A 56,577-nucleotide genomic window follows, 5' to 3' on the forward strand; every position below is an offset into this window, starting at 1 on the left:
CTTAAGATCCTGTCTATGATCAACCATTAGCTTGATTGCACCGTTTGTTACTTGCTTCTGGTTCACAATTGTTGGCGGCTCTGGCCTTGCGTTCGAAATCGCAGATCCAGGCAGCGTAAGTAAGGCGTTTGAAGGTTTTAACTTACCAGGTGCGCTACTGGCGGTAACTCAGCAGCTACCAATGCCAATGCTTATCTCAATTCTGTTCTTGATCTTAACCACGATCTTCATCGTAACGACCGGTGACTCAATGACTTACACCATCAGTGTGGTGATCAGTGGTGAGACAGAACCGAATGCAATTATTCGTACCTTCTGGGGTGTGATGATGGGGGTAACAGCGTTAATTCTGATTTCCCTAGGCTCTGGCGGTATTTCAGCGCTGCAATCCTTCATTGTTATCACCGCGGTACCGGTGTCCTTAATCTTGTTGCCATCACTTTGGAATGCGCCTCAAATCGCAATCAAGATGGCGAAAGATCAAGGCTTATAAAAGATCAATGCCGGTATAAAGAAGAAAATGTAGAGATAAAGCTCTCTAAAAACTGAAGATAAACAAGGTGTGAGCCTTTGAAAGAAGGCTGATACAAGATTCCGGAAGGAAGATAAAAACCGTACTGGTGAAGATACACCGGGCGGCACGTATTTAGGTCAATCGATCTAGTCAGGACAAATAATAAGTGGCGAGTTCGCTTGCCTCGATAATATCAATAACGATTAAAAACGTGAAAGCTAACCAACATACTGTCGCTATATATGCTTCAAAAGACAGCAACGATCGGTTCTGAATGGCTAGCAAAATCCTATAACTATAAGGTGGTGAGCAAAATGGATGCACATCGTTCTACCTACACTGAATCAGCACTACGTGACGCAACGGTCATCATGGCACCGGAAAGACTGGGTGCTATGCACCAAACACGCATCAGCTTCGTAAGAACTCTGATTCGTAAAATGGCGCAACAGCAATGGAAAGTGACTAAGCATGAGTGGCAACTAGACGCTCGAGGTTTTGGTCATGTTATCTATAAGCTAGAGACGCCAAATCATGTTTATCATTTGGTTGTTTTCTGCGATGAGATTGCAGACGAAGAACGAAATGACCGTGTAATTGCTGAAAAGTGGGACGTAACGTTTGCTCTGGTTCTTGGTGATGTTGATGTCACCCTACTTGAGAGACTTCGTGCGAATGTACCGCTACAAGAAGCAGGCCGTAACCCTAACAATGTGCTTGTTTTAGCGCGTGCCAACAAAAGTGTACGAGTGTTTGAACATATTGTTAGTCACTTGGCTAAAGGTGTTCAACCAACGCCAAAAGAGCTAGCGGAAGTTGGCTACATCCTACGAACCACAGCGGTTTATGGTAATGGTAAGTTTGGTATTGCTGACTTTAAAATCTTGGAAAAGAATCCAGATTTTAATCAATCGTTCAGTGCTCAAATGTGTGCTGTTTATATGCTGCGTGAGTTCAGCCTAGATTGGGTTCATTACCTAGCGGAGCAACAAGGCGGTGAACAAGCGATTACCTTGCACAGAGGCTTACAACGCTACCTAGGTGTGGGTAATGCCACAGGTTTAGGTATGGCGCCATATCTGATTAACCACCCAAGTATTGTCGATCAATGGATGACAACCCGTGAGCATGCATTAGCTGACGTGTTAGCTAATCACACGGATACGGCATTGATTGAGCCCCTACGTACATTAGTTAAAAAAGCGATTTGTCATTTAGAACAAGTTGTTACCATCAATGAAAATCAGCAAGAGTTGAACAAAACCGCTGTTGATGAGTTGAAACACGCAGAACAGTCACTAGAAGCTTCTGTAAACCATTGCGATACATGGGCGCAGTTAGTTGAACAATCTAAGCACATGAGTATGGAAGCCCAAGAAATCCTTATCTCATGCTTGATGGAATTGTACCCAGAATTAGTGGACGCCCATCAAGAGCAAATGAATTGTAGCGAAACACTCTCGCTTCCTAGTGGCAAAAAGATCCAAGACCTATTGGTTGTGTTAGAAGAAAAGTACCGTTGGGCGATCACGACAGACTTTACGAAAGCAGAAAATAACTACTGGTTCTGGTATCGCTCTCAGGACAAAGAAGAGCCAAGGCTCGGTGTTCGAGGCGAGGAACTCGGCGAAGAGCGCGAACTGCCGTTGGATATCGGCCGTCAAGCTTACCGTCTGTACCATGCTTTATTGCAATTCGCGCCAGAGCTTTCATTGGCTGAATTCCTTGTTAAACAACCGCAGCATCGTGCCATTGCGCGCCGTGTGTGGACGTTAGGTAACAAGGCGATGGGCGACATTCAAATGAACGTGCTGCACCAAGACTCGCCACCAATGCATTTGCTGCGTTGTAAGCTAGCGATGTTTGGAGCGACTAAGTTTGATCCTCGCTCAGACCGTTGGGTACGAGTGACGTTTTTCCAAGGTGCACCGTTGCTTGATGAAATTCATCAGGACGAATGGGTGTTCCCAATCTTACCAAGTGAAGCGGAGATCGCTGACTCAAATAAAGTTCCTACACATATCAACGCTCAACATGGAGGTAAATCGTTATGATCGTTTCTCACAATGAACTGGTAGCGGCCGTTAATAAAGCCTTTATGGGTATGCGTCGTACATGTGGTGAAGCCGATGTGATAGCGAACATGGTGGCAGATTTACAAATGGTTGGCTTGGATGGTGTTCGTCATTTTAACAATGCGAGCAACTTTATGGGGCTAGAAGACGATTGCCCTGTAGACATCCAAGTGACAAGCGACAACACAGTTGAAGTGGACCTGCACAAGGCGAGCTTAGCGTGTCATCTTCCTGTGGTGATGGATTACGCCATTGAAAAAATGGTCGGTAAAAAGACGCTGAAAATCGAGCTAAACAACTGCCATAACCGTTGGTTAGCGTACAGTGAGCTTGTAAAACTGGCAGCGAAAGGCATCGCATGTACCGCACGTTGGGATAATGGCTCAAATCCTAAGAGCACCTTGTATGTGCTTAACCGTGGTTGCGTTGCACCAGAACTGTTTTTATCAGATTTGCCTCTGGCATCGGACGATCATATCCACAATATGACCATCGAGCTTTCCGTCCAGGATTTCGATATCGAACGTTTGTCAGATGGCTACCAAACACACATTGAATCGGAAGCGCTTTTTAAAACTCAAGAGAAGGCGTGGAACGAGGGCATTGAAGTTGACGATGGAGAGTGGGGCGCGTTGAAAGAAACGGCGACGGCTATCCTTGTTGAAAACAGCCAACGTTCAATTCAAGGTGCAGGTGAGCTCGAGGCTTCTTAGCTTTGTTTTATAGAGCTATAAGTTACAGAAGCTCAGTTTATAGATCTTTGGCTTATAGAAACTAAACCTATAAAGCCTGAGCTTGTTCAACCTAAAAACCTCATTTACAACAGATAAAACCAAAGAGCTTAACGTATCCTCACCTCGTTAAGCTCTTTTTATTTGTGTCCCACTTTTGTTCTTCTTCTCAATAGATCACATCTTAAACTCTCTGTTTTGACACAAGTTGTTACGCGTATAAAGCTAATTTGGCGATTTAATGAAGTACCTTCACATTCAGGTTCAACAAACGGTTTCATTTACAAGCTAGTATGCGTATCTTGCTAACTACGGTGCCAAAGGGTGCCATTTTTATTCGTACCAATGACTTTAGAATCAGATAAAAAGGAATGAAGCGTGCAAGCTAACTTTATTGATGGAGCCACCCTGTACCGTCAGCACTCTTTCGAGTTGCCACTTGATTATCAAGCCAAAGATGGACAACAGATCCAAGTCTTCGCACGTGAGCTGGTTGATCTCGCTAAAGATGAGCAAGAGCTGCCGTGGTTGATCTACTTTCAAGGCGGCCCAGGTTTTCCTTCTCCACGGGTGAGTGGTCAATCGGGTTGGCTAAAGCGTGCATTACAAAACTACCGTGTTCTGCTTCTAGACCAACGTGGTACTGGCAACAGCACGGTTATCAGCCATGAAACTTTGGCGCATTTGTCTCCAGAACAACAAGTCGAATACTTAACGCATTTCAGAGCGGATAACATCGTTCGTGACGCTGAAGCGATTCGTGAACAGTTTGGTATTAAGCAATGGTCGACGATTGGTCAAAGCTTTGGTGGCTTCTGTACACTGAGCTATTTGTCACTGTTCCCACAGAGCTTGCAGCGTTGTTATGTGACGGGCGGCATTCCTTCTATTGAACGAGAAGCTGACGATGTTTATCGTGAGACTTACAAGCGTGTAGAAGACAAAAACAGAGCTTTCTTTGCTCAGTTCCCACAAGCACAAGCTATGTGTCGCGAGATCTCTGATTACCTGCTCAACAACGATGTGAGACTGCCAAACGGTCAGGTGTTCACAGTTGAACAGTTCCAGCTAATAGGTATTAATCTTGGTGGCGACGAAGCAAACCTTCCAATGTATTTCACACTGGAGAGTGCGTTTGTTGAAGTGAACGGTAACAGACAGCTGAGCTACAGCTTCCTAAATCAAATGCAGCAAGAGCAGGGTTACTTAACTAACCCAATTTACGCAATCTTGCATGAATCGATTTACTGTCAAGGTACAGCGTCTAACTGGTCTGCACATCGTGTTCGTGAGCAGTACCCACACTTCAACTACCAATCGGGCAGTGAGTTCTGGTTTACTGGTGAAATGGTGTACCCATGGATGTTCGACCAACTTGAAACGCTGAAGCCACTGCGTGAAGCCGCGAACATGTTGGCTGAAAAGTCGGACTGGGGCACTTTGTACAACGCAGAGCAGTTGAGCAAGAATACAGTGCCAATGGCGTGTGCCGTTTACGCCGATGACATGTACGTTGAGTTGGATTACAGCCGTGAAACATTGGCGAACATTCCTAACTCGAAAGCGTGGATCACCAATGAATATGAACACAATGGCTTGCGAGTAGACGGCGAAAGGATTGTCGATAAATTGATGACGATGGTTGAAGCGTTAGAAAATCTGCCAAAGTAATCAAGCTATTTGCACTAGAAACAAGATGCGTTAGAAGCTTTCTACTTTAGAAACTATCTACGTTAGAAATACGATACGCCAGAAACAAGAAAACGCTGCACCCATGCAGCGTTTTTTTATGTCATCGAACTATTCGATTTAAGGAACTAGGAGGGGTAGCCCTTGAAGCCATTAAGGTTGGATGATGATATCTTGATTTTCAGTGGTCGATAAGCTGGCGCGGTTCTGTTCGATAAGCTGAGCCGCATAAGAGGGAGTTACAGCTTGAATTTCGCCTTTTGAACGAATCGTTAATGCTTCCCACGCATGATCACGGTATTTGCCTGTTTGTGTATATTCAATAAGTACTCTCATGATTCTTCCATCCGATGTGTGGTTAACGTGCTACTAACATTAGCGCCATTATTGTGGTTACACACCTGTTAAAAATGGAACATAAGATTAACCAAATGAGAATGCGTGTAACTTGAAAAACAGACCCAACTGCACTTATCTTCTTAACCGCGTTTATCGCAACTAACCGTATTTATCGCAACTAACAGCATTTATCGTAACCAACCTTACTTATCGTAAATAGCGTCCATAAAAAAACGCTGCACAATGGCAGCGTTAAAGTTGAGATAGGTTGAAGATTGCTTAGCTGTTTTCTAAGCCAACAATCTTGCGTGCAGACATCACTGCACTATCCAAATCGGTCAATCTACCAGCACTTGCTGGACCAAGAACTGATGAATACAAAGCCAACTGCTTCTCAAATGATAAATCTAATTGGTTATATAGATTTTGGCGGATTTGAGCGTGTTGCTGAGGCTTTGCGCTCGACAGGCCTTCCAACGTATCGTAGATGAGTGTAGTTGTATCCATAACTGTCCTTAGTACATCTTTAGAAAATTTTGCATATTATGCACTTGGTGTCATCTTTGTTCTGCGAGATTGATCGCATTATGTGCAGCTCTGCTTAATTGTGTAATCAGTTAGTTACAATTGTGTTGTACGGCAAAGTATCGAAAACTTGGGTTTGGGCAAAAGAAAAGGAGACACAGTGGTCTCCTTTTGGCTTGTTAGCAAAGATAAAAGTTACGTGCTGTTCGCTGTTTATTGAGCCAATCGGCTACGCACAGCTACAGCGCCTATCGTATGTTAATGTTCTTATCTCGATTTTCGTACATTTCAGGTGTGGTGTGTAATCCACCTGCATAGCCTGCTGCTTCAAGTGTTTCTCTTACCTCTCGAACATGCTCAGCCGTGACCGGTTCATTTCTGTCGCCAAGGTTTAAACGCACAAACGTGATTAACTCAGCTAAGCGTTGATCCGACAGTACATCCTCAAAACTTGCCATTGGCATGAAATTTCTGTCTTTGTCGAGATAGGTGGGTTGCAAGCCGCGCACCGTTACCGCAATGGTATTGAATGGGTCGCTGTGCATGATAATACCGTTGTTCAACAGAGTAGGGGCGATTGGATCGCGACCTTTACCATCGTCACCATGACAGGCCCCACAGGTTTGACGATACGTGGTGTAGATTTCACTGGCATACGCAGCTTCATCAAACCCTTTAGGCTGTAACTGAACGGCATCACTGGCAATGGTGTTGTTGATGTCCCCACTGAGTAGGTAATAGGACATCGACTCAATATCTTCACGCGTCATCAAGCTTAGGCTGTTTTTCACTACATCAGCCATACCCGCAAAAGCGGTGCCTTTGTCTGAATGTCCTGTGTGTAAAAAGTCTGTGAGTGTTGCTTCATCCCAACCATCGATATAGAGCTCATTGGCTGTAATATCAGGCGCGTTCCAACCGTCGATCAAGTTACCTTGGAAAATACGTTCTGGTATCAGTGCTTGGGCAATATTTCGAGGTGTATGGCACTCCGAACAGTGACCAAGTCCTGCGACCCAATATTTGCCTTGTTGCCACTTATCGACATTCTCAATTTCTCCTTTGAGTTCCTCTGGCACTTCATAATCAATAGGGTCGGTATCCATGAATACGATGTTCCAGCCAAGCAAACCTAAGCGAATATTGGATGGAAACATCATGCTGTTGTCATCATTGCGTCGCGGCACGGCGGTGATTGACTGCATGTATTCCCATAAATCCACCATGTCTTGGTCGGTGAGGTATTGATAGGAGGTGTAAGGCATTGCAGGGTACAGGTAACCATTCTTGCCTTTACCTGCGACTAACGCCGCTCGGAAATCATCGAAGTCATAAGTCCCAATACCTTCGGTAGTGTGTGGCGTTATGTTGGTTGAATACACGGTGCCGAAGGGGGTGACAAAGGGTAGGCCGCCAGCAAAGGGTTCGCCACCTTCTGCACTATGACAAGCCACACAGTCACCGGCATAAGCGAGATATTCTCCGCGCTCAACAGATGATGCTTTCAAACTCGCGAGCCGTTGTTGCTCTACGTCACCAGCGTGTCGGATATAAGCCCCAAGCGCGAGTATCTCGTTCTCACTGAGCTGCTCATCAAACGCAGGCATTAGGTTGTTCAAACCGTAATTGATGGTGTGCTGAATCTCTTCAATACTCCCTCCGTGAAGCCAGATATCATCGGAAAGATCAGGTACGCCAATCGCTGGGTTAGCGACAGCACCGTCAGCATGACAAGACGAACAGTATTGGACGAACAAGGTTTTACCGAGCTCGACTTTAATCTCCGGCACATCGGTATGACGTTGGTTGAGAGACGCTAGATAGTAAGAGACTTTTGCCACCTCATCTGGGCGCATGATTTCACTCCAACCCGGCATAGCACCGTTCCGGCCTTTGGCGATTGAATGAATCACAGCTTCATCACTGCCACCATAAAGCCACTCTTGGTCTATCAGATTAGGAAAGTGCTTTTGTCCCTGAGCGTTATCTCGGTGACAAGCGGCGCAGTGAGTTTGGAATAGAATCCTACCGCTGTTCACGATCTCTGGGACGGCAGCTAGTCCTTCTAACGTGGTTTCACTGGTTTGTGCAAATTGCTCATTGAGAGTGGTGGATGGTGAACTGAGCTTATCGTCGCTTTGTTCCCAATCGACTAACCCTTCCCATTCGCCGAGCCCGGGGTAGAGCACCAAATAACCAGCAGACAAAAGAAATGCCACTGCATAACTGACAAATAATAGCTTAGGTGGAGGAGCATCTTTCTCTTCAATACCATCAAAGGTGCCAATGGTGTGGTCGTGATCGGCCTTGTGATTGCTACGCCAGTATTTAACGACAACAGACACCATCAGAACAAAGAATATTAAGGTTAAGAGTACCGCCCATAGATTCCAGAATGTGCTCATTGTGATACCTCCTGTGACGTATCTTTACCCAGGCTTTGTAAATAGCGAATCAGAGCTTCACCTTTGGTTTTGCCTCTTACTTGCAAACGGGCATCACCAATTTCTTGATCGGTATAAGGCACACCTAAGGTACGTAACACTTCCATTTTGGCGCTAATATCATCGCCAGTCAGAGTCTGCTCAAATAGCCACGGGTAAGAGGGCATGATCGAGGTCGGTACGACTTTTCGAGGGTCAATTAAGTGAATAGCATGCCATTGGTCAGAATACTTTCTACCTAGGTTAGTGAGGTCAGGACCAGTACGTTTAGAGCCCCACAAGTTAGGAAACTCATAGATATCGTCTGCTTCTTGGTTCGGGCGACCATTACGCTTCACTTCTGGCTCTAGAGGGCGAACCATTTGTGTGTGACAAACATGGCAGCCTTCACTGATGTATATGTCTCGGCCTGCTAACTCAATCGGTGTGAGAGGCATCGCTAAGCTGCCTTTGGCAATATCATCGCCACGGACAATGCTTGGCACTACCCAGACCAATAAAGAGAAGGAGGCCACGACAACAGTGGTTAAAATTAAAATGACGATTGAATGTGTAAAGTCTTTACTCATCATTTAAGCTCCTTCATTAACAGTGTGTTTAGCATCATTTGTTACGGGCATACGAACCGTTTTGTACAAGTTGAAAGCCATTAAGAACAATCCAAGTACAAACAGCGCGCCACCAAAGAAACGCATGAATAGCCAAGGTGCTTTAAAGTCCATAGCTTCTACAAAACTGTAAATCAGTTCGCCATTTTCATTTTGAGCGAGCCACATATAGCCTTCACCGATGCCTGCGATCCAAAGTGCTATTGCATAGATGGCGACGCCAGCATGAGCAAGCCAAAAGTGCCATTTAATCAGTCGTCGTGACCATAGATCGGTTTGGCCCCATAAGCGTGGAATGAAGTAGTAAAAAACCGCTATCCCTGACATCCCAACCCATCCGAGAGCCGCGGAATGTACGTGCCCGATGATCCATTCGGTGTTGTGTGCCACCATGTTGAACCAGCGAATAGCGAGTAGCGGGCCTTCGAATGTCGCCAAGCAGTAGTAAAGAATCGCTGAGAAAAAGAATAAAAGAATGTAGTCGGACTTCAGCTTTTCTTTGTTTTGTAGGAGGGTCATTGCGCTATTGAACGCACCTGCCCAAGAAGGGAGCCAAAGGATCAATGACATCACGATGCCGATGTTCTGAATCCAGATAGGAACGGAAGAGTAAACCAAATGGTGCGTTCCGGCCCACGTGTAAAAGCCGACCAAGCCCCAGAAATGGATCACAGACAAACGGTACGAGTAGATAGGTCGATCCGCCGCTTTGGGTATGAAATAGTAGTTCATACCAATCACACCAGCGGTCAGCAAGAAACCGACGGCATTATGTCCCCACCACCATTGAACAATCGCATCTTGAGCGCCTGCAAACACAGAGTAGGACTTCATCGCCAACACAGGCATCGCGAGGTTGTTCACGATGAAAATCATTGCAACGACGATAATGAATGCAGCAAAGAACCAGTTAGCCACAAAGATATGGCTGACCTTTCGTTTAGCAAGGGTGCCAAAGAACAACACCGCGTACAGCACCCAAACCAACACAATCATCAAGTCGATTGGCCATTCAAGCTCCGCATACTCTTTTGAGGTAGTGTGGCCTGCGGGTAAGGAAATGACCGCAAGTAACAGGATGAATTGCCAGCCCCAAAATACCATCCATGAAAGGCTTTTGTTGAACAAGTCACAATGGCCTGTTCGCTGGGCAATGTACAAAGACGTCCCCATCAAGATATTCACGACGAAGCCGTAAATTACTCCAGAGGTATGTAGCGGACGCAGTCGACCAAATTGGAAATACTGAGAATCAAAGTTTAAGACTGGCCAATATAATTGCGCGGCGAGAATCACGCCTATGATCATACCTACAATCGCCCACACTAAGGATGCAATGATGAAGTACTTCACGACCTTAATGCTGTATTGCGTTGTCACTTGTTCCATAACAAGGCTCCTTGCCTAGAGGTTTTGAATCGCTGACTTAATTTGAATCGCTGAGCGAGCCTGCTTCGTTGCCGAGCACAGAATAGAAATAGGAAATGTCACGGATGTCTTGGTCTGAGAGCGTGTCGGCTTGTTGTTGCATGAGAATCGCTAAGCCACTGGTTCTTTCTCGAGTCTGGTAATCTTTCAATGAAGAGATGAGATAACCCACTTTTTGACCGCGAAGGTTCGGGTAGGGATCTTGTGTTGAGATGCCATCAGCGCCATGACAGGTCATACACACTTTAGCTTTTTGTTTACCTAATTCGAATTGTTCTTGATTAACTTCAGCAGAAACAGGAAACATGACCAGCGTCATTACTAGGGTAGAAAGTGTCGCCATGGGGTTAAATTTTTTTATATTCAAACTCATTCTCGATTCCCTTGATTATGAAATGAGTAAGCTTTCTAAGATCAATACACGAGATCAACTGGTGAAGTAGAAACGACTGGAACTCGTTATTAAGTCTCTTAAAGCTGCTTACGTTCGATTAAAGGTTATGCAGCAACCAGCATTTTCGCTACTGACTTACTCATATTTATTGTTAATTTTGTTGTTTCATACGTATTCATAGGGCTTATTGGTTTACTTACGCAGAGTAAAATACGAGTTTTTGTTACTAGACGGTTGAGAAGGAATACGTCAAGCGGGTAGGGAGTGCTGAACGAGAGCGGTGATGGAAGAGACAGAGAAACGGCGAAGTTATTGAAAAACAGCGAGGTGTAGGGGCATTAGGGATAAAGCGATACCAATCAATCTGAGTGGTATCGGTACAAGTTAAATGGTCAATTTATACTAGACTCAAATTAGTGACCTTTTTAAATGGAGTTTAGAATGAGAACTGTATTCTTGTTGATGCTTTGGCTTTGCTCGTTTTCGATTTTTGCAGCCTCAGAGTTAACGGTTTTCGACCACTCCGGGCAAAAGCATGGTTTTAGTAGAGAGCAACTCCTGTCACTTCCTCAAAAAGAAATTACTACCACCTTGCCTTGGGTCGAGGGTCTGACCGTTTATAGTGGTGTGACGTTACAAACGGTGCTTGAAAATATGGATCTACCGATATCATCACAAGTCACTTTCGTAGCATTGAATGACTATAAAATTGCGGTGCCCAAAGAAGATTTTGATACCTATGAACCCATCATTGCGATTAAAAAGAATGGGGAGTTTATGTCTGTGAGAGAGAAAGGCCCGTTTTGGTTGATTTACCCAATCTCTGCGAACCCTGAAACCAATACCCCTGATTTCCATGCCAAGATGATTTGGCAGATTCGTGATATTCACCTGTAGAGGCTAATTATGAAGAAGCTGTTGTCTATGGCTGCAATCAAAGTCGTTGTTTTGTCTTTGGCCGTGGTTGTTCTATCCGTCAATATCTACAGTGTCACTCGAATTAATGACATCAACAAGAGCTTTTCTAACCGCCAAAATGAGGCCACTTGGTTTGTTTTTCAACTCGTCAAAGAGTATGCAAACTTCTTGATGGTTAGCCATGCAAAGACGATTGATTATGATGAACTTTGGTTGGCATATGACATTACTTGGAGTCGTTTTGATATTCTGATCAACAGCACTGAATCGTCCAATTTTATTCGCTCAGCAAACTTTAAACCGTACTTTACCGCAGAGTTTGAAAAGTTTAAGTCGTTAGAATCCTCAATTAAGTTGGTGAATCAAGGCGCTTTGCCTAAGGAATCACTGCAGAAGAAAATTGATATTTGTTACAACACGCTGGTCGAATTTATTAACGAAAAGTTTCGACTTCAAAGCCCGGTTATTGAAGAAAACACCACAATGGTCGACAAGTTGGTGATGATGCATCAGATAAGCAGCGTATTTCTGGTGTTGCTACTGCTTGTGACAGGAGCGATTTTTTACGTCGACTTTGCAATCAAACGAAAACTTCATTCTACCGACTTCATTACTGGCTTTCGCAATCGAGTCTCGCTCATGCAGTTTGTTAAGAACAGCTATCCAACAAACGGTAATTTCGACCTTTACTTTGTAAGAATCAGAAACCTTAGTGAGATAAACCAAAAGTATGGACTTGAATATGGAGACTTGGTGGTGAGTTCAGCTGCTAAGTCCCTGACGGCAAAGGTACCGGAAAGTACTATCTCGTTTCGTAGTAGTGGCAGTCAGTTTCTATTCTTCATTCCTGAGCAATTGTACACAAGTGATGAGATACAGGAAAAATTCAATGACGTGCTTAAGGATTATATCTCTGCGGGGAATTTAGAATTGATGATTGACGCTGTAGTCAGGCATAAGAAGAACATCAGCTCTAAAGATATGATGGAGCTACTAACGACGATGCAGAGTTAATCCCCGCATCAGCGATAAGTTAGATCATTAGGTTTTGTTGACTGTACGCTCACCATTCTCCCGCTTCACTATCATGGCTTTTGCCATTCTTTATTTGCCTCCTCATTCAATGTGCAGCCAATAGAGAGCTCCTGCTCTGATGAAGATAGTTCTACTACTAGTTATAGCTATAGTGGCTTTCCGCGCTTGAATAGGAAGAGAGGCTTTGAGGTTTAGGTTTAGGTTTAGGTTTAAGGTTACTGCTTTTGAGTGAGTGCAACGATTCGCTCGTTAGATCTCGAACTGCTAACAGACTGCGGGTTTAAAATTGCTTGCGGGTTATGGTTTCGAACAAACTCGATGAATTCCAGATAAGTGAGTGGCTGACTGAAGAAGTAGCCTTGTATTAGGTTACAGTTGGCTTTTCTGAGGTAATGATACTGTTCTATCGACTCAACACCTTCTCCGACGACTAGCGTGTCACAAGAGTGGCCTAAGTTAACCATAGATTCGACCATCTTGCGGTCGGCCTTGTCGTCTACCATGTTATCGATAAAGCTCTTATCAATTTTGAGCTCATCCACAGGGTAGTGGAGAAGTTGGTTAAACGCTGTGTAGCCCGTACCAAAATCGTCAAGGGAGACCTTTAAACCTAAGCTTCTGAGGCTCTCGATAGTCTGCACCGTAAGCTTGGTACTTTTCACGTAACTGGTCTCGGTAATCTCTATAATAATGTTGCCAGGTGGCACTTGATAACGTTCGAGTACTTTACGGATGTTGTCGGCAAAATTACGGTTGTAGAGCTCCATCGCCGAGATATTAATTGACAGAGTGCCCTTGTATTTATGAAGTTCTGAAAGCTCTTTATAGCTTTTGATCGCGGTGCCAATGACCCACATGTCGAGCCTGGCAATAAGGTTACTCTTTTCTGCAACTGGGATAAATTCTTCTGGTCCCGCATCGATATCGAATAAGGCTGGGCAACGAATCAGGCACTCCGCGCCATCTATCTGAAGTGTCTTGGCGTTAAAAATAGGCATAAAGCGAAGTTCAAAGTTGTCACTTTCGCAGCACTCTAAGAGTCTTTTCTCTACAACGTCATGGCGTTCCAAGGTATGTAACAACTCTTCGCCATAAACAATACGACTTTCGCCATCACTATGAGACTTCGCATTAGCTAACATTTCATCGATGCATCGGTGCCAAATCTCATCGAACTTTGGCGTGTCGAGCGGTAAAACACCTGTTGCGAGTGATAATCGAAACCCATAGTAGTCAAGGAAGGTGGTGCCGGTCAGCGTATTGTTGATGTTCTCAATTTCTTCGTTTATCACTTGGTTCTTACCCATCTCCAAGATCGCGATAAACTGATTCCCTCCCAGTCTGGCTAAAGAGTAATCACTGCAACTAAAGCCCAAAGAGGCTTGTTGGTTTTGTAGTGTCTCTTTCAGTGCTTGAGCTAAGCTTATCAGTACATTATCACCAACTTTTGCCCCGTAGAGATCGTTAATTTTACGAAAATCGATGATGTCCCAACAAACCACATAGCAGTGTGGGCTCATCGAGCTTTTTAGTCGTACATCAAGGTGTCTGATGAAAGAGCGTCGGTTAGCTAGCTTGGTGAGTTGGTCGAATTCGGCTTCGAACTTCAACTCTGTTAATGAGTCTATGTACGCGTTCTTTAAACCATCAATTTCACTTTGCCCTGATGAGCGTTTGAAGTATCTAAGTTTGAGCCCGCCGATCGATATCTCTTGAAGTAAGTCTTTAAGCGGTCGCACGAGTTGGTAACGTACCACTAAATGTACGATCAACATGATCGTAAAGAGAGTACCAAAGCCACTTAACAAGGTTTGTTTAGTGATGATGGCTTTCTCATGGTTGAACTTTTGTTCTCGAATATTTACTTGCGCGATGAGATTTCGGCTGGTCATCTGCACATTGATATTATCTTGGGTTTGCTCAATTGATTTGATAACGAATTGGGTATTTCCGATGTTGGCAGCGTCAGAGGATGGCTCGATTAAGAACTGAATATTGTCATCGTCATTGTATTTGATTAATAAGCTAGAGAGTTGTATCAGAGGTCCGTCAGCAATCAAGATGTAGCGATTTAAACTGTTACTTGCACGTTTGTCTTGAGGAAGGAGGTAAGGGTCAATTGCTGCAACATACGAGTATCTGAGCTCTCCACTGATCGAGACATAAGAGAAGCCTTCGTAGGAGAGTTCCTTCTTGCTGATTAACGAGGTGTATATATCGAAGACTCTTTCGTAAATCTTGTCAGGGATCTTTAGCCCCTCGAAAGGATCGGCTCTGAGAGTCGAAAGCGTTAATTTGAACTTAGGGTCCACGATATAAACATTGCGTTGCCCAAATTGATTGACGTGATTCTGGCTTAATACTCGGAGTACTCGTTTTTCCAATAGCGATAGAGTCGTGTAGTCGCCAGGATTTTGAATGTAGCGGAGGAACTGCAACGAAGAACCGATATCTTTAACTAGTAAGGACAAGCCGAGCTGCTCGTATTCCGCCGCGACTAAAGCGGTGTTCACATCAGATTGCACCTTGTCCAAATACATGTGCTTAGCATGATTTGATGCGAAGTTGTACATCACGATTCCTGCTATCAGGAGCACAAATGTCAGCGTTGGTAAAAGTACAAAATAGAGTTTCTTCAATACTGGCATGAGTTATCTCAAACTGTCGACAATACGATTGCGAATTTGAATGCTACTCGGTTCTAACGGCTGATAAAGGTAGCTGCGATCTAATACTTCTTTATTCGGGAAAAGCTCGGGATCGTTTTGATACTCCTGAGAAGTGAGTGCTTTTGCTTTTGAACTTGGCGTTGCAAACCATGAATCCATTGCGTTTTGAGCGGCGATTTCGGGTTGCGATAAGAAGGAGAGAATCGTGGTTGCCTGTGGAGATCGCTCTCCGTTGTTAATTGCAGCCATACACTCTAACCATAAGGTTGTTCCTTCTAGAGGCACTGTGTAGGCCCAAGATGCCTCAGGTTCGGCATCATTAAGCACATAGCTGTCACCTGAGTATCCGTAGGCGAGGTCGATGTTGGCTAAGTGTTCGGGATGACGAATATAATCGACAACGTATTCATTACTTTCAAGGTGAGGCTTCTGTGCTTGTAGCGTTTTGTAAGCGACTCGAAGTTCTTGTTCGTTGTTGGTAAACGGCTCAAATTGATTCATCAGAAGCGCAGCACTCACCAAATCCGTAGGCTCATAATACATGCTGATTCGGCCGCTGGTTTTGGTTTCAGGGTCTAGAAGAGCGCCCCAAGACTTGGGAGTCTCAACTTTTCCGCTTCGGTATAAGATGCCGGATGTCCCCCAAGCGTAGGGGATTCCATATTCGCCACACCCATCCACCCATCTTGAGTCAAAGTTGCTTGAAAGGGATTGCTGCAAGTCGCTCAGGTTGTGGAATAAGTTCTGTTTAGCCAGCGCTTTCAGTTTCATACTTTCAATGACAACCAATTCAAACGCACCTCGTCGTTCACTCAATAGCACTTCATCACGAATGGACTCGTCAGAAAAATATTGCTGCTTTAGTGAGATGCCGTAGGTATCACTCAACTGGGTAACGACGCTGTCAGATAAAAATTCATCCCAATTGTAGAGATAAATATCATGCTGCTGGCCAAATACAGGGCTAGCCAAAAAGGATGTTGACGCAAGTATTGATACGCAAAACGCTTTCACTGACGGATTCCCTTTCGTACGTGATAACTAAATCGTAGCCCAAAATTTGCGACATGATTCAAATTTAGGCACTTAATTTAACTTCAACTTCATGCATTTCATGCAAATAGCAACTTGCTACTCCAACTTGATACCGAACCTTTATCGTGTGAGGCAAGGATGACTCCGTCGTATCGTATTCAACACAAGTACGTATTCCAGTTTATTGTCCGTGAATGGATTATTTAAATTAATATTCATCATAACATCCATTCTTACAAGTTATTATGCAAATATTAAGCATTAAATAATGATGCGGTGATTACCTTTTTCGGGTTCTCGCTCGTATTAATCGTCGTTATTCCTTTGTTTTGCCATCGCGATTTACTCTTATGTTCAATGTTCTTTTATCCCTAAAAACACTTCTATAACGTTTTGTTTATCATTTGTTTCGTTTCTCAATAAGTATCGATAAAGTTGTTGCTAAAGACTTGTAGCACAAGGTGATTGTGCTTATTGTGGGCAGCAATATCTAGGTTATGTCCCAACGAGCCATGATTGCCGGTTTGGGAAATGTTGTGCATTTAGGAGCCATTGTGGATTTAGAGATATATCAAGTAGATTCGTTTACAACTCAAGCGTTTAAAGGGAACCCTGCCGGGGTCTGTATCTCCAAAGAGCCGTTGGATGAGTCGTTAATGTTTTCAATCGCTGAAGAGATGGCGGTATCTGAAACGGCTTTTCTCGCGCTTAACACTATGACGCTTAAATGGTTCACTCCCGAAGTCGAAGTGAAGCTGTGTGGACATGGCACACTGGCAACGGTTCATGTGATGAAAGAACAAGGATTGCTTGGGACAGGTGATAAGGTCGCGTTTAACACCTTATCTGGGGAATTATCTGCCGCCGTTTGTGAATCGTCTATCGAGCTTGATTTTCCTAGTACACAGCTATCATTGCGTTCTGAACCCAATCTCACGCTGCTTGAACACCTAGGTTTAGATCCGCATCAAGTAGTTTCATTCAGAGAATTTGACTCTAAGCAGTTAATCGAAGTTTCCAACGAACAAGTGTTATTGGAGCTTTCACCAAACTTTGATGCGTTAAAAGGTATTCAAGGGCGAGGTGTAGTGGTGACAGCATTGGCAGCAAATACGGAACTTGATTTTGTTTCTCGCTACTTTGCACCTTGGGTTGGGGTTAATGAAGATCCTGTGACTGGCTCGGCACATTGCGCATTGACGCAACACTGGGCAGAAAAGCTCAACAAAAGCAGTTTCAGTGCTTATCAGGCGTCTCGTCGTGGTGGCTATATGTCGACTGAATTATTGGCTAATGGGCGAATAAAGTTAATCGGCTCTGCGACCACTGTGATTAGTGGTGTGTTGAAGCTTTAGATTTTTATAGAAGCTTTAGAGCGCTGTTTGCTCTGTTTTGTTGTAACCGCCTAGTATGTTTTATTCGATTATTCACCGTGAAAGAAGCGGCTAGGGCGGAATGTTATTATTGAAGGAATCACCGTGTCTGCCTTTTATCTTTCCCAAGTATTAGTCGCGATAGCCATTTGTTTTGATCTTCTGTCATTCCAATTCAAGGAAAGGAAGAAAATCGTCACTTGTCTGTTCTTTGCTGGCGTTCTTATTTCGAGTCACTTTATCCTTCTTGAACAATGGACAGCGGCGAGCTTAATGACGATTGCCACGATTCGCTATTTGACGAGCGTATTTTCTACCTCGTCTAAGTTTAAATATTTGTTTTCTTCGATGTCGGTGGTCGCAACCGCAGTGACTTACTCAGGGCTGACCAGCATATTGAGTTGCTTTGCCTCCGTATTTCAGACCTTTGCAGCCTTCAATAAAGATGACCGTCGATTAAGAGAATTGATGATCATCGGAACCAGCTTTTGGTTGGTTCACAATTATTTAGTTGGTTCGCCAACAGCGGTTGTTATGGAGGCGCTGTTTATCTGCAGTAACTTGGTGGGCTATTACCGTTTTTACTTCAAAAAGAGTGCCGCTGCTTAGGTTTACAGTACAGCTAAGGCCCAAGTTGTTAATCAATTCAATGCTAGCTAGGAGAGCTTGATGCCAAACATTTACAATGATGTTCCTTCATCAATACCCAATGAAATATTCAATGACCTGATTGCCAACGACAACATTCGAATCGAAAGAATACTCTCATATGGTCACAGTTCTCCTGAAGAGGGTTGGTACGATCAAGATGAGCATGAGTGGGTGATGGTGATCGATGGGCAAGGGGTGATTGAGTTTGAAGATGGTCGCATTGTTACCTTGTCTAAAGGGGATTATCTCAATATTTCCGCAGGTGAAAAACACAAGGTGCTGAGGACGGATAAAGATGCGGTGACGATCTGGCTCGCTGTGTTTTATCGTTGATATCTTGCTCTAAAGCTGAGGCTGTTAGGTTATAAAGCTTGCTGATTCAGCTGTTTATTTTCACCTCAGAAAGGACTTAAGACAAAAAGGAGTATGTTGTGATTAGAATTCGAAACTATCAAGCGAATGATGACAAAGCACTGTGGGAGATCTTCTTTCATACCGTACGTAACGTGAATGTTCGAGATTATTCTCAACAGCAAGTCGAAGCTTGGGCACCCAGTAGCTTTGACTTTGCGTTATGGCAAAAGCGTATGAATGGGTTACAACCCTTTGTGGCTGAACTCGATGGTTGCGTAGTTGGCTATACTGACCTGCAACCAAGTGGCTTGATTGATCACTTTTTCTGTCACCACGAATATCAAGGGAAGGGGGTAGGGAAAGCGTTGATGGAACATGTTTTCACTGTGGGTCGAGTTCGTGGTATATCGAGATATTTCTCTGAAGTAAGTATTACCGCAAGGCCTTTTTATGAGCACCTTGGCTTTAAGGTAGTAAATGAACAGGAAGTCGAAATGCGTGGTGTAAAGCTGACCAATTACGTGATGGAAAAGGTAGTTGAAGATAGAAAAGTCAGTTGAATAGGCGGGCTAGTGTTCGTAGGGATACAGAAACCGAGTTTGAAATATTAATGAACCTTTTTAAGGATAACTTTGCCTGATCTATTGATATTGTCGATGAGTTCAAATTGTGTGCAAGATAATTTGTCTAATCTAAACATTGAATGAATACAAGGAGTGTTGTTCATGAGTCATGTGAGTAGATCTAAACTATATACATTGGTGTCGATGTTGTCCTTCGCTGTTGGCGTTCTTGCCTTAGATGCTGGGGTGTCGGGGTTATTTCCTCTCTTTGTTGTCGTCATCTCATTCTTTTCATTTGTCATCAACTCGTTTCTTTGTTTGTTCGGAGGTAAACGCGAAGATGGCTTTGATGCCTATCAAAAAGCAAATCAGACTCGGTCTGAAGCACTGGTCAAAGGCTTAGAAGACTCGAGCAAATAAACCTATGCCTTCAGGCGAACGGTAATCTCATTTTTGACACAGTTTTCACCTGCTTTTTGTTCTCTTATTCAAGAAAAATCATCTCTTTAGAGATAATATTCACTTCAACTAATATCAGTGAAGGAAGTAAAGTGGGTATTGAAGCTTTAGCGTTTGTGATGGACGCATTAATCACCGCATGTTGTATGTACATCGCCTCTAAAATGTCTTTCGTGGTCGCAGATTTTAAATCCCTTCTTACTATTGCTGTTATCGTTGCTCTGGTGTCATTGATTCCAACAGTAGGTTGGGTGTTAGGGTTGATTCTGTTTGTGTTCCTACTCGGGAAAGCGACGCACTCTAGTATTGGTGACTGCATCTGGGTAGTGGTCTTCACGAAGGTGGTATCGATGGCGGCCTTTCTGATATTCGGGCGCTTGTTTATGTAATCCGGGTTCTTGCTTATATAAAGGCAGGTTCGGCTAGTTTGATACCGATCTTAACTTGGTATTTAAACGTCAAAAGGGTGTGAGCCTGTCACACCCTCTAAGAACCTTTGATTTGTGTTCATCTTTATTATTTAGGCAGTAATACAGCATCAATCACATGGATAACACCATTACTTGCTTCAACATCTGCCATCACGACCTGCGCTTTGTTGACCATCACGTTGCCGTGATCAATTCCTACCATTACCGCTTCACCTTGCACTGTTACGGCACTATCGAGTTTCATCACTTCAGACGCCATTATTTTCCCTGGCACCACATGATAGGTCAGTACTGCAATCAGCTTGTCTTTGTTTTCTGGCTTCAACAGCATATCAACCGTTCCTTCTGGTAGCGCAGCGAACGCTTCATCCGTTGGCGCAAACACTGTGAAGGGACCGTCACCTTTCAATGTTTCAACTAAGCCTGCCGCTTTTACCGCTGCTACCAAGGTGTTGAAAGAGCCGTTTTCAGCCGCCACGTCAACGATGTCTTTCTTCATTCCGTGGTGATCAGCGTGAGCAAAAGCCGTAAAAAAAAGCGTCGCAACTAGCACTGACATGGTTTTGATTAATTTATTAAACATATTGTCTTCCTTTGAGTTTTGTCCGTTATTTTCGAGAGGTATTACGAAAGCCCAATCGTGATAGATCAATTTGTTGTGTCTTTGAGTGAATGGTTAGCGATATCGACAGCGTCAAGCGAATAGACTTATATTGTTAAATGCTTGTTATAATTCCATTTTGATGCTTATAGTTATTTGATGCTTATAGTTATTTGATGCTTATAGTTATTTGGTGATTATTCAAGTAATGGATGTGAATATGAGGTTTGTTTTACCAGTAGTCTTTTCTGCATTGGCTTCAATGCCTGCATACAGTGGCCTTGCTCCAAGTGAAGGCTTCAGCGGTAACTTCAGTGTATTGGCCGGTTTCTACTCTGACAGTAGTAATTTGAGTACTGAACAAGATTCGAATCAAGCCACCAACACCCAGGAAGGGGAGAGTGAAAACCAAGGGCTACTCGGCTTTTTGGGTACTGTTCAATATACTTTTGGCGAATCGCTGACTCACCAAGTGTATGCGGGTACGACACGAGAGGATATTGCAACAGGTACCATTGCGTTTGAGATCGGTTATCGATATCAACTTTCTGGTGGCACCATATTGGATTTTTCTGTTATTCCTACGCTTATCTCGGGTAAGGCTTGGACGGATCCGTATGCTGTTGGCGTTAATCGAAATGAAACGGATGTGAAAGGTAATGTAGGACGACTGCAGCTCACTAATATCGGTGGAACTGGTTTTCGAACGGATCTCGCATTTGGGCAATCAGATGTTGATGAAGAGCTATCTGGTAGCCAAGGCTTATCTCCGGAAGATACTGTGCTGCTGGATAGGGAAAGAACCTATGTGTACGCCAAAGCAGGATACCGCTTTATATTACCAAACCACGCAGGTCTATTTGTTCCTTCAATGGTGTATTTCCACTCAGACGCAGAAGGAGGAGCACTCAGCTTCGATAGTTATGGTATTGAATTAAACTACGCGAAGAGAATCGGTCGTCATGGTTTTGTTGTCACCCTAGATGCAAGTGATCGTGAATATGATGAGTCGAATCCAATTTACGGGCAAGTACGTGAAGAGAATGAATTCGGTGCATTCTTAGCTTATGAGTTTGGTGGTTTGATGGGCTATAAAGATTGGGCGTTCATTACTTTACTGGGTTTAAGAAGCATAGATTCTAATATCGATTTCTATAACTCCGAGCAAGTATTAGCGAGTGTGGGTGTGGATTATAAATTCTGATATTCACACTATTTTAAAAATACTCATCAAAGCCGAAGTTTAAGTTCAGTCTTACTATTTGTTTAATTATTTCGGGCACTTACACCTTTAAAGGTTGTAGGTTCCCGTTGCTATCCGTAATATGAAAATTAGCTTATGGATAGAAATAATAGGATAAGGAAGCGCTTTGGAAATACAAATTAGACATTTAGAAGCAACGGATAGCCAAGATATTTTCGATATTTATCGCCGCCCTTCAGTTTCAGAAAACACCTCACAAAAGCCTTATCTTAGTTCTGAACAAGTGGAGCGACTGTTTGGTCATTCAGACCATTTCACTCTGGTTGCGGAAGTCTCCGGCAAAGTAGTGGGTCACATTACTTTATTCATGACCACCAAGGTAAGAGACAGGCACTGCGCTGGTCTTGGTATTGCTATTCACCCGGATATGCATGGTAAAGGGGTCGGTAAGGCGTTAATGCAAGAAGCGATCAATCAGGCGGATAACTGGCTTAATCTCGTGCGTCTTGAGTTAGAGGTTCATGCCGCTAACCACGCCGCTATTGCTTTGTATGAACGTGTAGGCTTTCAGTTAGAAGGCACAAAAAGACTCAGTACGTTCAAAGCGGGTAAGTACATCGATATGTTGCTTATGTCGAGAATACGACCAGATTACCGTTGAGATCGAACCAAACAGGTTCCTGCTTTAGAAATCGGTTAATGAGCAATTGATTAGTGAAATTCCCATTAAACTCTGTATAGTAGCAACCGTTTGCTTCGTATAACCCCAATGATATGGTTTGGGGGTCTCTACCAGCTCCCACAAAGTGCTGATTACGAAGGGTTTAGATCACAATTGTGTTCTTACTCTTTGTAATGGCGTTCAAGAAAACCTCCTGTCTATTATTCAGAGTAAGTGCACACCTAAAATCCATAGTAGGTGAAATATGAACGCATTTATTCAAGGGCCCCCAAAAGTAGAGTTGCATTTACACATTGAAGGTTCGCTCGAACCTGAGTTACTTTTCCAGCTTGCTCAACGCAATGGCATTGAGCTGCCTTATTCATCCCCAGAGCAACTAAGACGCGCATACGAATTTGATGATTTACAGTCATTTCTGGATATCTATTATCAAGGTGCTGATGCACTGCGCACAGAACAGGATTTCTACGACTTAACATGGGCTTATCTAGAACGCTGTAAAGCCTACAATGTTATCCATACTGAGATTTTCTTTGATCCTCAGACACATACCGATCGTGGCATTGCATTCGACACCGCTATTAACGGCATTCATCGTGCGCTTGAACAGGGTCATAAAGAGTTGGGCATTACCTCTCAAATCATCGCATGTTTTCTGCGCCATTTATCTGAAGAGAGCGCCATTCAAACGTTCGCAGAGGTATTGAAGCATCAAGATAAGATCGTCGGGGTTGGACTGGACTCTTCTGAATTAGGACACCCACCAGAGAAGTTCAAGCGTGTATTCCAACAAGCAAAACAAGCGGGCTTCTTGACGGTGGCGCATGCAGGAGAAGAAGGGCCGGCTCAAAACATTGTCGATGCGATTGAAATGCTCAGCGTGAGTCGAGTGGATCATGGTGTCCAGTGCATGACAGACGAAGCTCTAATCGAAGAGCTGATTGAAACCAAAATGCCACTGACGGTGTGCCCACTGTCGAATATTAAATTGCGTGTATTCGATGTGATGGAAGACCACAACATTGTCGAACTGCTCAGAAAGGGTGTGGCTGTAACGATTAACTCGGATGACCCTGCTTATTTTGGTGGTTACATGTCGGATAACTTTAATGCGGTGAGCCAAGCTCATGAGATGACGCATCAGGAGTTAGCGCTGTTTAGTTTGAATGCGATAGACGCGAGCTTTATTGAAGCGCCATTGAAGCAGCAATATCGAGAGCTTGTTCAAGGTTACTTAGCTAAAGCTGATTTTGACCAGAATTTCTAGCCGCTGTGCCCATTTACTAGCAGCTGAGTATAAAGCGCTAGGATGGCCAACTAAAGTGGATGGTAAAGTGTTATCGACTGAGTCTGCTTAATCTCTATAAGCCTAAATCATCTAGATGAAGACAAAAAAGAAGCTGGCAGTTTGCCAGCTTCTTTCATTTTTAAATTAAGCTCATTGAGCTACTTGTTCACGTAGTCTTTGAATTTCTGCTTGGTTTCAGCATCCGCTTTTTCGTACCAGAAATAGAGCATCTCTTCAGCTGTATTTGCTGCATTTCCGTCAATCTTTGCTGGAAGCGTTACCGGTTGTGCGACAGCAGCTGCTACGCCCGCGCTAGCACCTACTGTAAGTGCAGCGATGCCGCCTTTCTGGTTGTACTCCTTCGCTTCTTGTGGGTACTTACGACCAATCTGCATGCCATCTTTGATAAGTTTGTCTTGCTTAACACTGATTGCATTTTGGTTTTTATCAACCAGTTTCCAATCTAAGTTTTGAAGGCCTTTTTTCGCTTCGTTGGTGTTACGGAACTTAGGCATGTCAAACGTCAATGCTGTGTCTGTCGCATCAAAAGTAGCAATAATGGTATCGCTATCGACAAACTCTCGGTCGTTACCTTGGCTGAAAGCCAGTTGATATTTGAAAACGATTTGGTTTACGCCATCTGGAACGGTGATCGTTTTGCTCGAAGAGAAGAAACCACCGTCGAGATCAGGTTTAGCCTCATTAACAGCTAAGACTTCGACTAAAGCATCTGCGCTAGAAGGAACTTCAATTGTTACGTCAGCTAACACTTGTGGCGCTGCGATAATTGTCGAAAGCAGCGCAATGGATTGTAATGTTTTCATAGTCATACAGTTATTTAGGTGAGTTGTTCTACACTCGCATGCATAAAGCAGTATTTCAAGCTGCCTTGTCTCGATTTTGAAAAATTCACCGAAACTTAACCAAAGCCTAGTTTTTGAACGTGTCGATTGTATGGTTTCTGTGCGAGTGAGGGCGTGATCTTGAACTTTCCTCTGTCACGTCATCATCGACGTCCAGTGAGGCTTGAGGAGAAGGTAAAGAGATATAAATAGGAATAATTGCCGCCACCCAAATGGCATAGATGGTAATGATTCGGTTGAAGGCGACAAACCAGGTTTCGCTGCCGCTACCAGATAAGTAGTAACCCAATAAGGTAAGTAAGGTGCAGCCAATAGCCCACATCACGGCTGATAGTGGATCTTTCGTTGTGGCTGCGAGCAAGACTATCGTTATGTAGGGCACGGCCATGGCAATGCCCAAAGGAACATGACAGTCGACCACAAAAATGATTGTGGCACCGAGTGCTAAGAATAAATGTGGCCAGTGCTAGGTAAATTTACATTCCATATCATATGACACCTTCTTTTACCCCGTTTTTCGTTGCTGATGGAGTTTGTGTATTAATCGTGTTGCTTGATGGCTGTTGACTATCAAGCGATTGATGAGTTGCTGAAGTAATTCAGCCTCGGGCATGATGTGCTTCTCCGTTACCTTCTCAGCTTCGGTTGCGAGCTCGAATACTTCACTCATTTCATACCTTGATGCAATCGCTTTAACCGCCTTTAATGTTCTGGATAGATCATCTTGCTTGGCATCCGAAAATAGCTCTATCAACTCATCGATTTCGTTTTCTAGCTCATCAACGAGAGAAGTTAAGCATTTGAGCTTTTCGTCTGATTTAAGCTCATCGTTAGCTAACAATTGGCTACGCGACAGTTCTTCCTCTGTGAGTGGCAATTTGTTCTTAGGGTGACGCGTTAACATCGTGATGTTACTTTTTTCCTTGTTTGGAAGATTGTGTGTGTTAACGGAGTGATGGCGGTTGACCTCAAACTGTTGGTGAAACTCGTTGATGGCGTTTTGTAAGCTGTTTTTCTGTAACGGTTTGGTGAGTACAAAGTCTGCGCCTGATTCGATGAATTCATCGTGGGCCTCTTTGAATACATCGGCGGTACATGCAAAAACAACCGTAGTCAGCTTGAGTTCGCCACGGATTTTTTGAATCGCTTCAATACCGCTCATGTTGGGCATATGGTTGTCCATTATGATCAGGTCATATTGGTTTGACGCCAACTTATCTAAGGCCTGTAAACCGTCGTAGGCATTCTCAACCGTTAAGTTTATCGACTCACAGAACTTCCTAATCACCATTGCGTTGATCTTGTTATCTTCGACTAACAATACTGAGAAGTCATCGAGAGTCTCATTGGTTTTGGTTGGCGTTTGGTCGATGACTTGTTCTTCAAGCTCATGCATTTCTAACGGCAAAGAGATCTTAAATTGAGTGCCCAAACCAAGCTGGCTGGAAACCTTAATTGTTCCGCCCATCAGTTCGACTAACTGCTGAACAATGGAAAGCCCTAACCCTGTGCCACCAAACTTACGGGTTGTTGAAAGCTCAGCTTGTTCAAAGGCGGTAAATATATGGTCGATCTTGTCTTCTGCTATACCAATACCCGTATCCGTCACTAAAATATTCACGCTTGGTGGAGTAGTAGGGGCTATCAAGAATTCTACTTCGACCTTTCCTGACTCAGTAAATTTGACTGCATTGCCTGCTAAGTTAAATAAGATCTGACGTGTACGTGCAGAGTCACCAATCAACTGAATATTGGTAGGAATGTTATCTTTAATGATAAAAGCGAGGCCTTTGTCTTCTGCAAGAGGTGTCAATGTTTTATCAAGGTGTGTCACGACGTCGGTGACAGAGAACGGGCTGTATTCCAACTCCATCTTGCCTTGCTCCACCTTAGAAAAATCAAGAATGTCATTCAATATGGTGACGAGATGCTGACCAGAGTCAATGATGATTTGGGCGTGTTTACGAGTATTCTCGCTGTGTGAATCCTCCTTGATTATCTGAGCGATGCCTAATACGCCATTCATTGGGGTGCGTAACTCGTGGCTCATGGTAGCGAGAAAGAGAGATTTTGCTTCGCTGGCTTTTTCTGCTTTGTCTGCGGCTTCTTGATAGGAGAGGTTGTTTCTTTTGAGTTCGAAGACTCGAAAAATAAACATGGTGAATGAGAACGCTAAAGTCAGCAACGCCAAAACGATAATAAGCTTAACGATGATACTTCTAAGTTGGTCTTGCAGATCGGTAAACTCATGCTCAATATGTTCAATATACTCCATGCTGTGTGCTGAAAGTACTTGAGATAACAGCTGACTTTGTTGTTGGTTGAGTTCGGTAAACGTTTTATAAAGGTTCGCCAGCTCGGAGTTAACACCTGAATGGTTAATTTCGATTCCCCCAACCAACACACTCGCAAGAAGCGCGCTTTGAATGTCGATATTTGCGTTGTTTATCTCAGCATCAGTTGAGTTGCTCTCTGTGAGTTGTAGAGTCAAAGATTGCAAAATAAACTGACGAGCCACACTAAGTCCTACTAGGTTGTCTAGCGTATCTAAGTTCGACATTGAAGCATCGTAAAAGCGATCCAATAATTGCGCTGTCGGTAAGTGTTTAAAGAACGTAGAGTGAATATTCTCGCTTTGATAACTTTCTCTGAGTAGTTGCAACTCTCTTTCTAAAGCAACCAAATCTGCAGACATTTGATAAGGGTTGGAAATACCCGCAAGCGCTGCATTGGTGATATGATCACGCATTTCTAATACTTCATGGCCTAACTGCCGAATAGGCACTCCATATTCGGTGACCTTTTCATGCTCGGAGTAGGTCAGCATAATAAAGCTAATTAAGCCGATGAAAAGCGATACAAACAGTAGAAATATGAGTCTGATCTTATTCATTTTCAAACTCCATTAACATTTGAGGACGGTTACCGGTTAGGGATTCGAGGAAGACTTTAATATCGTTTATGGTCTGTTTTTCAAACGTTTTACCGAGTTGGCTTTCCCCCATTATTTTGATCGCTTCTTCGAGTGTGGCTGTTTGCCCGTCATGAAAATAGGGTGCAGTGATCGCCACGTTTCTTAAGCTCGCAACACGAAATAAATCCTTATCTTGTGGTTTAGCGGTAAACATAAAACGACCTTGGTCTTCACTTCGCTCGGCTCCTGTTTTCGATAACCCAAAGTAACCAAATCGCATCACCATGCCTCCACCAATGTTGGTACCTTGGTGGCAACGAATACAGCCTTCTTCTTGAAAAGTTTCCCAACCTCGTTTGGCGGTTTCAGAAAGTGCTGCGCTGTCACCTTGTAAATACAGGTCGAAAGGGGCATTGGGTGTGGTCAAACCCTGCATAAATTCAATAAGAGCAGCCTTAATTGAAGCTTCGTCAATGGGCGTTGATTGTTCTTGGAATAAGTCGATGTAAGTTTTCGATTGAGACACATAATCCGTAATATGTTGCCAGTTTGAATCCATTTCATCGACGTTGTGCACTGGGCCATCAATTTGATCGCCGAGGTTGTTTACTCGACCATCCCAGAAGAACCGATAGTTAAAGACTGCGTTAAAAACGGTGAGTGAATTTCTCATCCCTGCGCCGTTTACGCCAATCGAAACTGGAATTACCTCTGCGCCGTTGGTTTGCAGGCTATGACAACTTTCACAGCTCACACTGCGGTTAGAAGAAAGGTTCGGGTCTTTAAATAGCACCCAACCAATTTTGGCCAGCTCATGATTTATCTCGGGAGAGTTTGGAATCGGAGATATGGGTTGGCTTGAAGCGACGGTTTTATGTGCGTGCTTTTCTTCGGAATGGGCGGAGTGCCCTGAAGAGTGAGAGTCATCATGATTGCTTTCATGGGCGTGATTTTTTTTGTGTTCGAACGAGGTGTGCATTTTTGAAGAGGCCGCGTCATAAACTAGCAAAGCGACTGAAACGACAATGACAATGATGCTTATTCCTGCTAAATATGGCGTTTTCATAACATTAGTCCATCTAGTTTGACAATTATGGCAACTCAGAATCCTTCTGATATCACCTTCATTTTACTTTCCAATGATAGGTGTTATTTATAAAGCTAGTTGCGCATATGTGATGTTGCAAGACAAGTGGTAGGAAATTAAATCGCTTAGGCGGTTATCTAGCGGGGATTGATAGGGAGGTCTAGTCAGAATTGAATGAAGCTCTTTCAAATGAAATCAAGCCGAATGGCGTTAAACGAAGAAAGCCGTGGTAACTCAAGTGAGTTATCACGGCTTTCGTACTCGATTATGTACTTACTATAAATCTTAGTTAAATACACATCTATACAGTTTGCATCGCCTAGATAGGCTTATTTAGCTTGCGCTGCTGCCGCTTCTAGTTGCTTAAGTTTACCTTGAAGCATGTATGCATTCTGGTTGAAGTTACCTGGGTTCAGTACTTGGCTATTCTGCATAGGGTAATCTGGTAGCGTCGTCATAAACTCTTGAACCTGATTTCCTACTGGAACGAATAGCCACATGTTGTCAGCCATCCAACGCAGGTACATGCCAGACTCGTGTGGTGCTTTTTCGAATGGGTCTGCACGTAGGTGAACGACTTGAGGCCAGTTTGGTTGGAAACGTACTGCATCTGTGATGTTACCGTCCATTACAGCGAACGAAATCTTGAAGTCATTCCAACGTACCGCGTTTAACTCAGCGTTAGCAGAGAAGTAAAGCATGCTATCACGAGGGCCTTTCTCTTCTTTACCTTGGAAGTAAGGCAGGAAGTTGTAACCATCTAGGTGTACACGCCAGTTTTTACCGTTGTAAGTCGCACCTTTATCAGAAGCCAGCTTCTCAACCACTTTATCATCACCAGCTGCTGCTAGTAGAGTCGGAATCCAGTCTTGGTGACTCATGATATCGTTGATCTTAGTTCCCGGCTTGATTGTACCAGGCCAGCGAACTAGCTGAGGAACACGCATACCGCCTTCGTAAGTTGTACCTTTCTCACCGTGGAAGTAAGTCGCACCGCCATCAGGCCAAGATACGGTTTCTGCACCGTTATCAGTAGAGTAGATGACGATGGTGTTGTCTGCGATCTTAAGCTCATCAAGCTTGTCTAGTAGGATACCTACTTGGTCATCGTGCTCTAACATGCCGTCAGCGTAAATGCTGATACCCGATGCGCCTTGGTATTTTTCTTGTAGACGAGTCCACACGTGCATACGTGTTGTGTTGTGCCAAATGAAGAATGGTTTGTCCGCTTTCACTGCTTTTTCCATGAAGGCTAGAGATTCTTCTAGGAACTCTTCATCCGCGTGCTCCATACGTTTACGCGTCATAGGACCAGTATCTTCAATCTTACCGTCAGAAGTTGATTTGATTACACCACGAGGCCCAAAGTTCTTACGGAACTCAGGATCTTTAGGGTAGTAGTATGTTTCTGGCTCTTCTTCTGCATTCAGGTGGTATAGGTTACCGAAGAACTGGTCAAAACCGTGGTTCGTTGGAAGGTGTTTATCTTGGTCACCCATGTGGTTCTTACCGAACTGAGCAGTCATGTAGCCCTGTTCTTTAAGAAGGTCTGCGATAGTTGGAGCCCAATCTGGGATACCGTGATCAGAGCCTGGCATACCGATAGTTAATAGACCTGTACGGAAAGGTTCTTGACCCGTTAGGAATGCAGCACGACCAGCAGTACACGATTGTTGACCGTAGTGGTCAGTAAATAGTGCGCCTTCGTTAGCTATACGGTCGATGTTAGGTGTTTCGTAACCCATCATACCGTTGTTGTATGCACTGATGTTGAATACACCAATGTCATCACCCCAGATAGCAAGAATGTTTGGTTTTTCTGCTGCCGTTGCCGCTGAAGAAGCTGCTAATAAGCCAACACCTAATGCTAGTTTATTAATTTTAGTACCCATAAGGACTCCGATTCACTTTAAAGATTAATGCGTTAGAGCAACACATCGATGAACAAATGTTATTCCCAAAATTCCGCTTCGTCCTTTTATAGTGCTTATAACCAATCGTTATGATGCTCAGTTAACCCATTGATCAATATCATTTTTAGTGGGTTGAATGAATAAGTCCTTAGTTTGTATGTGTGATCCTTATCATGTTTGTTGGCGTTAACCTTATCGATGATTCCGGTGTCCATATCTCAATAAAAATGACAAATAGATTAATAGTTTAGCGAATCTCGCGATCGTTCAAAAAATGGACTATACGTTGTAGGGCAGGATGCAAATAACTTACGAAGAGGTTTCTATGACAGCGAAATATGGCGCTAAACGTCGATTAGCGATTTTGGGTACAGCAATGATGGCCGCGTCTAGCGCCACTTTTGCGGCAGAAAAGCCAAATATATTGGTCATTTGGGGGGACGATATTGGTCAATCCAATGTGAGTGCATACACCTTCGGTCTCATGGGTTACAAAACCCCGAATATTGATAGCATCGCGAAAGAAGGGATGATGTTTACGGACTATTACGCAGAGCAATCTTGTACTGCGGGTCGCTCTACCTTTATCACGGGACAAAGTGTATTACGAACGGGTTTGAGTAAAGTAGGTTTGCCGGGCGCAGACATTGGCTTACAAGCAGAAGACGCGACAATCGCAGAAATGCTGAAACCTATGGGTTACATGACAGGTCAATTTGGTAAAAACCACCTTGGCGATAAAGATGAATTTCTTCCAACAGCGCACGGGTTTGACGAATTTTTTGGCAACCTTTATCACCTAAATGCTGAAGAAGAACCAGAAAATGAAGATTACCCAACCGACCCAGAGTTTCGTAAGAAGTTTGGCCCGCGTGGTGTTATCAAATCATTTGCTGACGGCAAGATTGAAGATACGGGCCCATTAACACGTAAGCGTATGGAAACCGTTGACGAAGAAACGCTCGATGCCGCGCTTGATTTTATGGATCGCGCAGTGAAAGCCGACAAGCCATTCTTCGTTTGGTGGAACGCAACGCGCATGCACTTTAGAACGCATGTGCAACCAGACAGCAAAGGTGTAACCGGCATCAGCAATTACGCCGACGGTATGGTTGAGCACGATCGCCACGTTGGTCAGTTACTGAAACAAGTTGACGAATTGGGTATTAAAGACAATACGATTGTTTTCTACTCAACGGATAATGGTCCACACATGAACTCTTGGCCTGATGCGGGCACAACCCCGTTCCGTGGTGAGAAAAACACCAACTGGGAAGGCGCATACCGTGTACCAGCAATGGTTCGTTGGCCTGGTAAGATTGAACCGGGCAGTGTCTCTAACGAAATTATGCATCACATGGACTGGATGCCAACCTTCGTAGCAGCCGCAGGTGATGATCAAATCAAAGAGAAACTGCTGAAAGGCCATACTGCAGGTGATAAAACGTTTAAGCTTCACCTAGATGGTTATAACTTTCTTCCTTATCTAACGGGTGAAGAAGAAAAAGGTCGTCGTTCGGAGATCTTCTACTTTACCGATGATGGTGATTTAGCAGCACTTCGTTATAACCAATGGAAAGCGGTGTTCATGGAGCAACGAGCAACGGGTACGATGCAAATCTGGGCTGAACCGTTCGTGACGTTACGCCTTCCTAAGCTGTTTAACCTTCGTATGGACCCATACGAAAACGCAGATATTACCTCGAACACATATTACGACTGGTTGTTAGACCACGCTTATATGTTCGTTCCTGCTCAAGCGTATGTGGGCAAATTCTTAGAAACATTTGCTGAATACCCACCACGCCAAAAAGCAGCAAGCTTTAGCTTGGATCAGGTTATGGAAAAACTTCAAGAGAACCATAACAAGTAAGCTTTGGTTTATTGAAACTGATAGCTTAATGAAACTGAAAACACAAAGAGCTCTTAAGAGCTCTTTTTTTTGCGCATATCGATGAGTAAATACCAGTCGTGAATATGAATCACAACTATCGTGCTCGCTGCCACTAAATAATTGTAAATTCATTGTTTTTGCGTCTACCTTATTAAGCATAAGGATGTATAAAAACAAGGAATGTTATGTCTGCATGGTTGTGCTCACTGGTAAACGGATTGAAACACCAGCGAGTCGCAGTATTATCCGCAATCTTGTCTTCACTGATGTTGTCGCTGTTCAGTCTGAACGCCTATGCCAACGAGCAAGACCCTAATATCAACTCTGATATTTCAAAGGCCAACTCTGTAGCTTCGCACGTTAGCTCTCATGCTTTACCTATCGGCTCTAAAGCCACGTATGTCGGTTCGGAAGCGTGTGTTGATTGTCATAGTGCAGAAGTCGAAGCGTGGGAGGGCTCTCATCATGATATGGCGATGAAGCACGCTACAGACGAATCTGTATTAGGTGATTTCAACGATCAAACGGTCACTCATGACGGAAAACCCAACCGATTTTTCCGCAAGGGCGAAGAGTTCTGGGTCAATATTGAAGGGCAATACGGCCACTTTAAAGATTACAAAATCAGCTATACCTTTGCCTTTGAACCACTACAACAATACATGGTTGAATTTGAAGACGGCCGTGTACAGTTGATTCCTTTCGCTTGGGATTCTCGCACTGAGGGCGAAGGCGGTCAACGCTGGTTTCACCTCTATCCTGATACCACCAACACCGATGAATTCTACTGGACCAATAGTGGTCAAAACTGGAACTTCACGTGTGCTGATTGCCATTCAACGAACCTAGAGAAAAACTACGACAGCGCGAGTAATACCTACAACACTACTTGGTCTGAGATTAATGTCGGTTGTGAAGCGTGTCATGGCCCTGCAAGCGAGCACGTTGAACAGGCCTTGTTAGCAAATAAACAGAAAGCCAAAGCTAACGGTGGAAAGGATGCTCCAGTCTCGGCGCATTATGGTTTTGACCGCGACTTGTCGAAGTCGGTCAAAGAGTGGATCTATCAAGAGGGTAATTCAACCCTGCAACCAAAAGACATCATCCATACCAATCAAGTTCAAACCTGTGCTCAATGCCACAGCCGTCGTACTCAGTTAAATGAAACGGGTGATCACGTTAACGGGTCTTTCTTTGATAAGTATCGCTTGAGCTTGATTACCCCAGAGCTTTACCACAACGATGGTCAAATCTACGATGAAGATTACGTTTACGGATCTTTCCTTCAATCCGTGATGGCTGAAAAAGGCGTCACATGTACTAACTGCCACGATCCTCATACCGCTGAACTAAAAATTGCGGAAGAAGCCGTGTGTAGCCAATGTCATATTGCATCAGAATACACTCCTGAAAAGCACACATTCCACGAAGCGAATACTGAAGCTTCACAATGCACGACTTGTCACATGCCAGAGACGACTTACATGGAGGTCGACCCAAGGCGTGACCACAGTTGGCATATCCCACGTCCTGATATTAGCCAACACATTAAAACGCCGAACGTGTGCACTAGCTGTCATGCAGATCAAACCGACCAGTGGGCAGATAAGCAAATCGGTGAGTGGTTCCCAGATTCTAAGTATCGTAATCAGCAGCACTTTGCCGTTGCCTTTTATGCTGACTCGATAGGGCACAGAGGTGCAGAGGATGCGTTGGCATACTCGGCTCAGGACTCTAGCTTAAGCAATATCATTCGTGCATCGAGCTTAGAACGTTTGGGCGGTAATACGGGTAAGAATACGCTTATTTCGCTGGCAAGAGCGGTGAAACATGATGATGAAATGATCCGTTTGGGTGTGGTACAAGGCTCGTCTGGTTTCCCATTCACTGACCGTTGGCAAATTCTAGAGCCGCTACTGAAAGACCCTGTATTGTCGATTCGTTCAGAAACCGCAGGCGCATTAGTGCGTTATTGGGGAGAAATGAACCCTCTGCAGAAAGACCAAATCAAGCCTGCATTAGAAGAGTACATTGAAATACAGCAATTTAATGCCGACAGAGGATTTGGACGTACTAACCTAGGCAACGTTTACCGAGATTTAGGCCAGCACGACAAAGCGATTGAGTTTTATCTAGGCGCTATCGAGATTGAGCCTTATTTCGAAAACAGCTACGCCAATTTAGCAGATTTGTATCGAGCGCAAGGTAACGAGGCAAAAGCGTTGTCGACCTTGAAGCAAGGTATTGAAGCTCAGCCTAAATCGAGTGTTTTGCCATACAGCACAGGATTGTCTCTGCTTCGTGTGAAAGATTACGAACAAGCAACGGACTACCTTAAACAAGCCGCTGAAACTGCGCAAACCGACCCTCAATATTGGTATGTGTACGGATTGGCTTTGGAAAAATCGGATGTGCTTGCGGCAAGTCATTCACTGCATAAGGCTTACCAATTTAGCCGCAACCCACAGCACCTGTATGCCCAGTGTGAAGTGTTGGCGCGAAACAGTCATATACCGGGCGTACCAAAGGCGTTTGAGCAATGTATTTCATCATTGAGCAAAGTGGCACCGCCGGAAGCCATTAACCAATTGAAAGCTAAGTTTAAATAAAGCGATGAGGTGAGCTTGGCTATCGAGCTTGCTGCTTATTCCGCTTGTAACCAATTATCGCGTTTATAACTGTTTATCATGTGTATAACTAATAGTTATGGAGCTTGTGAGTAGGATGTACGCAGCCAGATTGAATTAAGGGAAGACCTATGAACCATGCGCAACAAGCAATAAACCAACTGATTGAACAAACAGAGAAAAGTGTTATCGGTCAGAGCCACGTCGTTCGGGCTCTGGTGATAGGGTTATTGACTAATGGCCATGTGCTTTTAGAGGGACTTCCCGGTACAGCGAAAACTCGCTCAGTAAAATCGCTGGCGAATCTACTGAACACCAGTTTTGGTCGAATTCAATTTACGCCAGACCTGCTGCCATCTGATGTGACGGGCACGGAGGTGTATCAAGAGCTTGATGGAAAGCCTCAGTTGCATTTCCAACCGGGTCCTATTTTCAACAGCATTGTATTAGCCGATGAAGTGAACCGTGCGCCTGCAAAAGTACAGGCTGCTCTGCTTGAAGCGATGGCGGAAGGGACGATTACGGTGGGTGGTCAAACTCACATCCTGCCAGATTTGTTCATGGTGCTAGCCACACAAAACCCAGTTGAGCAAGAAGGTACGTATCCACTGCCTGAAGCACAAATGGACCGTTTCATTATGAAAGTGACAGTCGACTATCCAGAAGATGAAGCTGAACGCGACATCATTCGACTTGTGCGCAGTGAGGAACTCGGTAGCGAGACCAGTTCAGAATTAGTCACGCCACAACATATTGAACCTGAGTTGGTACTTGAAGCTCGGCGCCAACTTCCAGACATTGCCGTTTCTGATTTAGTTGAGAACTACATTGTGGCCTTGGTGATCGCAACTCGTAAGCCAGAGCGTTACCCAGAATCAAACTTGTCTAAATGGATTGAGATTGGTTCAAGTCCGCGTGCTTCCATCGCGTTGGATAAATGTGCTCGCGCTTATGCATGGTTGCAAGGACGTGACCATGTCACGTTGGACGATGTGCGTGCCATGTTACCAACCGTATTAGGTCACCGATTCTCGTTGTCTTACGACGCATTGGCCGATGGTGTTGACCATCAAAGAGTGGTTGAAGAACTGCTCGATAATGTTGAGATTGGATAACTAGGGGGCGTCATGGCGAAGCCAACACAAGCTCCCAAATCGCAAGGCCTTGATCCACGACTGTATTGTGATTATTCAAGGTTAGTGCGAATTCAGGCTCAAGCTGAGTCGTTTTCACTGTTACCTCATTTAAAAGCGGGCAGCGTACTTTCGGGCAGACATAACTCTTTGTTCCGTGGTCGTGGTTTGAACTTCGAAGAATTACGTCATTACCAATTGGGTGATGATATCCGTAATCTCGATTGGAAAGTTACGATGCGAACGGGTAAGCCTCATATTCGTAGCTATACCGAAGAGAAAGACCGTAATGTGATGATCTGTGTCGATCAGCGCAGTTCGATGTTCTTTGCGTCTCAAAACACCATGAAATCTGTTGTGGCTGCCGAAGTGGCGGCATTGTGTGGATGGCGAGTGCTGAAAGATGGTGATCGTGTCGGCTTCGTTTTGGCCTCGCACCAAAAACTGTTTCATACCAAAGCTCAACGTTCTCAATCTGATTTGTTGGCTCAGCTAAAACATCTTACCAAAGCCAATCAAAGCTTAGGCGTCAATGTAAGTGATGGCGATAATGTTGGTTTTAGCCAGTGGATTGAACTGATCAAACGAATGAGACTCAAGCAATCAACCTTGATATTCATTAGTGACTGGCGAGACTGCCGAGAACAACATCTCGATCGACTAAAGCAGTTACAGCAACACAACGATATCTTGGCCATTATGGTCACCGATTCATTAGAACAGTCATTGCCTCAAGATCTTGCAAGCGCAAACTGGGTGGTGGGTGATGGTCGCTTTCAACTTAATCTGGATAGCCAATCTAAGGTTAACCTCGCAAGTGAAAGCCTTGCCCAAAAAGCGGCACTTCAGAAACTGTCCCTTGCTAAATTGATGGCGATGAAAAACCTCCCTTATATAGAATTAGACACGTCGGGCAATCACATATCACAGCTGCAGAAACTAGTGGGAGGGCGCTAAATGGCTGTTGAACATACTCCCCCAAGTACCTATATCCTCCGCGAACTGCACGATGTAGCGATTCCTGACAGTGTGAGCTGGGCTCCTCAAACGATCGGCTGGAAGATCCTTGGCGTTATTCTGTTATTGGTCGCTATCTATCTGGCTTATCGCTTGGCGTTAAGGTGGTGGAATAACCGTTATCGCAAAGAAGCGCTTCAAGAACTCATGGTACTGGATGCAAGAGACAAGAACTCAACCGAACGAACCTTTAAAGTCCTCAAAGTGGTGCTTCGTTACCTAGACAGCAGTAATGCCAAGTTGTTTGGCCAAGCTTACGTGAACCGTTTGAACGCTTATCTGCCTGTTAGCGCCAACACGAGTGAAAACAGCAATGCGTTCTTTGCCGATGAAATTTCGGAATTATGGATGCAAAGCCTAATTGATACTAATGTGCGTTTGAGCTTTGAACAGCGTTTAGAGGTAATTCAAACCGCGATGATGTGGCTAAAACTTCACAAGCCGAATGTACAGGTAACGGTTGAGGGGCAAGACAATGTTTGATGTTTTATCTTCCAGCTTTGAATTTGCGCATCCGCTGTGGTTTATTGCGCTGCCTTTACCGTTGTTGGTCTACTTTGCGGTGCCAGCTTATCGAACTAAGCAAATGGCGATTAAGGTGCCATTTTTTCGAGAATTGGTAGAAGCGATTGGGGAAGCACCGTCAGAAGGTGCAAGCCAGTTAACTCCAAGCTGGTGGCAACGAACCACGCTCATTATTACTTGGGTATTGGTCGTGTGTGCGTTAGCGAAACCAACCATTCTTGGTGAGCCACAGGTTCGCGAACAATTGGGTCGTGATGTGATGGTGGTGGTCGATTTGTCTGGCTCAATGGCGGAGCAAGATTTCACTTCTAAACAAGGCGATAAAATCTCTCGTTTAGATGCGACCAAAGAGGTGCTGGCTGATTTTGCGAAAACCAGAAAAGGTGACCGACTCGGTTTGATCTTGTTTGGTGATGCAGCGTTTGTACAAACGCCATTTACCGCGGACCAAGATGTATGGCTTGAACTGCTTAATCAAACCGATGTCGCGATGGCAGGGCAAAGTACGCACTTGGGCGATGCAATTGGCTTGGCGATCAAGGTGTTTGAACAAAGTGAAAAGCAAAGTGCTGCCGTTCAAGATTCAAACGTCGACACCAACGAAAAAGAGAAAGTCGTGATCGTATTAACAGACGGTAATGATACAGGAAGTTTTGTTGAACCGATTGATGCCGCCAAAGTTGCGAAGGCGAAAGGCGTTCGTATTCACGTGATCGCCATGGGCGATCCGCAAACCGTTGGAGAGGTTGCTCTGGATATGGAAACCATCAAGCGTGTCGCTCAAGAGTCAGGTGGCGAAGCCTTTGAAGCACTTAACCGCGACGAACTGACCAAAGCCTATGCTCAGATTGGTGAGCTTGAACCTCAGTTATATGAAAGTACCACTTATCGCCCTAAACAGGGGCTGCACCACTATTTGATGGCGATTGTTGTAGTGATGTATTTGACCGCATTCAGCTTAGCAACGATACGCCGAAGATCGCTGCTCGCTTCTTCGGCTAAGAATTTGAAAGGAGAGAGTGATGCCTGATTCTCTCACGATACAACAGTTCTTTACCCAGTTTCATTTTATCCGACCTTTGTGGTTGTTGGCCTTTATTCCGATGTTCTTCCTGTTATGGGTTCGTTGGAGAGAAGAGACCAAACCAACGTGGAAAGACATTTTACCTACACATTTACGTGATGCATTGACGATTGGCGAAACAGGCTGGCACAAGCAACTGCCGTTGAAGCTATTGGTGGTGATTGTGACTATCGCCATCATTATCTGTTCTGGCCCAACATGGCAGCGTGAGGCTTCGCCTTTTGGTGAAGACAAAGCGTCGATGTTGGTTGTGCTTGATAGTAGTGAATCTATGCTTGCTAAAGATTTGCCTCCAAGTCGCTTGGAACGATCTAAGCAGAAAATTAGAGACTTATTGGCAGCTCGCAAAGGCGGTAATACGGGCTTAGTGGTTTATGCAGGCAGCGCACACGTGGCGATGCCCGTCACGCAAGACAGCAAGGTGTTTGAACCGTTTCTAGCGGCTATCACACCCGATATCATGCCGGTATCAGGTAAGTCAGCAGAAGAAGCACTGCCACTGATTAATCAGCAACTGTCTGGTGAGTTAGGCTCTTCTGTACTGTTGGTATCAGATGGTGTAAACCCAAGCGCCATTAGGGCGTACGAGAGTTTCTTTAACGACAATCCGTATCAGTTGCTCATTCTCGCCGCAGGAAACAGTAATGTGGTGAGCGATAACCCTGTCGACCTAGATTCACTGCGTAACTTAGCGAGTAAGACGGGTGGACGAGTGATTGAAGTGACCGTTGATGATTCGGATATCCAACAACTGAACAGAGCGGTTGAAAGAAACATGCAGCTCAACGGCGAATCTTCAATGCCTTGGAAAGACATGGGCTATGGACTGCTTATTCCAATGGCTTTCATTATGTTGCTATGGTTCAGAAAAGGGTGGTTGGTGCAGTGGTGTGTCGTTGGTTTGATGATCACAAGCAGCATGTATTCACCAGACACTTTGGCGAAAACAGTCAACTTAACCGCTGAGAAACCAGTTGTGGTGGAGTCGGTTACTACTTGGGACAAAACAGCTCAATGGTGGTGGGACTTATGGTTAACGCCCGATCAGCAAGGTCAACGCCTGTTGAATCAGAAAGAATATCTTCAAGCTGCCAAACATTTTACTGACCCAATGCGAAAGGGCGCGGCTTATTACTATGCTCGTGATTTTAAGCTCGCTCACAGTGCGTTTTTGCAAACCAAAACTGACCTTGGTTTGTACAATGCAGCGAGTGCGTTAGCTAGGCAGCGTGAATACCTTGCCGCACGAGACCTCTTGAAATCATTAAGTGAGAAAGAGGATCTGTCACCAGAACTAAGAACGGATGTGGAGAACAATCTTGCTGTGCTTAGTGGAATTGTCGAAGAGGTAAACCGAACCAGTGAAAGCCAGTCTGGAACCACAGATGGCCCTGAAGAATCTTTAGAACTCGAAGACGATCAGCCGCGAACGGGTGATGGCGCTGAAGAAGAAACGGTAGCGGAATTGATGCTTAAGGAAACACTTAACGCGAATGAGATTTTGGGCAGCCAAGAGCTTGCCGACAAGTGGTTAAAGCGAGTAGAAGCCGATCCTAAGTTCTTCTTGAAATCCAAATTCCAAATTCAGTTAAGAGATCCTGCGCCTTCCATCGAACAAGCGTCAAAACAGGAGCAAACGCAATGAGTCGATATGATTTAGCTCTTGAAGCGATTCAATCAAAGCGAGCGCGATTCACAGCCCGCACATGGTTGTTGTCGATGACTCTTATGTTGAGTTGGTTTTTTCCTGCTGTTGCTTCTGCTGCCGATATCTTCGATCTGCAAAAAAGTGGTGACGTTGAGCTTATCGCTTGGATTGGCGAGAAACCCAAGTCAGGCGACAAAATAACGCCGGGCAAAGTCAGCGTAAATGAGCAGGTCATTCTGAACATTGAGGTGGCGACACCGCGCTGGTTAACGGGCGGCACTCGAATCGGCAGTATCGAAATCCCTAACGTTATCGCTAAGCAGCGTAACCAACTCGCGACGAACTACACAGAAAGAGTCGGTGGTACTACATGGTCACGTCAGCGTTGGGAAGTGACGCTTTATCCGATGACTTCCGGTGAGTTTGTTATTCCAACCGTACCGGTTCGTATCCAAGTTTCTGCTCCTGATGGTTCAAACGTGGGCGGTACGCTTTACACGCAGCCGATTAAGTTTGAAGCTTCGTTGCCTTCAGGTTTACTCGATAATGAAACGCCTTGGTTTTCTGCGACAGAAGTAGATATAGAGCAGCAATGGCAACGCTCAAGTGAAGAGCTAAAAGTTGGCGATGCTATTACTCGAACTATCACGATTAAGGCAAAAGACAGCTTTTCTGTGTTGCTGCCAGATGTGCTAACCAATAAGTCCACTAAGCAGTTCCAAGCTTACCCACAGCCCAACCGTTTGGATGACACTCAAGAACGTGGTGATTATCGCTCAAGCCGAGTTGAACAGACTGTATATGTGATTCAGCAGGGTGGTGAGTTTACGCTGCCAGAGTTTTCATTTCAGTGGTGGGACAGCAAAAATCAACGCCTTGAAAACGTGGTGATAAAAGGAGAAGTGTTTGAAGCCAAACACACAGTCCAATCTTTCATCAAAGCCTACATGTCGGTGTTTATTACTGTTGGTTTGGCGTTATTAGTCTGCATTGCGTTGATTATTTCCGTTAAGCGTTACTACGCAAATCGTCCAATACCAAGTTGGTTGGTATTACGTCGTTTACTCAAGCAAGGTAATTGGGCTGCATTAAGAACCTTTATCTACCGTCAATTGCGAAACGAAACCTCTCAGTTAGAACTGAATAAAGCGCAACATGATAAAGCGAAAAATGGTAAATCAAATGGGAAAAAGCGTTGGCTAGAGGATAGCGAAGCCCTTCAACAAGGATGTGAAGATAAAAACGTATTCACTCGTTTATGGAAAGGGTTACGTAACTTGCCCAACGAGAAATCAAGCCAGAGTCAATCTCGTTCAATTGCCGCTCGCTTGAAAATCCCTAAAGCCTTGCCAAACTTAAAAGATAGAACTAAGTAGCAAACTTTAGTTATTCGCATCGAACATAATCGGCAGGTTCTCTACTATGGGGAACCTGCTTCTTTAATATGGAACTGTATGAAAAGTACCGAACTAAATCTAATTCCTATATTTGTTGCTATCTATGAAGAGCAGAACTTATCTAGAGCTGCTAATCGCATGGATATAAGCCAACCAGCAGTGAGTAAAGCACTTGCAAGGTTGAGAGATATCTATGATGAGCCACTGTTTCATCGCACCACATCAGGCGTAGAGCCAACCACATTCGCTATTGATATCTATCCTGCAATGGCCGCTGCACTTAAAAACTTTACTTCTACCTTATCCGCATCAAGAGACTTCGATCCTAAAACCTCAGGCCGCGTGTTTTCCATTGCCTGCGTCTCGGCGGCGAGCTACGAAATGATGCCAAAAGTCATGCGGTTAATCAGCCAAGTCGCACCAGGTATCGCGTTAGAGGTTCATCCTCTGTTTACCGAAGACTATGAGTCTGATTTAAGGCTGCAAAGACACGACGTGATTGTTGATATGACGCCTAAAGGAAGAACCATGCTTAAGCACGAGGTGATTTCTACAGAAGAGCTGGTGGTGGTGTGTAGTAGTGATCATCCTACGGTTGGCGATACCATCGATATGGAACAGTTCTTAGCACTCGAGCATGTGGTGGTCTCTAGGTGGCATGCGCGCAAAAGCTTATTAAGCTCTGAGCACTATAGTGACCTTGAGAAACGTAGAATCGTGTATCGCGCAGCGGGCGTTGTAGAGATGCTTCCTGTTATCGAAGGCTCTGAGTACATCGGAGTAATGCCTATTTCATCAGTGCATTGTTTTGCTGAAAAGTACGCGGTAAAAACACTGCCATTGCCCTTCGAGTTGGAAGACCTCGATATGTGTATGATTTGGCATCCAAGCCGTACTAATGAACCAAGCCATAAGTGGTTACGAGCTAAGATCAAAGCGGCAGCAAAAGAGTTATCAAGTTAGCCTATACAAGGACATCGCCATGGACAGCATTCGCGTGATTTTAAACGGAAAGAAAGCCAATATCCCGGAATTAAGGCAAGCCATCTTTGCGGCGAGGGACAATGATATTGACCTGCAAGTTAGAGTGACTTGGGAATCGTCGGACATGTTTCGTTTGGTAAGCGAGGCAATATGCGATGGTGTTAAGCGTCTGATTGTTGTCGGTGGCGATGGAACGGTGAATGAAGCCGTTAACGCGCTCAACCAGTTCCGTGTCAGTGAAAGACCACAACTGGCGCTTATCCCAATGGGCACTGCGAATGATTTTGCTACCGCAACGGGAATACCTAACGATATTTCGGGTGCTTTTGAACTAGCGCTGGAAGGCAAGGCGTTTGCGGTGGATAGCGCGCGTGCGAATGACCGCTATTTTATGAATGTCGCTGCGGCGGGTTTTGGTGCTGAAGTCACAGCTGAAACGCCAGTCGAGCTTAAAGATTTTCTCGGTGGCGGTGCGTATACACTAACAGGTGTGGTGAAAGCACTTGGCTTTAAGCCCTACAGTGGCACGTTGCCCATAGACAAAGGCAGCTTTACCGGCGAGATCCTTGTTGGTGCTTTTTGTAATGGTCGCTTAGCGGGTGGAGGACAAGAGTTAGCACCCAATGCATTGATTGATGATCGCTGTTTACCCAGTCGGGTATCGAGCTATCACGCGCCACCATGGCTAGGTGGGTCATCCAAGTCAGTGAGAAGTTCGCCCCGCTGTATGCCGCCTTGAAAGAGCACCTACTTCAACAAGTGGTGGTTCAAGCGGATGAAACGCCGCTCAATGTGCTCAAAGAAGAGAAGCAGTGTTATATGTGGCTTTACTGCTCAGGCGCTGACTCGCCCGAAGCGGCACTGCCGAATGTGAAAAAATCGCCTTGTACGACTATCAAAACAGTCGCGCGAGGGTGTGCCCCGTGGACTTTTTAGGTGACTACAACGGTTATCTACAAACCGATGGCTACACGGCTTATCATGGTCTGCATCACGTCACTAATGTGGGGTGCTTAACGCAAGTTCATGGACGCGAAGAAGCTTCAAGGGGAAGGTAAATCGGGCAAGGCTGATAAAGTGCTGGCTAAACCCCAAAAGCTCTACGGGATAGAATCACGCTTAAAAGGTGCGCCTGCCGAAGAACGCAAAGCAGAGCGTTAAGCGTATGCCAAGCCGATACTGGATGATCTTTACCAATGGATGACAACCCAGAAGGTGATAGGCTCTAGCCCACTAGGCAAAGCAATAAAGTACTAGCTCGGGCAATGGCCTAAACTCATTCGTTATATCGACGATGGTCACTTATCTATCGAGAATAATCGCGCTGAACGCGCAATTAAACCGCTGGTTATTGGCAGGAAAAATTGGCTATTCTCCAACACACCAAACGGTGCTGATGCGAGCGCGATGCTTTACAGCATCATCGAGACCGCGAAAGCCAACGGTCTTATCCTCTAAGACTACATGGTCAAGTGCATGAAAGAGCTGGCGAAAGCAGAGCCTGATATCGACGCACTTCTACCTTGGACCTCTTCGGGTCAAGTCAAAACAGACCTCAACAATATTGGCTTTGGCCTCGAAACTTACGTTTGGTGCTAACTATGCCATCGGACTCTAATAACATATTTGGGTTCTTTGATGAGTTTGAAGCTTCAGAAGGAGAGTCACAGCAACCCCCTATAGAGCTGTTTCAAGAACCCGTTGAAATTTTATCAACCCTAGATAGTCAGCCAAAGAAGGTACAACAAGAAGTCTTTGTGATAAATAAAAAGCGACATCCACTCACGGTAGTGAATATATGTAGGGCCACGTCCTGCATAAGCGATTTATTCAAATTTAAAGAGTGAATTAATATCGCACCATAAAGAAAAAATACTTCAAATACTCCAGAAATGAGCATGGCTGAGCATAGGGATTCTCAGGTTTGATGATACCAATATCAGGTCAGATGGCCGAACACATTTATGGGTACAACCATGAATTTAACGCATCGCTCACTCATGGTTATCGCTATCACTGTTGCTCTTTCTGCGTGGGGTAGTGATGAAACCAGCTCACGTCCTATTAAGCCAGAACCGCTTCAGACATTACCAACAGAGCAGGTTTCAGTATCCATCGGGGACGCGACTCTTTTCGCAAATAGAGAGTCTGTTGTGATCAATACCTTAGCAGGTGACGAGCAACGCGTATCCATTGAAGCGTTTAAAGGAATCACTTACGCCGATCAACAACGTTTTCAGCACAGTCACTCCGTCAATTAGAACACAATGCTGATAGCGCTATAGATGCGACACAATTTGGCGCCGTGTGCCCACAGCTTAAAATAACCCAGCAAGAGCAATCTGAAGATTGCTTGAATCTTAATATTTGGCGTCCTTCGGAGATCAATGGTTCAGAGTCATTACCCGTGTATGTCTTTATTCATGGTGGGGACTTTGAATATGGCGCAGGTTCTGATACCGATATTAACGGTGATACCGTCGTGGCTAAAAGATACCATTTGATATACGGGTGGCGTTGGCGCTGGAAAGGCGAACCTCGATATTTTCAAAGAGTTCAGTATAGGTGCGTCGTACAACAAAACGATTCAATTCGGCACAAAAAACTCGGGAGTCGCTGCGCTTCAGCAGCTCCAGTTTCGAGTGGCAAACACACCATTGATGCTGGGTGTGAAACAGATTATTGGCCAGAGATCGGTAGAGTTTGAGACCAGTAATGAAGATGTGAATAACGCTATCAATGGCGTTATTCAATATTTTATGGGCCAAAGCTCGGTGACCTCTGGGCTGGGTGTTGTCGCGGAATACGATAATGCGATCGATAATCGTTGGACCGTTTCTGCGTTTTATGGCCTGGGTAAAGCGACAGTAGAGGGCAGTCTGTCAGACGATGAAAGTGTCGATGCGTATGGTGCTGGATTTCGCTATCAGATAGCTTGCCGATATGGGTTACACATGGGGGTAGACCTCGCTTTTAGTGACGTTGACAGCGCGTTTTATATAACGGTTGGCAGTGGATTCTAATGATGGAAAGGTGGGTGTTAGTCAATCGATTGATTTTTCTACATGCAGCATAGTTTTCATAGCAATCATGAACTAATATTCTTTTACAACAAACATAACAGGTATCAATATGAAAAATTACGACCCAAATGAATTGGACGCTACGCAAGTATTACTTGATGGTGTCGATACAGATAAACGTTCGACTTTGACTAAGTTAGCGGTTGGGGCTGCGGCACTGCCTTTTGCCTCTGTTTTACATGCAGCCCCTGAAAAACTGGTTGGCCAAAACATCAAACTGATGCCTAACGAGAAAGGGCCATTTGATATCGTTATCGAAAATGGCCGTGTTGTTGATCCTGAAACTGGACTCGACGCAATTCGTAACGTCGGTATTAAAGGTAAGCGTATTGCTGCAATCTCAGACAAAAAGCTGCAAGGCAAAACAATCATCGATGCTGAAGGTCTCGTGGTTGCACCTGGCTTTATCGATATGCACGCTCACGGACAACAACTTCCTGCTGCCCGTGCTCAAGCATTCGATGGCGTAACCACCGCTCTTGAGATGGAATCTGGTCTATTCCCAATCGGAACGTACTACGATATTACTGCTGCTGAAGGTCGCCCGATTAATTACGGCGCTTCTGTAGCATGGACTTACGCTCGTATTCAAGCAAAAGAACCTACGATGCCTGCTCCTGATGGTACGATTGTTTGGTTCCAGAAAGCTTTTTCTAAAAACAATTGGCAAAATACCCTAGCAACCCCAGATGAATTAAAACAAATTCTGGGCTCGGTTGAGCAAGGTCTTAAAGAGGGGGGCTTAGGCATTGGTATTAACGCGGGTTACGCACCAGGTTATGGCCACAAAGAGTACTATGATCTTGCTAAACTAGCAAAACGCTATGAAGTACCAACCTACACTCACGTTCGTTACCTAAACAGCGCAGAGCCACAATCAAGCTTTGAAGCATACCAAGAACTCATTAGTCTGTCGGCGACAACGGGTGCACACATGCACATTTGTCACCTCAACAGCACGTCAGTACAAGATATCGAAGATTGTGCCGATTTAGTTCAATCCGCCATTGATCAAGGTTTAGCCGTTACTACTGAAGCTTATCCTTATGGTGCTGGCTCTTCCGTTATTGGCGCAGAAGTTTTCCGTGGTGACGATTGGTTACAACGTTGGGGTGTACCAAGCGCTAGCTACATGGAAGCGAATGGTAAAGCACTAAACCAAGAAAAAGTCACTGAACTACAAGCATCAGCGCCCGGTACCGTGGTTGTCATGCACTTCTTAAAACCCGATGAGAACAAAGAAGATCGCGCTAAAATGGACCGTTCAGTATTATTCCCAGGTGCAGCTATCGCTTCAGATGCAATGCCTTGGATGGATGATAAAGGCGTATTAATTGAAGGTGATGTATGGCCACTTCCAAGCAACGCAATAGCTCACCCTCGCTCACTTGCCTGTTTCTCTCGTTTTATTGAAAAATATGTCGAGGAATACAAAGCGGTAACACTAGTAGAAGCGATGGAAAGAACTAGCTTAAACGCATGTCGTATTCTTGAGGATGCTGTTCCACAAATGGCAAATAAAGGTCGTATTCAAGTAGGTAAAGATGCTGATTTAGCTATTTTCAAACTTGATGAAGTAAAAGCCGTTGCAACATTTGATAAACCAAATGCCCTTTCTACAGGCATGAAATACGTACTTGTAAACGGGACACCTATCATTGAAGCTGGTGAAATGTTGTTAGATTCAAACCCAGGTGAAGCGGTTCGCAACAAAGTTACGGGCTAAGTTATCCTGACTTAAAAGGTTGGGCATTAGCTCAACCTTTTTTATTGCTTACCGAGTAAATATAGACAACGAAAATCGAAAGAGAGCATGCTATGAGCAAGAAGCCTATTCCAGTAACAATTTTAGCCGGATTTTTAGGAGCAGGGAAAACGACCCTACTAAACCATATATTAACCAATGCAAATGGAATGCGCATGGCTGTGATCGTCAATGATTTTGGATCAATCAATGTTGATGCGGAGTTAGTTAAATCTGAAAGTGAAAATATGATCAGCCTAGAGAATGGCTGTATCTGTTGTAACCTTGCAGAAGGACTAGTCGTTTCGGTAATGCGTTTACTCGCATTAGAGGAACGCCCAGACCATATTATTGTTGAAACTTCAGGTATCGCAGAACCCAAAGAAGTGGCACTTCAATTTGAAGATCCGGAACTGCAAGCACACGCACCTTTAAATGCAATCGTGACGACGATCGATGCGGAAAACATTTTAGGGCTAGAAGGCCCAATGGAGACGTTGTCGAAGCAGCAAATTCAAGTGGCTGACATTGTTCTGGTTAATAAAGTTGACCTAGTCGATGCTGATAAACTAGAGCAAGTCAAAGCATGGTGCCGAGTACAAGCTCCGTTTGCTAAATTGATTGATATTTCATTCGGCGAAGTGGATTTACCTATCTTATTTGATGCCCCTGAAAGTACGCGCTTTGTCACTAACAAAATAGCGGCTGATCAAAAGGAATGCCAGCACCATGATTGTCATGATGAGCACTGTCATCACGTGAACCATGATTTCGAAACATTCAGCTTTGAAACTGATCAACCACTTAATCTACAAAGTTTGTATCCTCTACTGCAACAGTTTTCAATTGATGCTTATCGCATGAAAGGTATTTTAAATTTAACCGATCGTCCTGATCATCGCTGTGTATTTCAGTGCACGGGCCAGCGAGCCAATGTGACGGTTGGAGATGCATGGGAAGATGATGAATCTCGTTCGTCACGGTTAGTCTTCATTGGACCTAAAGGTGGCCTTGATAAAGAGAGTATGCGTAAAAAACTGAACGCACTGGTGGCGTAGTTAGAACGGAAATGGAGTAGATGGCAAGCCTATCAACCTAGCGCTTGCCTATACCTAGCTTACCTCTGCCTACTTTGCATTGACTCATCCTAAGCATCCTTATCTTATTGAATTATTGGCTACTTTCGATTCTATTCGGTTTTTCCAAATCCATATTGCTCATTCTCCTCGCCATCTGAAACAAAATAGTCTTATCGATTTTCGAGACTCTGTTCATCAGTACCTTCTCAGAATCGGTTAACGTCAAAAAGCAGATAAAGACTCAATCGTGGGTTATTGGGGCGTGTTGATCAGCGATTGTTAGCTCGATGGTTAGTCCTCAATGATGGAATCAAAATGACGACTAAATATAGAATAAACCATGATTTGTCCCGCCATAATCGCGCCAAACATCAGCAAGGCGGACAGACCAATATTCGGAATGGGTAAAATGGAGGTCGCAAAGAAGGACTCACTTGCTCCGACAATGATTCGACTACCGGGGACAAGAATGATGATCCCTTGAATAATGTATATGAGTGGTGGAACGTGACGCAATTTTCCCATCCCCAACCCGTAAAGCGTAATGAGTATTGTGCTTACCCATGTACCTACAACCCAATCGGAAGTAAACCAATGTGGCCCCCACATGCCAATTGCCGCGACAGGAAGGCCTAAGAGAATTTCTGTCATACTTGCGTTGAAAATAAGGCCAATAGCGACAGAAATCCCGATCAGTGCGGTGACATGAAGAACGAATGGGATTTCATCAATAAATACCGGTACCGATAATGGTTGATTGATTATGTTGGCTAAGCCTAACCCCATAACAATGCCGATGAATATTTTCATTACTATGAGTGCGCTTTGTGCAAGCAGTTCGATACCTGACCGAAAGTCATTGAGAGCAAGACTGGCTAAGCCGTTGGTGACGGTTAACCCAGGAATAAAAAGGACAATGGAAGAAATGCACAGTGCCAATGTTGGTAAGCCGGGAACCTGTGCCGCTATCATACCGGTTAAAAAACTGGCTACTAAGGCGACAAAGAACTCGACAAGAATGCTTCTTGGCCCAGTCAGGAAAATTTGTGCTAGCCAGGCTATAGCGCCCAGAATAATGGATAAACCGACCGCCAGATAAGTACTGCCAACTAACATTAAATAACATGGCGGAAGCAATAAATTGGCAAAGCACAAGGTACGATTCGAGTAGGTTTCTGAACCTTCGTAATGGGAATGAGTCGAAAACCCTTTAAGCGTTGCGACTAAATCACGTAAGTTAACCGAGGGTGGTTTTTTGTTTTCCATCACGACTTTTTGCGTGGGTTGCTCAAAAATAGTGATGACTTTTGTCGGGGTCACATCAATAGAGACTTCAATGTTCTGGCGTTTTGCATAAGCTTGAGTGTATTGAGCTACCGAGTAAGGCGCACAACCAGATTGATGTAATCGGTCAGAAAAGCTCAAAATTTCTTGCTGGCATTGTTCGATATGATTTGTTTGTTTCATTCTGTTTGTTTCTCAATCAACAAGGCGATATATGTTTGAGGGGCATTCTAATTCAATAGTATCCTAATTCAAGCGTAACCAATAGTCGTGTATAGAGGACGGGCCCCTACAAACGAACAAGGCAATGGTTAAAAAGATAGGATTCATTGAATGAGAGGTTATCAGTTTATCGTTGAGGTAAATCAGTCATTGTTGAAGCTGCAACCTCAAAAATAGATCCGCTCATGCAGCTATTTGAAGGCGTAAAACTCCAAATCCATGAGGTGATTGATTTAACTCTGAGGCTTTTAGAAAAGCTCGGTAATGAGTAAAGGAAACTAATATTTAGGAAATGGAAGCCTAAATAAGATTGATGATGAGCGTTAGAATCACAACTAGAATGGAACCGACATAAGCAATTTCAATAATGTTTGAATCAATCCAGTTGCAGTATGCTTGAATTGCTAAACTCAGTTTGTTTTTCATAATGGCCTTTGGAAAATTAACCGAAATCTACTGTAAATAATAGCTTATTATGAGTGAGCTTTGGTGACGGTTTCAAAGGTTCCTTAGCGCTAACAGTGTGATTGCGGCGCTCACGTATTAACAATATCGTCCCGTGGGTTCATGGGGCGGATACAGTCGATAAGGTTTAAGAGCAGAAAGTTGGGCTGAAAAAGAGGTTCGACCTAGTGAGTCAGAAACAGATAAACGGCTCTTTTATTGAGTGGGTGCTGGATTCGAAATCTAGCTCACGAAACCTTAGAGATTGAGTCTACTCAGTGATCTCTTGCAGCACTTCTCCGATTGACCCGCTTGGTTGGGTGATACCCAGTTTGTTCGAAAGCGTTGGCGCAATGTCATATGGCGTGACTGCTCGCGATACCTTCTTAGCTTCAACGTCGTAGCCTGCAAAGATCACAGGCACATGAGTGTCGTATTTCCACGGAGAACCATGTGTAGAGGCAATTTGGAGGCCTTCCATGTCGTTAATGTAGCTGCGCGGTGCAAATACTACGTACACGTCGCCAGAACGAGCAGGGTGGTAGTTGTTTTTAATTAGCTGCATCACATGCGTATCCGGTACTCGGTTAGCCGCAATGTCACTACTTGATACAGCAAACGCAACACCTTTCACTTTTGCAATTTCATCCGCAATAGCTTCTTGGACCTTAGCCAGATCAAGCTTCTTCTCAGCGATCAGATCATGATTCAGATAGATGTAAGGTTGTGCGTACAAGCGAATCGCGTCTTTGGTTAAACCAAATTCATCCTTCAATCGTTTCTCAACACCACTCGAGAGTAGTGTGTCTTTATTGAAGTATTGAGCTTGATTGAAACCAAGCGCATTTGCCGCAGGTGAAGATTCAGGAACGCCGTGGTCGGCAGACAGCACAATCAATGTGTTTTCTAGCCCGACTTGGTTATCCACGGTTTTGAAAAGCTTAGCGAGAGTCTTATCAAGTCGGATAAGGTTGTCTTCTGTTTCTAGGCTTTCAGGGCCGTAAAGGTGCACCACGTAGTCATTTGATGAGAAACTCACTGACAGATAATCGGTCACGTCGCCTTGGCCAAGCTTCTCTTGCATCAACAAGGTGCTAGCGAAGTTTTCCGTGATTTCGTCACCAGCAGGGCTGACGGTCAGCGTTGTGCTGTAGTACTTGTAACTTGCCGGGCCATAAGGATGAGGGAAGGTGCGTTGGAAGTCACCGAGTTTCACTTTGTGTTCGGTATCGTGTTCTTGCAACGTGTATTTATCACGCGGTAATGAGAGCTCCCATTTCTGTTTGGAATACTGAGCAGCAATCGCTTTCTCGTTCCAGCGTGATACCCAATCTGGATACTCGTCATAGTAATAGTTACTGGTGACAAACTCCGATTGTGCTTTGGAGAACCAGAAGGCTTTACCACTGTGTCCTGCCAATGAGATTGCGCCGCGGTCTTTCACTGATACACCGAATACTTTTGATTTGCCACTATTGGAAATCGTCAGTTCGTCACCAAACGTGGTGGAGAGTATTGGCTCTGGAGAGCGGCCATCGCCTTGTGCTGTCTTCTGCGTTGGGTCGATCTCTGTTGCTTTATCGACACCTGCACCAGAGGTCAGCATTTGGTAGTTACCGTCTTCTACGTTATACACCAAACGTTCTTCGCTACGGTCATACCAAACGTTACCTACCATGCCGTGTACGCTCGGTGGAGCACCTGTTGCAAGAGACACATGGCCCACGATCGTTTCCGTGTTGCCATGTTGGTAGTTTGCGTTGGTGTAGTAGGTACCATCATCCATTAAGTACCGGAAACCGCCTTCACCGAAGTTGTGCTTATATCGTTCGATTAGATCTGCGCGCAGGCCATCTACCGTGATTTGAAGGACTAGATTTGGCTTTTCCTCAGCTGAAGCTGGGAGAGCGCAGAGTAACGCGAGGGTTAGTCCTGAAAGCTTGGTGTATTGCATAGAGTTTCCTTATTCACTGTTGCCGCTGAGTTCTAATGTTTGGTCAGGTTTCCAACGTTTGGCCAGATTTGTAACGTGTGTGCAGTGCGAATCGTATTTTTAGTATTGTTGGTGACGATTAGTGAACCATAACCTTCGGCATCTTTAGTTAGTTCGCTTCGTTAGCTAGTTCACATCCTTAACTAAACGCAGCCCCATATCTGACATAGTGATCGATTGGCTTGCGAAGTCACGACGGTAACTTTCAGATTCATTTTCGTCATAAGCAAAGCTGCCACCGCGAACCGATTTGTGTGATAAACCGACGTCGCTGTGTTTTGCGTTGTTAGGGTTGTCTGTTGGACCGAATCGGTAGAAGGTGTCATCGAAGGCATCGATAACAAACTCGCCCACGTTTCCTGTCATGTCATATAAGCCTAGTTCATTTGGTTTCTTTAGCCCGACTGGATGTGCGCTATTTTTAGAATTTGCTGAGTACCACGCAACATCATCTAAGTTATTGGAACCACTGTAAGTATAGCCTTTACTTTTATTGCCACCTTTGGCTGCAAATTCCCATTCAGCTTCAGTAGGCAGACGGTATTCTTCACCCGTTAATTCATTCAACTGCTCAACAAAATAGTTTGCTTGCTGCCAACTAAGGTTATTGACCGGAACTTGTGGGTTTTGGAAATAACTGAGAGATGAACCCATCACCGATTCGAACAATTCTTGAGTCACCTCGAACTTCGCAATATAGAAACTATCTACAGTTACATTACGTGCAGGACGCTCTGCTTTGGTCGCTTCTGGACCGTTCGACCCCATGGTGAATGTGCCGCCTTCAACCAACACCATCTCTTGGTCAATTTGTTGGGCGATGGGGTGTGTAGGCACGCTTGCACAGCCACTCAGAAGGATAGTCATGGTGACGCTGCTAATTGTTGCTAACTGTTTGTAATTAAGAAATTTCATCACGTGCCTCAGATGTTCGAAATAGGGTCTAATTCTAACGTTTAAGGTCATTCCTATTGGTTATAAAGGGTATAACATGTCACCTGTTCGAATAGGAATTATGATGGGTCCAGAATACTAAAATAGGTAGGTAAATCATGCATATTACTCAAGGTCCACAATATAACGGTAAAGCGTCTAAGCGCTTGCATGTCATGGCTAAGCCGATTGGCGCAGCATGCAACATTGACTGTAAATATTGTTACTACCTAAGTAAGCAAGATTTGTTGGAGTACAAGAAAGGCAGTTCTCCAAGAATGGATGATGAGACGTTAGAAACCTACATCCGACAATACATCGAAGGTCAAAACACGGCAGAAATCATCTTCTCATGGCAGGGCGGTGAACCGACCATGCTAGGCTTGGCGTATTTTGAACGCGTGGTTGAGCTACAGAAAAAGTACCAACCTGAAGGTGTATTGATTTCAAACGACTTACAAACCAATGGTACATTGTTGAATGATGATTGGGCTGAGTTTCTTGCGAAGAACAACTTCCTGATCGGTTTGAGTATTGATGGTCCTGAAATGCTGCACAATGCTTATCGTGTTAACAGAGCTGGCCGTGGCACATTCAAACAAGTGATGGCGGCTGTGGAGCTGCTGCACAAACACCAAGTGAAGTTCGCAACGCTTACCTGTGTGAATAACCTCACCAGTCAAAATGCACTTGAGGTCTATCGCTTCCTACGTGATGTGGTGAAGTCACCGCAAATGCAGTTTATTCCTATCGTTGAACAGAAAACGTTCCGAACAGTTGCACCACAAACATCCCAAGTAAGCGAGCAGCTTAAACAAGGCGACAAACGCCTGATCCCCGGCCATAAAGATTCAATCATGGAATCGTGGTGTGTGTCGGACTTGGCTTGGGGTAACTTCTTGATTTCTGTGTTTGACGAGTGGGCCAAAAACGACATCGGCAAGGTGTTTGTTCAGTATTTTGAAGCGAGCGTAGAAACATGGATTGGGCGTCCGAACCCATTGTGTACCTTGAACGAGATATGCGGAAAGGGTTTGGCAATGGAGCCAAATGGCGATGTTTTCTCATGCGACCATTATGTTTACCCTGAATACAAGATTGGTAATATTCATCACGAGAAACTTGATGATTTGGCGTACAGCGCACCACAGCAAAAGTTTGGTTTTGCTAAATCCCGCACACTGACCAGTCAATGTCAGCAGTGTGATTACAAGTTCGCTTGTCATGGTGAGTGCCCTAAGAACCGCTTTATCAAAACTCGTGCAGGCGAACCGGGTTTGAACTACTTATGTGCTGGTTGGCATAAGTTCTTTTCTCATGTCGATAAGTCGATGGCGTACATCGCTCGCGCGATGGGGCATCCGGTTGCTCATGGTAAATTCAGCGACTCAGTATTGATGGCGCATCGAGCAAAACAGGCGCAACAAGCTACGTTCGAGACCAAGTTTTAACTCGTTCTTTGGATCAACAGGTCCAAGATAAATTTAATCAGATACGAGTCTAAGGACAGGCTAAGTTCTCCAGTTTAAGGTAATACTATGATGAAGAAGAGTTTAGCGACGGCTGTTGCTTTATTGATTTCAACGTCCGCATTAATTTCAACGTCTGCGATGGCTGCGAATAGCGTTCAACAAACGGTTGACGCGCCAGCACAAAATATCAATCAAGTGCTTGAAATGACGGACACTCAAACCCGCATTCAACAGTTGTCTTACATGGCACAAGATCAGAATCAATCTGTTGAAAATCGTACTGGTGCACTGCAAGAGCTTGCTTCATATCCAAGCCAAAATGCGCTGGTGGCGGTGGCAAGAGGCTTAAAAGATCAAAACCCTGAAGTTCGTGAAGCGGCGGTTATCGGTTCTGAACCTTACCAACTTGAGCATCGTTGGGCGTTAGTTTCCCCCTTGCTAAAAGACAGCGATACCATGGTTCGCCATACGGCAACGTCAAACCTAGTCCGTGACTTCAATGCATTGGATGACGAGCAGAAAGCACAAATTGAACCACCAGTCATAGAGCTTATTAGCTTCTTGGAAACGCAAGAATCTGAAAAGTACCAATTACTGTTTGCTGATGTGCTTCGTTGGCACAATGACTGGGATAAGGCGGAAACGGTTTATCTAGAGCTGATCAATACGCATCCAAAAGAAGCGCAAGTTTGGTTGAGCTACGCAGATAATTTTCGAGCTCAGAACAAAGATAAGCAAGCAGTCGAAGTATTAGATCGTGGTTTGGAGAGCGTGCCAAACAACGCCGCTCTGCATTATTCGAAATCGTTGACTCTGGTTCGCCTTGAAGACAAAACTGCGGCAGCCAAAGAGATTGAAGTGGCTGCGAAGCTAGCGAAAGATAACAGCTACTACTGGTACCTAAATGGGGTATTACAAGAAGAGTTGGATATCGACAAGTCGACTAAATCGTTCGAGAAAGCATATTTGATCTCTGGTTCTCCAGAGCAGCTATACGCGGTATGCGATATCTATGTGCGCTACGGAAATGAAAAGACCGATGATTGCTTAGGTGAGCTAGGTAAAGTAGCTCCTGACTATGTTATTGATCAGTTGAAAGATAAACGAGTAGCGCCAAGCTCATAATATCCTAATGAGTAATTAGCGAAGCCTATAATGAAAAGCCAGTCGACACGTTCGACTGGCTTTTTCGCATCCATGAACTGCTTCATAGACAGGATCTTAAGA

The 56,577-nt window shown here is 44.5% G+C and carries 47 protein-coding genes, 3 pseudogenes and 1 riboswitch; of the genes and pseudogenes, 33 read left to right on the top strand and 17 right to left on the bottom strand.

Translation table 11 applies throughout. The features are described 5' to 3' along the window. Nucleotides 1–19: 19 nt before the first annotated feature. The 4 genes and pseudogenes from AB4583_RS04005 to AB4583_RS04020 form a co-directional block, all read left to right on the top strand. Nucleotides 20–493 (top strand): annotated as a pseudogene (locus AB4583_RS04005) (BCCT family transporter); the annotation flags it as partial. 263 nt (nt 494–756) lie between these two features. Beyond that, a complete protein-coding gene (locus tag AB4583_RS04010; RefSeq protein ID WP_372116522.1) occupies nt 757–2,568 on the top strand; it encodes a hypothetical protein in 1,812 nt (603 codons plus the stop codon). Beyond that, the gene (locus AB4583_RS04015) at nt 2,565–3,302 is read left to right on the top strand and encodes a DUF3726 domain-containing protein (protein WP_372051099.1); all 738 of its coding nucleotides are present in this window, start codon (nt 2,565–2,567) and stop codon (nt 3,300–3,302) included. Before AB4583_RS04010 ends, AB4583_RS04015 begins: the two co-directional genes overlap by 4 nt. 396 nt (nt 3,303–3,698) lie before the next feature. After that, nucleotides 3,699–4,991: an alpha/beta fold hydrolase gene (locus tag AB4583_RS04020; RefSeq protein ID WP_372116523.1), complete on the top strand. Its 1,293-nt coding sequence runs from the start codon at nt 3,699–3,701 to the stop codon at nt 4,989–4,991. A 171-nt stretch (nt 4,992–5,162) separates the two neighbouring features. On the opposite strand, the gene AB4583_RS04025 is transcribed toward AB4583_RS04020, so the two are convergent. The 6 genes from AB4583_RS04025 to AB4583_RS04050 form a co-directional block, all read right to left on the bottom strand. Further along, nucleotides 5,163–5,345, bottom strand: a complete 183-nt coding sequence (locus AB4583_RS04025) for a hypothetical protein (protein WP_372051097.1) — start codon at nt 5,343–5,345, stop codon at nt 5,163–5,165. 282 nt (nt 5,346–5,627) lie between these two features. Next, on the bottom strand, nt 5,628–5,855 hold the full coding sequence (locus AB4583_RS04030) for a PAS factor family protein (protein ID WP_004730426.1): 228 nt from the start codon (nt 5,853–5,855) through the stop codon (nt 5,628–5,630). Nucleotides 5,856–6,121: 266 nt separating this feature from the next. Then, nucleotides 6,122–8,278 (bottom strand): c-type cytochrome, encoded by a 2,157-nt coding sequence (locus AB4583_RS04035; RefSeq protein WP_372051096.1) that lies wholly within the window; start codon nt 8,276–8,278, stop codon nt 6,122–6,124. Then, entirely contained in the window at nt 8,275–8,889 is a 615-nt protein-coding gene (locus tag AB4583_RS04040) for a cbb3-type cytochrome c oxidase subunit II (RefSeq protein WP_017064719.1), read from the bottom strand. The genes AB4583_RS04035 and AB4583_RS04040 overlap by 4 nt, the downstream gene beginning before the upstream one ends. After that, entirely contained in the window at nt 8,890–10,314 is a 1,425-nt protein-coding gene (gene ccoN / locus AB4583_RS04045; RefSeq protein WP_017069846.1) for a cytochrome-c oxidase, cbb3-type subunit I, read from the bottom strand. It abuts the gene before it with no gap. Between the two features lie 37 nt (nt 10,315–10,351). Continuing rightward, nucleotides 10,352–10,726 (bottom strand): cytochrome c, encoded by a 375-nt coding sequence (locus AB4583_RS04050; protein ID WP_029235248.1) that lies wholly within the window; start codon nt 10,724–10,726, stop codon nt 10,352–10,354. 462 nt (nt 10,727–11,188) lie between these two features. Between AB4583_RS04050 and AB4583_RS04055 the strand changes: the two genes are divergently transcribed. Both AB4583_RS04055 and AB4583_RS04060 read left to right on the top strand, forming a co-directional pair. Then, nucleotides 11,189–11,644, top strand: a complete 456-nt coding sequence (locus AB4583_RS04055) for a hypothetical protein (protein ID WP_017069847.1) — start codon at nt 11,189–11,191, stop codon at nt 11,642–11,644. Between the two features lie 9 nt (nt 11,645–11,653). Further along, nucleotides 11,654–12,679: a GGDEF domain-containing protein gene (locus AB4583_RS04060; RefSeq protein WP_017069848.1), complete on the top strand. Its 1,026-nt coding sequence runs from the start codon at nt 11,654–11,656 to the stop codon at nt 12,677–12,679. A gap of 236 nt (nt 12,680–12,915) precedes the next feature. Here AB4583_RS04060 and AB4583_RS04065 read toward each other — a convergent pair whose 3' ends face one another. Beyond that, nucleotides 12,916–15,348 carry a putative bifunctional diguanylate cyclase/phosphodiesterase gene (locus AB4583_RS04065; RefSeq protein ID WP_372116525.1) on the bottom strand — a complete coding sequence of 811 codons (2,433 nt, stop codon included), beginning with the start codon at nt 15,346–15,348 and terminating at the stop codon, nt 12,916–12,918. 3 nt (nt 15,349–15,351) lie between these two features. Continuing rightward, the gene (locus AB4583_RS04070; protein ID WP_017060025.1) at nt 15,352–16,383 is read right to left on the bottom strand and encodes a PotD/PotF family extracellular solute-binding protein; all 1,032 of its coding nucleotides are present in this window, start codon (nt 16,381–16,383) and stop codon (nt 15,352–15,354) included. 575 nt (nt 16,384–16,958) lie between these two features. Between AB4583_RS04070 and AB4583_RS04075 the strand changes: the two genes are divergently transcribed. The 6 genes from AB4583_RS04075 to AB4583_RS04100 all read left to right on the top strand — a co-directional run bounded on the left by AB4583_RS04075 (nt 16,959) and on the right by AB4583_RS04100 (nt 20,193). After that, a complete protein-coding gene (locus AB4583_RS04075) occupies nt 16,959–17,759 on the top strand; it encodes a PhzF family phenazine biosynthesis protein (RefSeq protein WP_017069851.1) in 801 nt (266 codons plus the stop codon). Nucleotides 17,760–17,882: 123 nt separating this feature from the next. Continuing rightward, entirely contained in the window at nt 17,883–18,386 is a 504-nt protein-coding gene (locus AB4583_RS04080) for a YgjV family protein (protein WP_017060023.1), read from the top strand. Nucleotides 18,387–18,446: 60 nt separating this feature from the next. Further along, nucleotides 18,447–18,761: a cupin domain-containing protein gene (locus AB4583_RS04085; protein WP_102393766.1), complete on the top strand. Its 315-nt coding sequence runs from the start codon at nt 18,447–18,449 to the stop codon at nt 18,759–18,761. A 98-nt stretch (nt 18,762–18,859) separates the two neighbouring features. Then, on the top strand, nt 18,860–19,342 hold the full coding sequence (locus AB4583_RS04090) for a GNAT family N-acetyltransferase (RefSeq protein ID WP_017069854.1): 483 nt from the start codon (nt 18,860–18,862) through the stop codon (nt 19,340–19,342). Between the two features lie 165 nt (nt 19,343–19,507). After that, entirely contained in the window at nt 19,508–19,765 is a 258-nt protein-coding gene (locus AB4583_RS04095) for a hypothetical protein (RefSeq protein ID WP_048611086.1), read from the top strand. 131 nt (nt 19,766–19,896) lie between these two features. Further along, nucleotides 19,897–20,193, top strand: coding sequence for a hypothetical protein (locus AB4583_RS04100; RefSeq protein ID WP_017064710.1), 297 nt, complete (start codon nt 19,897–19,899; stop codon nt 20,191–20,193). 127 nt (nt 20,194–20,320) lie between these two features. Here AB4583_RS04100 and AB4583_RS04105 read toward each other — a convergent pair whose 3' ends face one another. Continuing rightward, nucleotides 20,321–20,818, bottom strand: coding sequence for a fasciclin domain-containing protein (locus AB4583_RS04105; protein WP_372116528.1), 498 nt, complete (start codon nt 20,816–20,818; stop codon nt 20,321–20,323). 238 nt (nt 20,819–21,056) lie between these two features. Between AB4583_RS04105 and AB4583_RS04110 the strand changes: the two genes are divergently transcribed. From AB4583_RS04110 to AB4583_RS04120, 3 genes are all read left to right on the top strand, one after another. Then, a complete protein-coding gene (locus AB4583_RS04110; RefSeq protein WP_102332872.1) occupies nt 21,057–22,040 on the top strand; it encodes a DUF2860 family protein in 984 nt (327 codons plus the stop codon). Nucleotides 22,041–22,206: 166 nt separating this feature from the next. After that, nucleotides 22,207–22,701 (top strand): GNAT family N-acetyltransferase, encoded by a 495-nt coding sequence (locus tag AB4583_RS04115; protein ID WP_372116529.1) that lies wholly within the window; start codon nt 22,207–22,209, stop codon nt 22,699–22,701. 75 nt (nt 22,702–22,776) lie between these two features. Continuing rightward, a riboswitch (purine riboswitch) is annotated at nt 22,777–22,876 on the top strand. Between the two features lie 90 nt (nt 22,877–22,966). Beyond that, nucleotides 22,967–23,989 (top strand): adenosine deaminase, encoded by a 1,023-nt coding sequence (locus AB4583_RS04120; protein ID WP_372116531.1) that lies wholly within the window; start codon nt 22,967–22,969, stop codon nt 23,987–23,989. Between the two features lie 179 nt (nt 23,990–24,168). On the opposite strand, the gene AB4583_RS04125 is transcribed toward AB4583_RS04120, so the two are convergent. From AB4583_RS04125 to AB4583_RS04145, 5 genes and pseudogenes are all read right to left on the bottom strand, one after another. Further along, a complete protein-coding gene (locus tag AB4583_RS04125; protein ID WP_017060014.1) occupies nt 24,169–24,834 on the bottom strand; it encodes a DUF2057 family protein in 666 nt (221 codons plus the stop codon). Between the two features lie 106 nt (nt 24,835–24,940). Continuing rightward, nucleotides 24,941–25,365, bottom strand: a pseudogene (locus AB4583_RS04130) (hypothetical protein). A gap of 13 nt (nt 25,366–25,378) precedes the next feature. Then, the gene (locus AB4583_RS04135) at nt 25,379–27,766 is read right to left on the bottom strand and encodes an ATP-binding protein (protein WP_372116533.1); all 2,388 of its coding nucleotides are present in this window, start codon (nt 27,764–27,766) and stop codon (nt 25,379–25,381) included. Beyond that, entirely contained in the window at nt 27,759–28,853 is a 1,095-nt protein-coding gene (locus AB4583_RS04140) for a cytochrome-c peroxidase (protein ID WP_372116535.1), read from the bottom strand. The genes AB4583_RS04135 and AB4583_RS04140 overlap by 8 nt, the downstream gene beginning before the upstream one ends. A gap of 350 nt (nt 28,854–29,203) precedes the next feature. Further along, nucleotides 29,204–30,766: an arylsulfatase gene (locus AB4583_RS04145; protein ID WP_017069862.1), complete on the bottom strand. Its 1,563-nt coding sequence runs from the start codon at nt 30,764–30,766 to the stop codon at nt 29,204–29,206. Between the two features lie 346 nt (nt 30,767–31,112). On the opposite strand from AB4583_RS04145, the gene AB4583_RS04150 reads away from it, so the two are divergent. From AB4583_RS04150 to AB4583_RS04225, 16 genes and pseudogenes are all read left to right on the top strand, one after another. Continuing rightward, nucleotides 31,113–32,660 carry an arylsulfatase gene (locus AB4583_RS04150; RefSeq protein ID WP_372116537.1) on the top strand — a complete coding sequence of 516 codons (1,548 nt, stop codon included), beginning with the start codon at nt 31,113–31,115 and terminating at the stop codon, nt 32,658–32,660. Between the two features lie 206 nt (nt 32,661–32,866). Further along, nucleotides 32,867–35,290, top strand: coding sequence for a tetratricopeptide repeat protein (locus tag AB4583_RS04155; RefSeq protein WP_372116538.1), 2,424 nt, complete (start codon nt 32,867–32,869; stop codon nt 35,288–35,290). A gap of 149 nt (nt 35,291–35,439) precedes the next feature. Continuing rightward, complete coding sequence (locus AB4583_RS04160) at nt 35,440–36,423, top strand: AAA family ATPase (protein ID WP_372116540.1); 984 nt, start codon at nt 35,440–35,442, stop codon at nt 36,421–36,423. A gap of 12 nt (nt 36,424–36,435) precedes the next feature. Next, a complete protein-coding gene (locus AB4583_RS04165) occupies nt 36,436–37,398 on the top strand; it encodes a DUF58 domain-containing protein (protein WP_108208754.1) in 963 nt (320 codons plus the stop codon). Beyond that, entirely contained in the window at nt 37,399–37,941 is a 543-nt protein-coding gene (locus tag AB4583_RS04170) for a DUF4381 domain-containing protein (RefSeq protein WP_372116542.1), read from the top strand. Continuing rightward, complete coding sequence (locus AB4583_RS04175) at nt 37,934–39,013, top strand: VWA domain-containing protein (RefSeq protein ID WP_372116543.1); 1,080 nt, start codon at nt 37,934–37,936, stop codon at nt 39,011–39,013. Before AB4583_RS04170 ends, AB4583_RS04175 begins: the two co-directional genes overlap by 8 nt. After that, nucleotides 39,006–40,712: a VWA domain-containing protein gene (locus tag AB4583_RS04180; protein ID WP_372116545.1), complete on the top strand. Its 1,707-nt coding sequence runs from the start codon at nt 39,006–39,008 to the stop codon at nt 40,710–40,712. Before AB4583_RS04175 ends, AB4583_RS04180 begins: the two co-directional genes overlap by 8 nt. Next, nucleotides 40,709–42,091, top strand: coding sequence for a BatD family protein (locus AB4583_RS04185; RefSeq protein WP_372116546.1), 1,383 nt, complete (start codon nt 40,709–40,711; stop codon nt 42,089–42,091). The genes AB4583_RS04180 and AB4583_RS04185 overlap by 4 nt, the downstream gene beginning before the upstream one ends. A gap of 78 nt (nt 42,092–42,169) precedes the next feature. Next, nucleotides 42,170–43,075, top strand: a complete 906-nt coding sequence (locus AB4583_RS04190) for a LysR family transcriptional regulator (protein ID WP_017059228.1) — start codon at nt 42,170–42,172, stop codon at nt 43,073–43,075. A gap of 19 nt (nt 43,076–43,094) precedes the next feature. Next, a complete protein-coding gene (gene yegS, locus AB4583_RS04195; RefSeq protein ID WP_372116548.1) occupies nt 43,095–43,835 on the top strand; it encodes a lipid kinase YegS in 741 nt (246 codons plus the stop codon). Further along, nucleotides 43,736–44,695 (top strand): annotated as a pseudogene (gene tnpC, locus AB4583_RS04200) (IS66 family transposase); the annotation flags it as partial. The gene yegS and the pseudogene tnpC, both read left to right, overlap by 100 nt. A gap of 377 nt (nt 44,696–45,072) precedes the next feature. Beyond that, a complete protein-coding gene (locus AB4583_RS04205; RefSeq protein WP_017062010.1) occupies nt 45,073–45,357 on the top strand; it encodes a hypothetical protein in 285 nt (94 codons plus the stop codon). A 44-nt stretch (nt 45,358–45,401) separates the two neighbouring features. Next, nucleotides 45,402–45,803 carry a carboxylesterase family protein gene (locus tag AB4583_RS04210; RefSeq protein WP_372116550.1) on the top strand — a complete coding sequence of 134 codons (402 nt, stop codon included), beginning with the start codon at nt 45,402–45,404 and terminating at the stop codon, nt 45,801–45,803. Beyond that, complete coding sequence (locus AB4583_RS04215; protein ID WP_372116556.1) at nt 45,739–46,119, top strand: hypothetical protein; 381 nt, start codon at nt 45,739–45,741, stop codon at nt 46,117–46,119. The genes AB4583_RS04210 and AB4583_RS04215 overlap by 65 nt, the downstream gene beginning before the upstream one ends. Before the next feature lie 109 nt (nt 46,120–46,228). Then, nucleotides 46,229–47,905: an amidohydrolase family protein gene (locus tag AB4583_RS04220; RefSeq protein WP_372116552.1), complete on the top strand. Its 1,677-nt coding sequence runs from the start codon at nt 46,229–46,231 to the stop codon at nt 47,903–47,905. A 92-nt stretch (nt 47,906–47,997) separates the two neighbouring features. Beyond that, entirely contained in the window at nt 47,998–48,981 is a 984-nt protein-coding gene (locus AB4583_RS04225) for a GTP-binding protein (RefSeq protein WP_065584640.1), read from the top strand. A 312-nt stretch (nt 48,982–49,293) separates the two neighbouring features. Here the strand turns inward: AB4583_RS04225 and AB4583_RS04230 are convergent, their stop codons facing one another. From AB4583_RS04230 to AB4583_RS04240, 3 genes are all read right to left on the bottom strand, one after another. After that, complete coding sequence (locus AB4583_RS04230; protein WP_017062006.1) at nt 49,294–50,469, bottom strand: threonine/serine exporter family protein; 1,176 nt, start codon at nt 50,467–50,469, stop codon at nt 49,294–49,296. Between the two features lie 754 nt (nt 50,470–51,223). Beyond that, nucleotides 51,224–52,906, bottom strand: a complete 1,683-nt coding sequence (locus tag AB4583_RS04235) for an alkaline phosphatase family protein (RefSeq protein WP_102332856.1) — start codon at nt 52,904–52,906, stop codon at nt 51,224–51,226. Between the two features lie 165 nt (nt 52,907–53,071). After that, nucleotides 53,072–53,860 (bottom strand): SUMF1/EgtB/PvdO family nonheme iron enzyme, encoded by a 789-nt coding sequence (locus AB4583_RS04240; RefSeq protein WP_017060470.1) that lies wholly within the window; start codon nt 53,858–53,860, stop codon nt 53,072–53,074. A gap of 137 nt (nt 53,861–53,997) precedes the next feature. On the opposite strand from AB4583_RS04240, the gene AB4583_RS04245 reads away from it, so the two are divergent. Both AB4583_RS04245 and AB4583_RS04250 read left to right on the top strand, forming a co-directional pair. Further along, complete coding sequence (locus tag AB4583_RS04245) at nt 53,998–55,329, top strand: anaerobic sulfatase maturase (protein WP_372116554.1); 1,332 nt, start codon at nt 53,998–54,000, stop codon at nt 55,327–55,329. Nucleotides 55,330–55,416: 87 nt separating this feature from the next. Then, nucleotides 55,417–56,475, top strand: coding sequence for a HEAT repeat domain-containing protein (locus AB4583_RS04250; protein WP_017060468.1), 1,059 nt, complete (start codon nt 55,417–55,419; stop codon nt 56,473–56,475). Nucleotides 56,476–56,577 lie beyond the last annotated feature (102 nt).

This window comes from Vibrio sp. 10N.222.49.C12 (assembly GCF_041475025.1).
In the GTDB taxonomy this organism is placed as follows: domain Bacteria; phylum Pseudomonadota; class Gammaproteobacteria; order Enterobacterales; family Vibrionaceae; genus Vibrio; species Vibrio crassostreae_C.

What these genes read in the sequence shown, in the direction of transcription:
- AB4583_RS04010 (WP_372116522.1), top strand. Translation starts at nt 757, where the DNA reads ATGCTTCAAAAGACAGCAACGATCGGTTCTGAATGGCTAGCAAAATCC.
- AB4583_RS04015 (WP_372051099.1), top strand. Translation starts at nt 2,565, where the DNA reads ATGATCGTTTCTCACAATGAACTGGTAGCGGCCGTTAATAAAGCCTTT.
- AB4583_RS04025 (WP_372051097.1), bottom strand. Translation starts at nt 5,345, where the DNA reads ATGAGAGTACTTATTGAATATACACAAACAGGCAAATACCGTGATCAT.
- AB4583_RS04030 (WP_004730426.1), bottom strand. Translation starts at nt 5,855, where the DNA reads ATGGATACAACTACACTCATCTACGATACGTTGGAAGGCCTGTCGAGC.
- AB4583_RS04035 (WP_372051096.1), bottom strand. Translation starts at nt 8,278, where the DNA reads ATGAGCACATTCTGGAATCTATGGGCGGTACTCTTAACCTTAATATTC.
- AB4583_RS04040 (WP_017064719.1), bottom strand. Translation starts at nt 8,889, where the DNA reads ATGATGAGTAAAGACTTTACACATTCAATCGTCATTTTAATTTTAACC.
- ccoN (WP_017069846.1), bottom strand. Translation starts at nt 10,314, where the DNA reads ATGGAACAAGTGACAACGCAATACAGCATTAAGGTCGTGAAGTACTTC.
- AB4583_RS04050 (WP_029235248.1), bottom strand. Translation starts at nt 10,726, where the DNA reads ATGAGTTTGAATATAAAAAAATTTAACCCCATGGCGACACTTTCTACC.
- AB4583_RS04055 (WP_017069847.1), top strand. Translation starts at nt 11,189, where the DNA reads ATGAGAACTGTATTCTTGTTGATGCTTTGGCTTTGCTCGTTTTCGATT.
- AB4583_RS04060 (WP_017069848.1), top strand. Translation starts at nt 11,654, where the DNA reads ATGAAGAAGCTGTTGTCTATGGCTGCAATCAAAGTCGTTGTTTTGTCT.
- AB4583_RS04065 (WP_372116525.1), bottom strand. Translation starts at nt 15,348, where the DNA reads ATGCCAGTATTGAAGAAACTCTATTTTGTACTTTTACCAACGCTGACA.
- AB4583_RS04085 (WP_102393766.1), top strand. Translation starts at nt 18,447, where the DNA reads ATGCCAAACATTTACAATGATGTTCCTTCATCAATACCCAATGAAATA.
- AB4583_RS04095 (WP_048611086.1), top strand. Translation starts at nt 19,508, where the DNA reads ATGAGTCATGTGAGTAGATCTAAACTATATACATTGGTGTCGATGTTG.
- AB4583_RS04105 (WP_372116528.1), bottom strand. Translation starts at nt 20,818, where the DNA reads ATGTTTAATAAATTAATCAAAACCATGTCAGTGCTAGTTGCGACGCTT.
- AB4583_RS04110 (WP_102332872.1), top strand. Translation starts at nt 21,057, where the DNA reads ATGAGGTTTGTTTTACCAGTAGTCTTTTCTGCATTGGCTTCAATGCCT.
- AB4583_RS04120 (WP_372116531.1), top strand. Translation starts at nt 22,967, where the DNA reads ATGAACGCATTTATTCAAGGGCCCCCAAAAGTAGAGTTGCATTTACAC.
- AB4583_RS04125 (WP_017060014.1), bottom strand. Translation starts at nt 24,834, where the DNA reads ATGAAAACATTACAATCCATTGCGCTGCTTTCGACAATTATCGCAGCG.
- AB4583_RS04135 (WP_372116533.1), bottom strand. Translation starts at nt 27,766, where the DNA reads ATGAATAAGATCAGACTCATATTTCTACTGTTTGTATCGCTTTTCATC.
- AB4583_RS04140 (WP_372116535.1), bottom strand. Translation starts at nt 28,853, where the DNA reads ATGAAAACGCCATATTTAGCAGGAATAAGCATCATTGTCATTGTCGTT.
- AB4583_RS04145 (WP_017069862.1), bottom strand. Translation starts at nt 30,766, where the DNA reads ATGGGTACTAAAATTAATAAACTAGCATTAGGTGTTGGCTTATTAGCA.
- AB4583_RS04150 (WP_372116537.1), top strand. Translation starts at nt 31,113, where the DNA reads ATGACAGCGAAATATGGCGCTAAACGTCGATTAGCGATTTTGGGTACA.
- AB4583_RS04155 (WP_372116538.1), top strand. Translation starts at nt 32,867, where the DNA reads ATGTCTGCATGGTTGTGCTCACTGGTAAACGGATTGAAACACCAGCGA.
- AB4583_RS04160 (WP_372116540.1), top strand. Translation starts at nt 35,440, where the DNA reads ATGAACCATGCGCAACAAGCAATAAACCAACTGATTGAACAAACAGAG.
- AB4583_RS04165 (WP_108208754.1), top strand. Translation starts at nt 36,436, where the DNA reads ATGGCGAAGCCAACACAAGCTCCCAAATCGCAAGGCCTTGATCCACGA.
- AB4583_RS04170 (WP_372116542.1), top strand. Translation starts at nt 37,399, where the DNA reads ATGGCTGTTGAACATACTCCCCCAAGTACCTATATCCTCCGCGAACTG.
- AB4583_RS04175 (WP_372116543.1), top strand. Translation starts at nt 37,934, where the DNA reads ATGTTTGATGTTTTATCTTCCAGCTTTGAATTTGCGCATCCGCTGTGG.
- AB4583_RS04180 (WP_372116545.1), top strand. Translation starts at nt 39,006, where the DNA reads ATGCCTGATTCTCTCACGATACAACAGTTCTTTACCCAGTTTCATTTT.
- AB4583_RS04185 (WP_372116546.1), top strand. Translation starts at nt 40,709, where the DNA reads ATGAGTCGATATGATTTAGCTCTTGAAGCGATTCAATCAAAGCGAGCG.
- AB4583_RS04190 (WP_017059228.1), top strand. Translation starts at nt 42,170, where the DNA reads ATGAAAAGTACCGAACTAAATCTAATTCCTATATTTGTTGCTATCTAT.
- yegS (WP_372116548.1), top strand. Translation starts at nt 43,095, where the DNA reads ATGGACAGCATTCGCGTGATTTTAAACGGAAAGAAAGCCAATATCCCG.
- AB4583_RS04205 (WP_017062010.1), top strand. Translation starts at nt 45,073, where the DNA reads ATGAATTTAACGCATCGCTCACTCATGGTTATCGCTATCACTGTTGCT.
- AB4583_RS04220 (WP_372116552.1), top strand. Translation starts at nt 46,229, where the DNA reads ATGAAAAATTACGACCCAAATGAATTGGACGCTACGCAAGTATTACTT.
- AB4583_RS04225 (WP_065584640.1), top strand. Translation starts at nt 47,998, where the DNA reads ATGAGCAAGAAGCCTATTCCAGTAACAATTTTAGCCGGATTTTTAGGA.
- AB4583_RS04230 (WP_017062006.1), bottom strand. Translation starts at nt 50,469, where the DNA reads ATGAAACAAACAAATCATATCGAACAATGCCAGCAAGAAATTTTGAGC.
- AB4583_RS04235 (WP_102332856.1), bottom strand. Translation starts at nt 52,906, where the DNA reads ATGCAATACACCAAGCTTTCAGGACTAACCCTCGCGTTACTCTGCGCT.
- AB4583_RS04240 (WP_017060470.1), bottom strand. Translation starts at nt 53,860, where the DNA reads ATGAAATTTCTTAATTACAAACAGTTAGCAACAATTAGCAGCGTCACC.
- AB4583_RS04245 (WP_372116554.1), top strand. Translation starts at nt 53,998, where the DNA reads ATGCATATTACTCAAGGTCCACAATATAACGGTAAAGCGTCTAAGCGC.
- AB4583_RS04250 (WP_017060468.1), top strand. Translation starts at nt 55,417, where the DNA reads ATGATGAAGAAGAGTTTAGCGACGGCTGTTGCTTTATTGATTTCAACG.